The organism is Providencia sp. UF-183, assembly GCF_058246155.1.
The window spans coordinates 1-57,671 of the sequence record NZ_JBSICD010000021.1 but is presented as its reverse complement, the minus strand read 5'-3'; the positions used below and the strand labels follow the sequence as shown (position 1 = coordinate 57,671).

The window sequence follows — 57,671 nt, the reverse complement described above, 5'->3', positions numbered from 1 at the left end:
TGAAAATGCTATAGATTTATTTATACATCACATAAGTGAATATACCCTAAATGACTAATAACCGATTTAAAATCATCAAATTCACAAAAATATAAAAAACACAACAAAATAATACAGCAATTTCACTAATGTCAGCGGGATATATGTAGCTCGTGAAAAATTATTCTGCTACTATTCGCTCGAATTTTGTTCAGAGAAACTTAGGAGAAGCAAATGCCCTCTCGAACGATGAGGACAAAAGCCGTCTTCGCTTTCTTATTTTTATTGTTATTTTCGAGCTTGAGTATCGGCTCCACCAGTACCAGCAAAATGCTCAGTAAAGACTACTCAAGTAGCACTGTGCAAAATGTCAGTCAGGCTAAAACTTCACTGCCTGATTTGCGAAAATATCCCTCTGGTACGCCACGAAAGAAAGCATTTTTGAAAACGGTTGTCCCTGTAATTGAAAAAGTGAACAAGCAAATTTTGGAAGAACGTAACTGGTTGTTATCCGTTCGTGCAAACAAGAAGTGGAGCGCTCAAGAATTGCGCCGTCTTAGCCAAATTTGTGATAGCTATGGTGTGAAATGTAGTAACCCTAAACGCATTAATTGGGACAAGCTACTTAGTCGTGTTGACATCATGCCGACGCACTTAGTTGCAACGCAAGCTGCAACAGAGTCTGGTTGGGGTACATCACAACTGGCTCTACAAAATGGTAATTTATTTGGTATGCGCTGCGGTAGCGGCTGTCAAACCAAACAAGGAAAAGTGAAAGGCTATTCCACATACTCTTCAGTAGAAGACACTGTGACGGCTTATATGAAGAATATGAATACCCACAATGCTTATGAATCTCTGCGCAGTTCACGAGCAAAGCAACGTCAATCAAAAGATGAGTTAGATACCACTAAACTTATTAATGATATGAAAGGGTACTCAGAGTTAGGTTCATCCTATAACCGTTATCTACAAGAGATGTACGCGAGTAACGAAGAATTGATTACACAAGCTCAAAAAAGAGCATCCACTCGCATCTAAATTTTTGTATCACCAGGTACAAGACATAAAAAATCCACTTCGCTAAGTGGATTTTTTTTATTCTTTTTTTAAGCCGCATTTATTTGATTTTTTCAGATCTCAACAGTTGCTCTAAATAGTTAAAGTGGTGGCAAGGCGGCAAGAGAAGATATCCCTAGGAGCATACATAAGTATGTGACTAGGGTCGCTTTGTGAAGGCAACACCCCTGTAGCTCAAAGTATGACGAGCAAGATTCTGATTGCATACAACCAGATAATAAATATCATATGCTATCTTCTACCAAAATAATTAACATCTTTGAGTCTAATATGAATTTCTTCTCGTTTGAGTTTCTTGGCTCTTTTTTAATTTTTTTTCTTATTTATTGGGGCTGTCAACCCAGTGCAAAACTACAAAATGGCCTTTTAATTACTGCTAGCTATTTTTTTGTTTATTCTTTTAGTCCTGAATTTGCTTATATTTTATTTGGTTATACCCTTTTTATCTATTTATTAACTAACTGGGTAACGAACTGGCTTTCCAATCGTTGGATTTATGTCATTCTCGCCACAGGTATTATTGGGTGTTTTACTTACTTCAAATATTATTCTTTCTTTCAAGAAAGCATCCAACAAACCTTAGATAAATTCGGTTTTAGTGTTGGGCTACCTATTTTAGAAATACTGGCGCCGCTAGGGCTGTCTTTCTATGCCTTTCATTCCGTTAGTTATACGGTTTCTGTGTGCCGAAAAGAAATTCAAAAAGCAGATTTTTTTGACGTAACACTATACCTTGCATTTTTTCCTAGCATTGTTGCGGGTCCAATTAACCGCGCTAAAAACTTTCTTCCACAAATCCAAGCTGAAACTCGCACAATTCTCGATAGCCGCAAAGCAATCCTTTTAATTTCATTAGCCTTGGTAAAACTATTCTTATTTAGTTCTTATTTATCCGAGAATTTTGTGAACCCTGTTTTTGATGCTCCTGTGGGTTATAGCGCTGGTGAGATCCTTGTTGCCACCTACGCCTACGCTTGGAATATCTATTTTAACTTTTCAGGTTATACCAACCTTGTGACTGGGATAGCCTTATTATTAGGGTTCAGAGTACCCGTTAACTTTAATGCCCCGTATTTAGCCGCTAACTTAAAAGAATTTTGGGCGCGCTGGCATATCAGTTTATCCACCTTTATTCGCGATTATATTTACATCCCCCTTGGTGGTAACCGCAAAGGTTTTAGCCGAATGAATACCAACGTCTTCCTTGCGATGGTGATTTCAGGGCTTTGGCACGGTGCAGCAATGACATTCGTTGTATGGGGTGCGATTCATGGCTTAGGGATTGTGTTACTCAACCTTAAGACTTTGTGTATGGAAAAGCTGGGCTGGACAAACGTCATCCCCAATAAAACACTCTCTACTTGGGTTTCACGCATTATTACGTTCCATTTTGTCTGCTTTGCGTGGATCTTTTTCCGTAGCCAATCCTTTGATGATGCAATATTAATGCTTAACCAAATCATTGCACCGGGCTTTATTGCGTCTATTCAAGCCAGCCTTGGTTTATTGATTGCATTCTGGGTCTTATTAATTGCTTATCCTTATTTTGTGCAAGGCTACCATACTGTCGCGAAACGTTATCAAGACGTGCCTTGGTATTATTACCCTATCCCCCTTGCCATTATTTTAACCATTATGTTTATGCTTTCGCCTTCAGGAATGCCGGGGTTCATTTATGCTAACTTCTGAGTTTAAAAAGACCCTTGTTAGAATGGTTCAGGTGCTGCTGATTGTCTTAGTGGCTGGCTTGCTATTAATCTGGCTCAACCAAGGCTCTCTAGAGCGTTTCTGGCAGCAAAAATACCACCAAGATACGCCATGGGCGAAAATGGCAGGTAACCCTGTCTGGGATTATGGTGCTTATTTGCATGATGGCGCGTTAGAAGCTGGCTCCACATTTGCTTACCATGCCTCAGGGCAAAAAGCCCAAGAAGATAAAGAAGCCGCACAGCTCGCACTGGAAAACCAAGGCAAAAAATTGGTCTTCCCAGCAGATTTCCAAGTGGGTCTGCACTTTCTTCATGGTTACACTTACCCAGCGGAAAGCTTGTCTGTCACTTTCCCTGAATTACTGAAACGCCCGCAAGCAAGAGAAAAAGCGAAAGGGGTGAATTTTGGCGGCTTTACTGTTAAAAAGAACCAGCCGATTGTTGCCAAACACATCGCCAATATCGAAAAAGGCCAGCAGGTTTTATTTGCGGGTGACTCCATGATGCAAGGGGTAGCACCTCATGTAAAAAACATGCTATTAAAAAAATATAATATCGATAGCATTAATTTAAGTAAGCAAAGTACTGGCCTCGCTTATCCACGCTTTTTCAACTGGCCACAAACGATTGCTAAGGCCTTGAATGACAATCCAAATATAAAAGTATTAGTCGTATTTTTAGGGCCTAATGACCCGTGGGATATGCCACCTCAAGCTGGTTATAAATACGTCAAATTTAAGAGTGAAGATTGGGAAAATGTTTACCGCGAACGGATTAGTGATATAATATCTACCGCTCGCCAGCACAATGTTGATGTTATTTGGGTTGGCCCCCCTAATATGCGTAAAAATACGCTATCTGATGGTATGAAATTCTTACGAAGCCTCTACCAATCTGAAGTCGAGAGCAACGGTGAAATTTACTTCTCCGTCAATGATGTCTTTAAATATAAAGGCGATACCTACTCTGACTATATCGGCGACGAAAGCAGCACAATTAAATTACGAAGTGGTGATGGCATTCATTTCAGCGGAAAAGGCCAACAGATCATCGCGGAAAAAGTGTTCTCACTGATCCACTTCGCAGAGGAAGAAAAGGAACCTCATGAAACTGAACAACCTGCGTCAAGCTAAGTCCAAAATTTTGGCTGGCAGCGTTATTGCGCTGCTGTCATTGGGCTTACTGTCTTGCCAGAACACATCAGACAAAGCACGAACACCTAGCTCGACAAAAGGTCAGAGCGCGGTTGAACGTGGGCAATTAGTGAATAATGCAGAACCAAACCTGCGTCAATTCGCCAATAAATTGCGCCAAGGCAACCAGCAAGTGCATATTGTCCAAATTGGTGACTCTCACACAGCGGCTGATTTTTTTAGTGGCAATCTGAGAACGTTATTTCAGCAGCGCTATGGTGATGCAGGCCCCGGCTTTATTCCGCCAATTTCGGTTCCGGGTCAACGCACTGCGACCATCAACCGCATGAGCGAGAAAAAAGAGTGGTCGCTATCTTCAAGCCGTAAAGATGAACGCTTCGATTACCCGCTAGGGGGCTTTATTGCAGAGCCACAAGCCGCGAATAGCAATGTGTTATTGAAACCATTACAACCCGCGCTAGGGGCTTATCAGCTACAAGCGCTGTATCAAGGCTCAAGTGATTCACAAATGCGTGTATCTCCTGCGGTTTCCCCGAGTGTGGCATTACCTGCAACAGGGAACCAGTGGCGCTTCTCAACACCGGTCAATACCCAATTACCTGCGCAAGTTTCTGTGAGCAAAGACAACAGCTTGAAAATTGGTGGTTGGTTAGTTCGCTCAACAAAGCCTGGCGTGATGGTGTCTGCACTCGGAATTAACGGCGCAACCTTAACGATGGTCGATAAATGGCAGCCCCAATGGAGCGAAACGTTAGCGCAGATGTCCCCAGATATGGTGATTTTGGCCTACGGTACCAACGAAGCATTTAACGACACGTTAGATTTAACCGCTTATGAGCAAAACTTGCGGGCAAAAATTCGTTTAATCCGCCAGCAAATGCCAAATAGCGTGATTCTATTGGTCGGTCCGAATGATTCACTGAAATTTAGCAATGCAGCCAGCTGCCAAGCTCAAATGCCCGTGAATTTAATGAGTGTGATTCAAATTCAAAAAGCCGTCGCAGCGCAAGAAAATACGCTGTTTTGGGACTGGCAAGCCTTTATGGGCGGTCCATGCTCAATTCGTACGTGGGCAGCGCAAGACTTAGCGCGTCCTGATAACGTGCATTTATCTGTCGAAGGCTACAAGAAGAGCGCACAAGGCTTATACAGCCAGCTCAATCAGCTGTTACAGTAATTGCCTTTCGTGCATAAACAAAAAAAGGTCAGCCTCATGTGCTGACCTTTAAGGTTGTTGACAAAGCAGGATAAAAGCGTGGTTTTTCCTGCTTTGTGTTATCAGCCAAAAATCAATGAATTGATTTTTCTTGTTTATTTTCAAAACCAATCCAACCTGCAGTCAAACCTAATCGGTTTGTCTGCAGTCTGAAAGGTCAGCCTCATGTGCTGACCTTTTGCTTTTTATCTAAATGAAATTATAAGAAAACGAAGAAAATCATTCCAACCACTGCCCCTGTTGTACCGAGGATAGTTTCCATTACTGTCCACGTTTTCAGGGTCTGTGCTTCTGTTGCACCGGTAAATTTACCGAATAACCAGAAGCCTGAGTCATTCACATGACTTAAAATAAGCGAGCCACCCGAAATACAAATCGCTAACGCAGCTAACTGCGCGCCAGAATAGCCAAGCTCACTGATAACAGGTAATACTAAACCGACCGTTGTTAGACATGCTACTGTTGCAGAGCCTTGTATCACACGCACCGCGCCCGCTAATACAAAACACGCCACCGCAATCGGTAAACCCGCACCAATCAAAGAGTCACCCAGCGCAGGACCAACACCTGAATCCACCAGAATTTGTTTGAATACTCCACCAGCACCGGTAACCAGCAAAATGATGCCAGCGGGTTGAATCGCTGCCGAGCAGATCTCCATCACTTTTTCTTTATTTAGGCCATAACGGAAACCTAAACCATAGATTGCCACCAAACATGCTAACAATAGCGCAGTGAATGGGTGGCCAATAAATTCTAACCAATGTTCAGCGGTTGAATTCGCCTCAACAAAATGGGTTCCAATGGTTTTTAAACCGACGAGAACGAGTGGGAATAACACTAAACATAAGCTGAATCCAAAACCTGGCATCTTGCCATGCTCTGTTTTCGGCGCTTGGTAATCCGCTGGGATATCAATATGAACAAACTTACTGATAAAACTACCGAATAATGGCCCCGCTAAAATCATACTTGGGATAGCAGCACATAAACCGATTAAGATCATCCAGCCATAATCCGCCCCCATTTGCGATGCAACGAGCATTGGCGTTGGCCCAGGTAGTAAGAAGGCTGCCGCAGCCGCGACCCCAGCAAATAATGGGATTGCCAAGCGAACAACGTTATGGCCAGTACGGTTAGCAACCGCAAAAACAACACCAATCAATAAGACGATTGCCACATCAAAAAACAGAGGTAAGGCACAGATAAGTCCTGCGACACCCACAGCATAGTGCGCACGTTTTTCACCAAACAGGTTAAGCAGTTTATTAGCGACTTGGTCTAATGCGCCTGTTTCATGCAAAATTTTGCCAAACATGGCACCAAGTGCAACTACGATTGCCAAGAAGCCTAGAGTCCCAGCCATCCCTTTTTGCATAGTTTCCGTGATTTGCTGCACAGGCATCCCTGAAAATAGACCCGCACCAATGGAGACAATCATTAAGGCCACAAAGGCATGTAAGCGCGCATACATCACTAAAAATAATAATAAGACGACAGAACCTACTGCAGTGAGCACTAACGTCAGTGTGCTAAGGGTTTCAACGGTATTCATACTTTATCTCCCGAAACAATCTGTGTAATCGTTGAGCAGGTATTACCGATGACGTCTTCAAGAGATTGACGAATGTCCACAATATGCACATCAGTTTCTGCTTCGTTAGGTTCTTCTAAGGTTGCAAATTGCGTTTTGAGCATTTCAGGTTTGAAAAAGTGCCCTTTACGCGCTTTAAGCCGTTCTTCTATTACGTTAGCATCACCTTTTAAGTAGATAAAAAATAAGTTTTTATTATCTTCTCTTAAAATGTCGCGGTATTTTTTCTTCAATGCTGAACACACCACTAACGAAATATTATTGGTTCTTTGCATCGCAAAAATGGCTTGGTTCAGTGCCACCAGCCAAGGTTGGCGGTCTTCATCATTAAGGGCATGCCCCGATGCCATTTTTAAAATATTTGATTTAGGGTGCAGAAAGTCACCATCCAAAAAAGCGGCTTGTAATAGTTGTGCAACCCCATTGGCAACCGCTGATTTACCGCTACCCGATACCCCCATTAGGACAAATGTGTAGTTTTGTTTTTGGGTATCACTCATAGGAAACTCCTCAGGCTTTATCGTTGTTCTATTCTTTTCATCATCCGGCAAAATGTTACCGGTAACTTTGTTACGGGTAACATTATTATCAGTACGGGTTTATTGCAATAAAATTGGCGAATAAGAGAACAGATCTGTGATGTTAATCTCAATCTGACTGAGAAAGGAAAATGAACGAAGAAAAGAAGAATGAAAGAGGTATAAAAATAATCAATCCTAGCCAATAATAAAACCTTAGTTATTTCAATGAAATGTATTAATTATCCTATCCCTACTAACTTTCTCAATTATATTATTCTAAGGGTTTCTTTGAATATATTACTTCGATAGATTCCTCTAAATAATTCGTGGTGTCGCTAGGCGGCAATCGAGCCAAGCCCTAGGAGCATACACCAGTATGTGACTAGGGTTGGTGAGTGCAGCCAACAACGCGACAGCGCGAAGTATGACGAGGAGCGACGGGAAATAATTAGATGCTCTCCCCCGAGAGTAGAGAAAACCCCACATCGAAATGCGTCTCTGTCAGTTTCTTACCCGTCATTCGTGCCAGCAACACCTCTGCCGCTTTACGTCCCATTTGGTCTCTTGGGGTAAGAATACTGGCCAACTTCGGTGTCATGACTTGCCCTACGTCATGCCCGTGGAAACCTGAAATAGCTAAATCTTGCGGAATATTAATCCCCAACCGTTGGCACTCGAATATTGCCCCAATGGCCAAGTCATCGTTGGTACAAAACAAGCCATCAGTATCAGGGTATTTTGCGCGGCAATCGTGTAATAATTGTGCACCTAATGAATAAGATGAGCTAGCTTGCGTCATCACGTTACGCGGCTCGAGGTTGGCATCTAGCATCGCTTGTTCGTAGCCTTTTAAGCGGATAAACGTTCTCTCATCATGCCTCGCCCCGATATACACCACTTTGCGACAGCCTCGCTCAATCATGGCGCGAGTCATTTGGCGAGAAGCCTCAAAGTTATCAATCCCCACCGCAATATCTAAGCAAGGGGAAACACTGTCCATGATTTCAACAACAGGGATACCCGCTGTTTTTAACATCCGCAATGTGCGTTCAGTGTGCGTTCGCTCTGCCAAAATAACGCCATCGATATTATACGATAGCAACGACGTGAGCCTTTCTTCTTCTTTTTCAGGTAAATAACCGTAGTGGGCTAACATAGTTTGATAACCATGGCGGTCTGTGACGGCCTCAATACCACGGATCACTTCCGCAAATACTTGGTTGGTTAATGAAGGAAGTAGAACACCTATCGCATGACTGGTTGCGTTCGACAAAATATCCGGCGCTTTATTAGGAATATAACCCAAGCTTTCGAGCGCTTCGGCAATTTTCTCACGCAGAGGCTCTGAAACTTGCTCTGGGTTGCGTAAAAAACGGCTCACCGTCATTTTTGTGACGCCGACTTGGTCTGCTACATCCTGCAACGAGGGTCTTTTCTTCTTCATAAGTCCAAAGTGATATTTATTAAGTTAACTTTCTCTATGTTCAGCTATCTTTTTATTGATAGCAATGTTTGTTACTGATTTACATCACACAAATGTCGAGTTTTTCTAACAACTCAACTTTTCAGGTTGACTCTCCAGTATGACTCCGCTAATTTTCGCGCTATATAACTATTATCATAACGAGCGTATTCACATTTATTATGGCAATCAATCGTAGACAATTTCTTCAATCCAGTGCCTTACTTGCTGCTTTCTACAGTTTGCCAAGTTTCGCTAGGGGTCAGCGTCTTGTCGAAGAAGCCCTCTTTGGCAAGCTTCCTGCGGCAAACCATATTCAACGCGTTATCAGTTCAGGGCCACCCTCTGATTTACTGATGTTTGCCCTAGCCCCTGAAAAAATGGTGGGGTTTGCCTCGATTTCATTGAAAAAAGGCCATACTGGGCTTTTTGCACAACAATGGCTCGATTTACCCGTTTACGGCCGCTTAGCGGGGCGAGGCAGCACGCTATCGTTAGAACAACTTTTGTCTTATAACCCTGACTTGATTATAGACACAGGTAATATCGATGACACTTATCGCTCACAAGCGGAAAAAGTGGCGAAACAGACCAATGTTCCCTATTTATTGATTGCTGGTGGGTTAAAAGACTCACCTCAGCAACTCACTCAGCTTGGTGAAACGCTTGGTGTTGAACTCCAAGCACAAAAACTCAGCCAGCTTGCCCAACGTTATTTGGATGATGCAGTTGCCTTTGCTCATAAACCGCAACAAAAACCGTTAAGTTTTTACCTCGCTCGAGGGGCAAAAGGGTTGGAAACAGGTGCCAAAGGCTCAATTCACACCGAGGCTATTGAAATGCTCGGTTTACGTAACGTCGTGGATATCCCAAATTTCCGTGGGCTCACCACTGTCTCCATGGAACAGCTCTATCAATGGAACCCTGACATCATTATAACGCAATATGATGAAGCCATTGAATTTATGACGACCTCCCCACTGTGGAAAGGGTTAGATGCCATTGCAAACCAACAGTTACTTGTCTTTACGGGTATGCCATTTGGCTGGTTAGATGGCCCTCCTGGGGTTAATCGCCTTCTTGGCATGCGCCGTTTACAAAGCCACTTTGATGACGGGATTGCCGCGACGATAAAGCAAGATATCGCTGAATTCTTTGAACTTTTCTATCATTCGCCATTAACCGTTGAGCAGGTTGATTTACTGATGGAAAAATCATGAGTGGAATGATGAACAAAGGGGTTAAACCCTTATTATTAATTCTCATTTTATTCGTTAGCTTAGTGATTGCTTTAACGAGTGGTAAGTATTCACTTACCCTCGATGAACTGTACCGCCTATTTGCCAATTTATTTTCTTCTCAAGCTGATGTTAGCGATCCGCGTAATGAAACCGTTTTTTGGCAAATACGTTTCCCTCGTACATTAGCTGCAATTATTATTGGTGGTGGATTATCCATTGCGGGTGCCGCTTACCAAGGCATGTTCCGCAACCCGTTGGTTTCCCCCGATATTTTAGGGGTATCCGCCGGTGCTGGCGTGGGTGCCGTTGTCGGGATTTTCTTCGGTCAATCACTGATTTATATCCAATTAGCCGCCTTTATTGGGGGCTTAATTACTGTGGCTATTGTGTGCTTTATTGCGCGCCTTGCTCGCCAACACGACCCCATTTTATCGTTAGTCCTTGTGGGTGTTGCCATCAGTGCCATTTGTGGCTCCGCCATTTCATTAATGAAAATCTTGGCAGACCCTTATACCCAATTACCCTCGATTACATTTTGGTTACTCGGTGGGCTGTCATCCATTACGCAGGAAGACCTTTTGTCTGTCTTGCCATTAATGTTAATAGGCATCATTCCGCTGCTATTATTACGCTGGCGCATGAATTTACTGAGCTTATCCGATGAAGAAGCCAAAAGCTTAGGGGTAAATGTGGGTTTAACACGCGCTATCTTTATCGTCTGTGCCACGTTGCTCACGGCAAGTGCGGTGTCCATTGCCGGTATTATTGGTTGGATAGGGCTGATTGTTCCCCATATTACGCGAATGATAGTGGGCGCTAACTTTCGTTACCAGCTCCCCGCATCACTGGCGATTGGGGCAATTATGCTATTGATAACGGATACCCTCGCTCGAACTATCGCCGCGATTGAATTGCCGCTGGGGATCCTCACCTCTGCGGTGGGTGCGCCGTTCTTTTTAGCAATTTTATTGCAAACAAGGCGGGTCAAATGAGCATAATGACCCTCAATAACGTTGCCATTGGCTATCACAACACCGCAATCATTGACGACATCAATCTTTCCTTGCCTGAAAAGGAAATTACTTGCCTGCTCGGTGCGAATGGTTGTGGCAAAACCACGTTAATGAGAACGATATTAGGTTTACTACCTGCGATCCACGGCGATATCTTACTCAATAATCAGTCTATAAAATCGCTAAAACAGCGGGACATCGCGAAAGTGATTGCTTACGTACCGCAAGCTCACGATACGCCTTTTACCTTTACTGTATTAGATATGGTGATGATGGGCTTAACCCCACATATTTCCCTATTTTCTGTCCCCGGTGACGCCGAAAAAAACCAAGCACTTCAACAACTCGAGCGGTTGAACATTCCTCACCTTGCGACTCGCCTTTACAGCACACTCAGTGGCGGCGAAAAACAATTGGTTTTAATCGCTCGTGCATTAATTCAGAAACCCTTACTACTGATTATGGATGAACCTGCCGCTAGCCTCGATTTTGGTAATCAAATTCGCCTACTTGAGCAAATTGAGAAATTGAAAGCCCATGGCATGACCGTGTTGATGTCGACCCATCACCCACAGCACGCCGCCGCCATCGCCGACAATGTCATTTTGCTGGATAAACAACAAAAAGCACGACAAGGCTTATCAAAAAGTATGTTAACACTTACTAACTTGGCAGCACTTTATAATGTGGATGAGCGCAGTATCCAAGCTCACTTCCAGCTTCCATCAACATTTTCTTTTTAAGGTCAGGGATCATGTTAATCAACCAAATTGATTTTTCTAAAATGTACCAAGAACATATGCAACAAGCGCATAGAACTCGTAAGGAACCCGAGCATTGGGATAAAAAAGCGCAGCAGATGGCGCAAAATTGTGCCAACCCTAATGACCCCTACTTACTGCGCTTTCGTGAACTGATGGATTTTACGGGCGCACAAACTTTGTTGGATGTGGGTTGTGGCCCCGGTTCGGTTAGTCTGTGCCTCGCTAATGAGTTTAAAGAGGTTATTGGTATTGATTACAGTGGCGGCATGTTAGAAATGGCGCGACTTCGCGCTAAAGAGCTCGGTATTACCAATGCTCACTTCGAACAACTGGCGTGGGAAGATAGCTGGGATACACTGCCTAAAGTGGATATTTCTGTCGCCTCCCGCTCAACGTTAGTCGATGATTTAAAAGCGGCGCTACTTAAGCTCAACCGCCAAACAAAACTGCGCGTTTACACTACGCATACCATTAATCCAACCTTTATTGATGAACATATTATCCGTGAAATTGGCCGTGAAGTAATTCGTTTGCCAACTTATATTTATGCGGTGAATATCCTGCACCAAATGGGCATCAATGCCCGAGTCGATTTCATTAAAAGCCCAAATAAAGGTGGCTTTGATAGCTTTGAAGCCTTTGTGGATAGCGTCAATTGGTCACTCAAAAATATCACACCAGAAGAAACCGATATTCTTCGCCGTTATTACGATATTCAAACGGCATCAGGTAAGAAAATATCTTACCCATCAAGGGACTGGGCGATGGTCTCGTGGGATGTCGTGGATGAATCGGAACTTACACTATGATTTATCTACCTGATGCATTAATTGACCAGCTTTTGTTAGACGACATTCAATATGGCGATTTAACCACCCGCGCCTTGGGGCTGCACTCCCAACTTGGTGTGATGACATTCGCCTCCAAGCAAGGGGGCTGCGTTAGTGGTATTCACATTGCAAAACGCATGTTAGAAAAACTCGGCATCGCGTGTGAATGTCTCTCTTTTGATGGGCAAATTGTTGAACCACAGAGTGTTTTAATTCGTGCGACAGGGCCGATTGATGCTTTACACCAAGGCTGGAAAGCGGTGCAAAACGTCCTTGAATGGTGCGGTGGTGTCAGCCATTACACCCAGCAAATGGTCGCTATCTTGCGCCAGTATCAGCCCAATGGGCAACTTGCCTGTACACGAAAAACCATTCCAAACACTAAGCCTCTTGCCTTAACTGCGATTTTGGCAGGGGGCGCCATTATTCACCGAACAGGCAGCGCGGAAAGTATTCTACTGTTTACGAACCATCGCCAATGTCTTGAAAACCCAGATGATTGGAATGCGCATGTGCAAGCTTTGCGCCAAAATGCCCCCGAAAAGTTAATCATTGTGGAAGCCGATGATTATCAACAAGCTGAACTTGCTATCAAAGCGCAAGCCGATATTGTGCAGCTCGATAAATTGCCAACAGAGCAAATTCAGCAATTACAGACTCTGGCTAACGCGCAAAATCGGCCTTGTCAGTTATCTTTAGCAGGTGGGATAAATTTGAAAACCATTGAGGAGTTCGCCAAAACAGGTGTGTCATTGTTGGTCACATCCGCACCTTATTATGCAGCGCCTCGAGATATAAAAGTGAAGATTTTTAAGCAGTAACCTAAGAAGTCTGCGTTAAAAAAGCCATTCGCTAAAACAGCCTACCCCCGTAGGTTGCATTAACTTATGGCTAATGACGCACATCGTTATATAAAAAATAATATATCGTAATTAATGAAACTGGAAAGACATAATGAAAATAAAACAAATAACCTATTTGGTTGGGATGGCTTTATTCGCAGCACAGGGGCACGCCGCGTCTGACCCTAAAGCAGAAAAAAACACCGACGTGATGTCTGTTTGGAGTACGCCATTAGCGGCGGATGCCAATGTCATCACGGAAGAACAAATGAAACAACTGAATAAAACCAACGTAGCGCAGGCGCTGAGTACTATGCCTGGGGTTTCTATTCAAAAATCAGGTAACCGTAACGAAACACAGGTTAATGTACGTGGTTTTGATAGCCGCCAAGTGCCTATCTTCTTTGATGGTATTCCGACCTATGTGCCTTATGATGGTACGTTAGACTTAGGCCGCTTTATGACTAGCGAGTTGGCGAGTGTTGAGCTGTCGACGGGTTATACCTCGTTACTGCAAGGGCCAAACTTGATGGGTGGTGCGATTAACTTAACCACCGCAACACCGAAAAAACCATTTGAAGCCAATATCAGCTTAAACCAAGGTTTTGCCCGCGGTGCAGATAATGCCCACAATATCAGTGCTCGCTTGGGTGGCCGCAATGACTTAGGGTTTATTCAAGTCAGTGGTAGTCAGTATAAGCAGCGTTTTATGGGGATCCCGGGATCTGAGAATGACAACCCATTAGCGGGAAGCAATGGACGCCGCCCTAACTCTGCAACAGATGACAAACGGATGATGGTCAAGGTGGGTTGGACACCACGTGAAGCCGATGAGTATGTTGTGACCTATCTTAAACAAGATGGTGACAAGAACAGCGCACCGAGTGTCACGAATAAAAAACAGCAATACTGGCAATGGCCCGCTTACGATAAAGAAAGTATCTATTTTAATGGGACAACCCAAGTCACTGACGGCATAGCCTTACAAAGCCGTTTCTATCACGACACCTTTAAAAATACCTTGCACCAATACAAATCGGTCAAAGATTACGAAAAAGGTATCTATAACTACAGCCGTTACGATGACTACAGCAACGGTGCTGACATGCGCGTTGATTTCACCGTACGTGAACTCGATATGCTGTCATTCGCCGCACACTGGAAAGAAGACGTTCACCGTGCTCGCGCAAGAAAAGATGTACCTTTCGACCGCTATAAAGACAATACCTATTCCATTGCAACCGAATATCAATGGGTCGCTACAGATAACTTAGATATTATCGGCAGCATTGGTTATGACTGGCGTAAAAGCGCTGATGGTAAGCGTTATGATTATAATAAAGAAAATTTCGAAAAATACGATGGTAATAACCAACATGCCTTCAACTGGGAAGCCATGGCACGTTATCACTTAGCAAACGAAGATACAGTACAATTCTCTATTTCTGAAAGAAGCCGTTTCCCAACACAAAAAGAACGCTATACCAAAGAAAAAATGAAAAGTGACGATACCTTCGTCATTAACCCGCATATCGATGCAGAACGCGCCCTAACCTATGACTTAACCTATAAAGGGCATATCAACCCGAAATGGTCATATACCTCCAGCGTATATTATAACCACGTTACTGATGCCATCATGGCACACCGCGTAGGTGTTAATAAAAATGGCGGCAATATCCTTGAGAACCGCAATAGCGGAAAAGTTGATTATTTTGGCTTAGATTTAGGAACCACGGGTGAAGTAACTGATTGGATGGAAGTTGGTTTAAGCTACGGTTATATCCATGCCGACCCTAAACACTACAGCGTCAAACACGTTACTGAGCTGCCAACCCATAAAGCCTTTGCTTGGGTGAAATTCACCCCTTATGAGCCGTTTAGTATCACGGTGACTGAAGAAGCTAGAAGTTGGGCATTTAACTATGTGGATGATGACAGTAAAGTACGTGGATTTGCCAAAACTGACCTGCGTTTAGATTATGACTTAGGCCAAGGTGTTTCCGTCAATACTTCAGTAAATAACCTATTTGATAAATCCTATGAGTATACAAATGGCTATATTGAAGAAGGCCGTAACTATTGGTTAGGTATTGAATATAAATACTAGCCCATAATATATTAGGCAGAGATTTAATTCTTTGCCTAATATTTATTATCACATCCATAAAACACTGACGTTAATTATTAATTAAAAACCAAATCTATGTGTATATACCTAGGAATTATCCCAACAGGTAAGATAATTCCTATTATTGACAACTTTATAGTTTTTTATCTTTTTTTAACAACAAAAAAGATTTAAAAGCGAAATTAAAAATCAAAATTAAAAAAAATACAGATTTAAATAACAACAACGCGCTCAAATCAATAATTTTGCTAATTAGTAGTAAAATTGCTCATCTCACAATACTTGCAGTTAATTGATTCCCTAATTAGACTATAACAATAATAAAAGTAAGTTTTATCTAAAATTAATTTAAGTTAATTTAGCTGCAATTTTTTGTAGCTTTGCTATTTCCATTTAATTAGAGAGAGCAAACGGAATTTTATGAATGAGTTACATGACTATACGATTGATGAAAAATATATTTTCGAACACAAAACAAGTTTAATTTACTTAAAACTTGATCGCAGTCAAAATGTCGAATTATCTAAACCAGCAGCTAGGTTATTTAGTGAAATCATATCGTTAAACCTAAAAAAAGGCATTGCAACCCGTGATGAACTTCTTACTAATGTTTGGGAAGAGCACGGACTTGTGGGTTCAAATAATAATTTAAATACCTATATTAGCGAAATAAGGAAAAAACTTGAGCTAATAGGGATAGACCCTCACTTAATTGTCACAGTTCCAAAGAAAGGCTTTCGCCTTGATGCCCCCGTTTCTTTTTATAAAAAAGAAATTATTAATCAAGATAATCACTATGATGAGGAAATACCTTATCACCATAACAAACTTGATTATGTCGAAAGTCTTACAAAAAAAACAGAAGTATCAGTAACATCAGATTTTATTAATGAGCCAAATATATTAGTTTTAGAGCCTCCTTTAACTGTTCTCAATGAAAGTCATGAAGAAAACATTCCGATAAATGACCTAATAACGATAGAAAACAAAGCACTAAAACAAAAAAGTAAAAACATTGGTAACAAAAAAATAAAGTTAATACTGTTAGCGGTTTCAACGCTAGCGGCTTGTTACTTGGTTTATTTATTAGTGTATGACTTTTCCACTAAAAAAATTGATACTAGTAATTACCTTACCGTTAGTACTCGAGACAACTGTGTTATACAAACACCTATTGATATGATAGGAAAAACCTCAGATGAAAATATTGAATTTATTAATACCAAGCTAGAAAAATATAACATTTCTTGTGCTGAACCCAAAAGAGTCATCCTGTTATCTGATTTAAATAAAACTTATTCATTTGATAAAAATGTGGCTATCAGCATCTGTAAGGAAATAAATAATAAATATGATTGTGTATCAATTAACGATCAGAGAATTTAAATGAAAAAATATATTGTTATCTCGTTAATTTTAGTAACCTCAGCCGCTATTACATCGTATGTTGTAAAAAAAGATAAAGAGAATATAAAAATTTGCCATTCTGAAATTGTATGGATTAAAGATAATGGAACACAAGATGGGCTAAACTTAAAATCTAAAGTGACCATTCAACTTGCAGAAGACAGTAATGGTAGAATGAATATGTATGGTTATATTAACAGCCATGAACTAACTTACCGATTAGACAGAGCCGTCTACTTTGATTATCAACAAGTTGACTATAAAGGTAACTTTTCCATAAACTTTACCTCTCTTTCTATCACTTCATCAGATAATACCCCACCTGATATATTTTCCAATTTTATTCAGTTAGAACAAGATAAAATAAAATATTATGTGAACATTACTAGAATGGAAGATAACGTTTATATTTTAAAAGATGAAGCCTATTCCTCGTTTACTTGCAATATGCAATGATAAAAAAAAGCCTACTAATCAGTAGGCAAAACCGTCAACATGGGAAATCATTTTTAATAAAGCCGAAAGGCATAAAATAAATAGACTAGGATAGGAAAATTAAATCATGGCCCAAACATGGCTACTTGAGGGATCCCATCAGAACCAATCGTTCCACGGAACATGCCTTTAGTATTAAATTGCATAACAAAATTACCTTTGTTATCCACGGCAATAATACCGCCACTTCCCCCCATATCCTTTACTGAATTCAGCGTATTCATAGCAGCTTCCGCTAATGGAGTATCGCGATACTTTATTTGAGCCGCCACGTCATAAGCTGCCACCGCGCGAATAAAAACTTCACCTAAACCAGTTGTTGAAATAGCAATTGTGTTGTTATCTGCATATGTTCCCGCCCCCACAATAGGCGAGTCGCCAATACGGCCATAGTGTTTATTCGTACTTCCACCGGTCGATGTTGCTGCGGCTAAATTACCCCGAATATCAACAGCCACCGCCCCCACTGTGCCATATTTATAGTCATACATCAGTGGGTCTTGAAATAACGCAGCATCAATACCTTTTTCTTGGTCAATTTTATGACTAATTTCTTTAACTCTTTTTAACTGCTCAATACGTGATTCAATAATAAAATAAGATGGGTCGACAATATCTAACCCTTCAGCTGCCGCAAACTGTTCAGCTCCAACGCCCCCCATCAAGACATAAGGGCTTTTCGTCATCACCTTGTAAGCTGCCATAATGGGGTTTTTAATCTTAGAGACCCCAGCAACTGCACCTGCTTTATGGTCACGCCCATCCATAATTGAAGCATCCAACTCAACTTTATTATCCACCGTGAGCGATGAACCTTTCCCTGCATTATAAAGTGGGGAGTCTTCCATAATAATTACCGCAGCTTGCACGGCATCCAAGCTATCCCCACCTTTGGATAATATGTCATAGCCAGCTTGCAAAGCTTCCGTTAATTTGGCTTCGTGTTCTTTTTGTATTTCCGGTGACACCAGCTTTGAGGTAATATCCCCCGCCCCACCGTGGATAACGAGGCGGAAATTATTCTGCTGCGCCGCTGATGGGAACACAAAAATAATAGCTAATAATAAAAAAACATTAGTCTGATGTTTTAATGATTGTATTCCACTCACTAAACTATTCATTATTAACCATATATTAGGTACGTGTTGTTATACTGGTCTTAGTATAAATATGCTTAAAACCGATTATTCTTTTAACACTTAATTTATTGCAAAGTGCTTTCTTGTTCTTCCATTGGTAATACTAAGTCATTTAAAATCGCCCATTTAACTTTATCACCTTTAATTTTGCCGTTGATTTTAAACCGCTGTTCACTGAATGGTTTAAGTGGCTTAAACAATTCATTACTCTCTAGCTCAACGCCACCAACATTCACACGATCAAATGCAAGGTATATTGGCGAGTTATTCATAACAACTAATTCATTACCTACGGTCTTAAAAACCAACTTTTTTGCGGCATCATCAAAACTGTATTTTTCAATACTTTTAGGACGATAATAAAGTTTAAAGTGCAAGACTTGGATAGCATCAAATTCCGGATCATCTTTATCGTCAGCAGTTACTGGTGTTGAAGGTGGAATAACCCGAAATTTAGCAACATACACAGTTTCTCTATCACTTGGCATCGTTTTAGCGTCCCCGATAAAAAGTACCCGCCAGTGATAACGTTGGCCAGGCTCCAACTTATGAAGAGGAGGGGTGACCATAAAAGGAAAACTACCTTCTTTTTCTAATGTATTTACACCGGTTGTTTCATCAAGCTTTTCTACACTCGCCTGCATGAGAAAAGGCGTCTTCGTTGTTGCATTTCGCAAACGAAAAGAAACACTTTTCTCGCCTTCAATAAATGTTTTTCTTTCATATGGAAAAACAATCGTATCAGAGCTTTTACTATCAAAATCGACAGACCAAGAGGGCATTGCTCCTAATAATAGAAATAATGTTAACCCGCCCCCTACAATAGCTTTCCAATATTTCATCGTTAACCTTTTAGTATTTCACCAATACAAAATTGTAGTTAAACTTTAGTATAAACAGCAACCTCTACACGCGCACGGTATTTGCCCGGAACAACATTATTATTCGAACAAACAGCCCATTTAATATTTAATTTTTCAGTTTGGTTAGAGATTGAATTTTTACCAACTTCAATATCATCATTATTAAACTTCATTAACCGCGTGTTAGTTTGATCAGCACAAGATATTGTAGAATCATCACCATCTTTATATGGGAGGGCTAATAACCAAGGTGATCTGTTGTCCGCTGGCTCTGAGCCATCAAGATTATTAAATAATAGTTTTCGAGGATTCGTCTTATCTGCCCTACCTTCTCGAGCAATACCAGAGATATAAATCGGCTTGTTATCCGCAGTGCAAGTATATTGGAAACTCGTTTGGAGAATTTCTTGGTCAGTTCGCCCCATAACAATATCAAACGTTGATTTAGTCACGTTTTTAATTTTACAAATCCTAACGATTTTGATGTTTGTCGTAAACGCTACATTTTCGTAAGCATACGCATCTAATGGACTACGTCTTGGTCCCATTGTCATTACAGAAACATTTTTAACTAATCTAAAGTTTCCAGGTCTAATCGTACTATTCGTATATAACTCAATTTTATCTTGAATGCTAAAATTGATCTGCTTCTGTAGAATTGGATAGCTAGATCTTTCCATCGCTCCATATGGGTGCATACAAATATTCCATGCAGGGCTAATCCCATCAGTCAAATCAGGATTCGGAGAAAAAAACTTACCATTATAAGTACGCTTTAGACCAGTCCAATTCTTAAAGGCGGCATCCTCACCAATAAAATTAACCTGATAGTTAAGCGCAGGGATAACCCATGCTTCCATATCTTTCGATAACTTCCCATCAGGTGTATAAAATTGAAGTTCAAAGCCATACTTATTTGTGGTATTAGGTATTGGTACCACAAAACCCGAGTCTGCTTTTTTACAGTATGACCCTGTCGCATCACTAAACCCGACCAGAGCCCACGCTGGATCCCAACTTTCACTTAAGTTGCCATATACAGTCTGGGCTGTAATCGTCGTTCTTCCCGTCAACCTAGCTTCAATAAGATAGGGGTCGCCTGGTGCCTTGGGTTCATCTAAATCTAATAGGCCTTCTAAAACAATATTCATGCCCTGAGAGTAACTTGCAAATAGCCCGGCTAAAAATATGACCGTACTTAACTTCAATGTTTTTCTAAGATTATTCTTACCCATAATATCTTTTTCCATCTGTAAAAAGGCTTGCTCATTAGAGGTGTCTTAACATAAAAATGTTAACTCAATAATAATGAACACATTGTAATGGTATGTATCACTGGCACATTGCTGATATCGTACGCACTGGCTGAGATGTGTTTACTTTAATTGCATCTAAACCAGAAAACGTCGCCGTACAACGCTGACTATTATTATTACCCCAGCTAATGTTTAGTTTACCGCTCGCGGGTAACCCACTCATAAATACTTGATTGTTGTCTCCCACAATCCCCGTATTTGCCTCAGTCTCATTCGCTGAAATTAACGTTGCGACTGCACCAAATGGAACAGGAGAACCTGATGGCGTTTGTAGATTAATGATGGCTTGAAGACCTAACTTAGTATCAAATTTAACTTTAACAATCGACCCCGCAGAAGGATAAACCGTCTTGCTGGTTTCTTTTAACATCACATCATTTGGTAATGTGTTGACGTCCAAATTAATAATATTTGCATTATAAGGTGAGGTATAAGGGTATAAGGCGTAACCCGAATTATTAATGACGATGTCCTTACTTCCAACCTCTGTTCCTGCTGCACCCTCAGCTTCGATGATTGCCATACTACTTCCCATCGGCCTACCAAGCAGAATTCCTCCAGAATGCGCTAACACGCCACCACTGAAACTTCCGTTAATATTGTTCGAGTTTTTGGTATAATTATAGCTCCCAGAAATATCCCCTTTAGAGCCAGAGTAGCCTGCACTCAAAGAACCACTATTCCCAATGCCTTTATTTTCATATCCCTGAGAAACCCCATAAGAGACTTTATTATCAAGGAATGTACCATTAACAGATAATTGGTTAGATACACGATTGTTTTGATCTTGTGTAAACGTGTACATACTGCTCATGTTCTGTGCCATTTCGTGGTTAGAAAAAATACTAAATGGCACACTGACATTGATAGATATCTGCCTATTTTCAGGCCAAGATGTCTTATCTTTAACTCGGTCGATGCTATAGCGAATAGAATAGTTAATTTTATCAATATTCCCGTTATAACCGACGGCAACTTGGCGAACTTCACGGTCAATTTCCCAATAGTCTGAAATACTGCCCGACAAGAAAACACTGCCATACTTACCTAAAGACTGAGTAATGGACGTTGTAAAACTCGCCCGCTGACGCTGGTTCAACCAAGGAGCAACATCATCCTTTAAGCGTCTGTCATAGTTATTAAAATCTGCAAAGCTAAAATAAGAACGGCTAGAATACCTTAGAGCGGTTAAGTCAACAGAAGTCCCTGTTGAGGTCATACTTTTCGAGTAGCGAAGACGATAGGATTGCCCAGCTTTATCCCCAAGCTCTCCACCCATATCCGCTGTAGAGTGAGTAATATCTGCAGATAATGCCCCAAACGTTCCTAATGAAACACCAAGTCCTGCGGCAACAGAAAAATAATCTTTCGCCATTAATAGTCCACCATATAGCGTACTATTGGTTGGCAAACCATAGATGAAAGAGCCTAAAAAGAAATCAGATTCTTTAGAGCTAACGGTGTAACCACCGTTATAGCGGCCTACACTTGTTTCATAGCGATACCCGCCTGGACGTACCATCACGGGTAAGGAAGAGTAAGCGATGGTAAACGTTTTTTCGGTACCATTCTCTTCTGTGACTGTAATATCTAAGTCACCCGCATTTCCTGTCGCATAGACGTCTTTCAGACTAAATGCCCCTGGAGAAACATAAGTTTGGTAAACAATATAGCCGTTCTGCCTAACAGTAACCTTTGCATTAGACTGCGCTATTCCATTGATTTCAGGAGCAAAACCACGCTGACCACCAGGTAACATTTCTTCATCTGAAGCTAATTTAGCCCCTTTCATGGGCACACTATCAAAAACTTCATTTCCTGTATTAATCTCACCGACCATTAGCGTAGAGCGAATAGAGTGCAGCGCTCTCATAACATAGGTATTAGTAAAATTCGTTGTCGATGACGACCCGCCATCTCCCCCTGTATGAGAATAAGACATATTAGAACGTAAACGCCAAGGCCCTATATTTAAACCACTGGCTATCGTTGCAAAGACATTATTCGATCTCGTCTTGCCTATATAATCATTATCATTTCGGGTTTGGCTTCCGCTAACAAAATAGTTCAAAAATAGCGCAGAAACGCCGTTATCTAATAATTCAGGGTTAATATAGCCCTGAGCTTTATGTAACATCGCTATCTGAGGGATCTCAACACGAACTTTTAATTTAGACATATCTGTGATAACGGAAGCATCTTTAATAAAGTCACCGATATTTAAGATCTTAGTATTTGGTTCTAATGTATTTAAATTTGGGATAGCTTTGACATTTACACCCCACTCTTCAAGCAAAGCAGGGGTAATAACAAGCACGACGTCCCCACTCGCATTAGGTGCAAAAGATAGAGACTTATCTCCAAGGTTATTCGTGTTTACCTCAAGTTCTACACGATATTCCCCAGATGGAATGCTATTTGAACGGCTAAACTGCGAAAGGTCTAATTGATTAGGATCTACACCTAATTGGCTTTCTAACATGCTTGGATCAAAATAGTCATCACCATAAGAATATAGAGATAGGCATATCAATGAAGATAGTAAGCTGATTTTAAAAAATTTGTTGTCCATTTCCATAGCCTTTATTTATCTTTATATTAGTTGATAATTAACTAACTTAATTAAAGGAGATATATTTAGATTTGATTTTATTAACGTATCTAAACCTTAGCTAAAACCCTATATTCACTCAACTTTAGGCTTAGGGGTTTTCACTACTTCCTTCCCTGTATTTATAACTTGCTTCTCTGTCATCACACCAAAATCATTTAAATAATACCAACTGACATCTGATATATTATTAATACTTTCATTAAGAATATGATTACTGAATGGTTTTAGTAACAGAGACTCTTTTTTCACTTTACCATCAATACTTAAACCCACCACGGTTATATAATATGGCGTTTTGTTCTCAAACTGCCATTTACCCGCATGCTTAGCCAAACTTATATTTTCATAATCTTTATTACTTGGTTCTTTTATCGATTCCGGTCGATAAATCAATTTAATAATAAATGCAGTTACAAAAACTAAGCTTGGTTTATCTTTTTCATCTTTTTTGGATGAAGGAATTGCTCTTGCCTTAAAGTAAAAGATTGATTCTCTATCATTTGGCAATTTAGTTACATCGTTAGCTACAATACGTGTTGAAAACTCACTTCTATTCTCAACTTTGAAAAGCGGTGGCGTAACAATAAAATTACTTACTGAATTCCCTTCAATTTCTTGTAGAATAGATGTTTGAACAAGAATTGGAGAATCTGTATCGTTACGAACCTGTACTATTTGACCTTTATCTTTCTGTGAATAAATCACACGGCTTTGATTTAAAGAAATACCATCAGCGTGCACAGATACTATGCAGAAACAAGTAATCAAAATAGCTAGCAAACGAGATAACATGATATTTCTCTTAATCCGCAATTAGAGTTAACGTTAATGTTGATTTAAAACCACCAACATTCACATCATCCGCACACTCACTTTTTCCAGTTTTGCACATGACATAAGCATAAAACGTTTCAGTTACTGGAGTTCCAGTTATTTTCGGGATCAATTTATTATTAGTTTCTGTAAAAAAATCAGTATCACTTTGCTTGGCATTATCTTTTTTTGATATTCTTACCGCAAAAGTTTTAGTATCTTCATCTAAGTAACCATCATTATCTGCTATATAATTACCCGTTAAGGTAAGGTAAACCCCATCATAATTATTTGTTTTACAGTTTGATAATGTTACTGAAAATGGAAGTTTCACTTCACCGTCTGGTACATCACTTTTAAATTTACTAATCGGTATATTACCGAAATCAACGACATTATTAGACGTGCCTTCCACTTTCACATCACAAGTATTTTTAGGCACTGTTAAATTAAAAGTAAACTCATGAGCACCATTAGTTACAGCTTGACTACTAATCGATATACAGCTTAATAAAGAAACCGCAAAACCAATTAATATCTTATTATATTTCACTGTATATTCCTTTTATTATGGTTGAAGCAGCGTAATATCAACAGCAGCAACTAATTCCCCAGGCATCGCTTGATTTGTTCCTAGCTGAACAATACTCACTTCAAAATGGCTTTCTAAGTCACTATTTGCAGTAACCTGAAAGGGAATACGCCCCTCACCATTAATATCAACAATATTACAATTCGCTTTATTGTCATCACATTTCCTTAAGACAAAAGCTGCTTTTGTGTTATTTATTGTTGGGTAAATCTTATTACTCTGATCTACTGATGTACCTGAGCTCGCTGCGATCTCCATAGTATAAGGAGCAGTTCCAGTAGAGAGATCAAACTCAGCACATTTATATTTTAAGGAAAATGGTTTAACAAACGTTTTATCATTAATATCAGACTTAACATCTGGAATAAATATTGGCGAACTGAATTTCACTTCCATGTTATCCACAGAAACTTCGCAAGTTCCTTTAATAACATTACCAATAATTTCTAATTCTACTGCTCTTGCATTATTCGAAAAGATAAATAGATTGATAGCTGCAAGAAAAAAAAACAGTTTATTTTTATTATTTAACTTGTCCAGTGTATACATCATCGCCCCCTAAATCATTAATTACCACCCACTTAGCAAGTCCCTTACGTCCATTTACTGGTGCTATATAATTAAATGAGTCATATGGTGCAATCATGGTATTGCGTTTTTTCATGCTCATATCAATCTTAACGCCATTAACACTTAGATTACTTAATGAAATATAATAAGGAGAATCATTAATAACAGTTATTCCAGTCGAATTTGATTCCACTCTCAACCTTTCATGAGCCTCTTTAGGTGATAACGGTAATTTAGATGGACGGTAAAATAATTTTATGACGTTATTATAACCAATATTAAGGGCTGTGCTTTCTAATGGGCCATTAGTTGCTGGGATCATCACTGCATTAAAATAAAATACAGATTCTCTATCTTTTGGTAGATTATTAGTTTGAGAATAAATCCGAATGTCCTGAGATTTACCACTATCAATTTTAACTAATGGCGGAGAAACCGTAAATGGTGCATCCCCTTTTAAACCTTCAGGTGATTTAGATACAATAAATTTAGCCAGATAATTAATATCTGTATTATTTCTAGCACCAACGGAAGTACTTTCACTACCTTGCAAGAAAACTATACGCGTAGCATTTAGCCCTACTCCAGCAGAATAAGCTACATTTGAAGTTAATAAAAACAGTAGAATTAAAAAATACCACTTCGCACTTATTAATTTATTAAAAAAAATGTTCTTATATTCTATTGTTTGCATTATCTCATCCACACATAAGCAAGATATTAAGAGGCTTTATGAATAAAGCCTCTTCTATTCAAATTAACTAATTGAAATTAGTTATAAGAAACAGTAAATGTTACTGGAACACTTAAGATGTCTGGAGCAACGCCATCAGCTTTAGTTAACAATAAAGAAGCTTTAACAGGGATAGATGCACCACCGTCTTTTTTAACTGCTTCAGCTAAAGTTACTTCTGCATCTTGGTTAGGCAGAAGTTTAACAGCACCTGATTCCAGTTTAACTGCTAAAGATTTAGCATCTTTGTTAGCAAATAACTCAGGGAAACCAGTTGCTTCTTGACCTTGTGCGTAAACGTTCATAGTTGTGTCTGAACCATCTTTAGAACAGTTAGTCAGAACCAAGCTAAAATCTTTCGCATCACCTAACATATCGTTGACTTTTTTGCCTGTAGTTTGGTCAACTGTGAATACACCCCAGTCAATTACAGAGCCTTTAGTAGTAGAGGTAACGTCACAAGATGCAGCACGTAATTGTGCTTTAAAAGTAACTTCTGCACCTTTTTTACCGTCTGCTGCTAATGCAGAACCAGCGACCATAGAACCTGCTAATACTGCTAAAACTGCTAATTTTTTGTTGAATAACATATGTAAATACCTCTGTATTTATGTCGTCATGTAAGTAGTGAAAGACACATTTTTTTATTAAAAGCCAAACTCACAACATCCATTTACAGTGCTAAAGTCATTTTTATGAGCTTGGCGAAGTTGCTGTTAACTTTATTCAAGCCAACATTAAGAGCATTAAAAATCCTTTTAATCCCCTTTGTTAAAACCAAGTCAGTAGAACTGGCTTTAAAAAAGAGCTATTTCTATATCGCCAAATTTGAGAGACCAGAATCAATATAGAAATAGTAAAGATGGACAAAAATTTAAAACATTAGAGAGTTCGATTAATTCTTATTACTTCCTATGCTAAAATCACAGGTCAATATATAAACCACATAGCATTTAGTTACTCATTTCTGACTCAACCATTCCTATTTCAAACAAGCAAAAATACTTGGCTAAGTTTTCAAACGCTCTCCTGCTTTCTGAGAACAATTCTAAGACAACAATATTTATTGTCAAAATAACGCATCTGGAGACGCAACAATAGGCAATAAATCTATAATTAAAAATTAATATAGATTTAAATTCGTTATTATAGGCTTTATGATATGTTTGAGAGCGTTACTTAGGTTAATTTATATAAATTGAAACCCAGCTACTTATAATTATTTCAAGTTGTAAAAGGTTGTGTAAATGAGCGTCATTTTATTTAATATCGAAAAATTGCAAATTTTATATATATTAATCCAACCGAATGAATAAGGGTTACATTACCCCCATCGAGTTAGCTTAAAACCAGATTATTATCTCATACTGAACAATCCTCATAAGATAAGTCTTAATTGAAATTTACGTTAAATAACAAACAAAAAACGCATACTTTGTATTTGTTTTGTTAAAGCAAATAATCATTTTTGTTTCAGTTAAATTTATGTAATTCATCTGCTGTACTCGTTTCAACCAAGTCCATTTTCAGATAATCGTTTGCTTATGTTTACTTTTAAATAAAAATTATATAGATAACATATTTACTTAGTTATTTTCTGTCCCCTGAAAGCCTATGCGCTTTCAATACCAAAAATATGATAAACTTATGAGCAGTAAATTTTTGCGTTTTTCGAAGCTGGGGTCAGTAAAATGAAAAAAATGAGTGAAGAGAAAATACTTGTGATGGCAGAGCGCATTTGCCAATCAAGAGGCGTTAGATTGACTCCACAAAGAGAAACTGTGTTACGCCTTATCGCGCAACAACATGGCGCAATCAGTGCTTATGATTTATTAGACTTGCTACGCGAAGTTGAACCGCAAGCAAAGCCCCCAACCGTTTACCGCGGGTTAGAGTTTTTAATGGAACAAGGCTTTATTCATAAAATAGAGTCAACCAACAGCTACGTCGTTTGCCATCACTTTGATAATCCCAGCCATATTTCAGTGATGTTGATTTGCGATAATTGCGGGAGCGTAACTGAAAGTGATTGTGCGACAATAGAAGCAGCCATCATTAGTTTGGCAGAAACCAACCAATTCCGTTTACGCCATACTGTGGTTGAGAACCATGGTCTATGTAAAAACTGTGATGAAATTGATAGCTGCCAAGATCACGCGCATTGTGGCCATGACCATGAACACCCTGTCATTACCAAGAGAAAGTAATGAATGATGTTGTAGAATCCATGATGTTACTTATATAAGAAAAGAATACGAAAAGTAATATAAAGAAAGGATATAAAAGAAAGGAAGTAAAGCAGGCAGATCTCTATACATCAATTTGAAATCTGCCAGCAATCATGGAAAAATCAAACAAGCAGCACACCGCTACCTACCTGATAATCTAAGAATCAATACCAATCGCTATTACGGATCACACCAACAGCCAAGCCTTCAATAGTGAAGCTTTGTTCACGTAAATCGACAATAATCGGAGCAAACTCTGGATTTTCGGCGATTAATTCGACACGGTTACCTTGCTGTTTAAAACGTTTAACTGTAACTTCATCATCAATACGCGCCACAATAACTTGGCCATTATGTGCATTTTGTGTTTTATGTACTGCTAATAAATCACCATCCATAATACCGATATCTTTCATCGACATACCATTCACACGTAAGAGAAAATCTGCGTGAGGTTTGAAGAGTTCTGGATCAACTTGGTAGTGACTTTCAATATGTTCTTGTGCTAATAAAGGTTCGCCAGCGGCAACACGCCCAATCAAAGGTAGCCCTTGATCATCAGGTTCTTCTTCAAGAAGTAGGCGGATACCCCGTGATGCCCCAGAAACAATTTCAATTACACCCTTGCGTGCCAAGGCTTTTAAATGTTCTTCTGCCGCATTAGGCGAACGAAAACCAAGGCTTGCTGCTATTTCAGCACGTGTAGGAGGCATACCTGTTTGCGAAATGTGGTCACGCACCAGATCGTAAACCTGCTGTTGTCGAGCCGTCAGTGCTTTCATCCCGTTCCCCTGTTTGTTTATACAGTCAGACTGTGAGTATATACAGGTAAATGAAGATTTGAAACAGTTAAATCACTGAATTTAGTATTTGTTATCGATTTACTTTCTTTTCCCAAATTTCAATGGCTTTTCGTCGCTATCCCGCAAAATAACGTTGCCATAATACCAATGCCCAAATAAACAGTGCTAAGCCAATACTGACAAACACAGCGGCAGAGCCAATATCTTTAGCGCGCCCTGAAAGTTCATGATATTCACTACCAATACGGTCAACAACGGCTTCTATTGCACTATTGAGTAGCTCGACGATAGCCACCAGCACGACGGAGCTTATCAACAATATTCTATCCACATAGCTGATATCTAAGCAAAAGGCGATAATAATCGCAATCACCGCAGCCACAGATTCCTGACGAAATGCCGCTTCATTTACCCACGCTGCTTTTAGCCCTTTAAGGGAGTATCCCGCTGCTTTAATCACACGGGTAAAGCCCTTAGTTTGACTTGCCATATTTATTCCTTAAAAAATACAAACAATAATCGATTTTTACGGTCAAAGTGAATTGTCAGTAACAGATCTGCCAGTGGATTTCTGGTATGATTGCGCAGCATTGTTAACAAGAGGCTATAATCATTTATGTCACTATGGCGTAAAATATATTACAACACGTTGAATTTACCACTTAAATTATTGGTAAAAAGTAAACTAATTCCATCGGACCCAATTACAGAATTGCAGCTTGATACTAACAGGCCAACGCTGTATGTATTGCCTTATCATTCTAAGTCCGACCTCCTAACGCTACGGCATCAATGCTTGGCTATCGGTTTGCCTGACCCTTTGGTTGATAACGACATCAATGGCACCAAGCTTCCTGCCTATGTGTTTATCGATGATGGCCCGCGCGTATTTCGCTATTATTCACCGGATCCGCGTAAAGATTCCGTCAAAACATTCCATGCATATTTAGATTTGCACAAAAATAATCCAAATCTGGATATTCAAATGCTACCTGCATCGGTCATGTTTGGGCGATCCCCTGGTCGTGAAGGGCATACCCCTGCTCCCCCACTCAAGCTATTAAATGGGGTGCAAAAATTCTTCGCTATCCTATGGTTAGGTCGCGATAGTTTTGTTCGCCTATCGCCACCTGTTTCGATTGGGAAAATGGCACAGGACCACGGCACAGACACCATTATTGCCAATAAATTAGCACGTGTCGCCCGTATTCACTATTCGCGCCAACGCCTTGCGGCGGTCGGCCCGAAACTGCCAGCACGCTATGAACTGTTCAATAAGCTTTTGACATCAAAAGCGATTGAAAAAGCCGTCGAAGACGAAGCACGCAGTAAAAAAATTCCATTGAAGAAAGCGCAGCAAAATGCGGTGAATATGATGGAAGAAATTGCCGCTAATTTCTCCTATGAAGCCGTGCGTTTAACAGACCGCGTACTGAGCTGGACATGGAATCGCCTCTATCAAGGCATTAACGTGCAACATGCTGAGCGTGTTCGCCAATTAGCGCAAGATGGTCATGAAATTGTGTATGTGCCTTCCCACCGAAGCCACATGGACTACTTACTGCTTTCCTATGTCCTTTACCATCAAGGCTTAGTTCCCCCGCACATCGCCGCTGGGATCAACTTAAACTTCTGGCCTGCCGGCCCGATTTTCCGCCGTCTTGGCGCATTCTTTATCCGCCGAACCTTTAAAGGAAATAAACTCTATTCCACGGTTTTCCGTGAATACTTAAGCGAGCTGTTTGCTCGCGGCTATTCTATTGAGTATTTCGTTGAAGGTGGACGTTCCCGAACAGGCCGTTTATTGCAGCCAAAAACCGGAACGCTGTCGATGACATTGCAAGCCATGCTTCGCGGTGACTCACGCCCTATCACTATCGTGCCTATTTATATTGGCTACGAACACGTGATGGAAGTGGGTACCTATGCAAAAGAGCTGCGTGGTGCAGAAAAAGAGAAAGAAGGCTTATTTTCAATGATCCGCGGCTTGCGCAAACTGCGTAACTTAGGTCAAGGGTATGTGAACTTTGGTCAGCCAATTTCTCTTTCTCATTATCTTAATCAGCGTGTACCTGATTGGCGTGATTCGATTGACCCCATTGAGCCACAACGTCCGTCTTGGTTAAACCCAACGGTCAGCTCGTTAGCAGATAACATCATGGTGAATATCAATAACGCTGCTGCTGCTAATGCCATCAACTTGTGTGCCACCGCTTTGCTAGCTTCACGTCAGCGTTCATTAACCCGTGAGCAGCTCATTGAGCAAGTGGAATGCTATCTGCAATTATTGCGCAATGCGCCATACACGGCTGATGCAACAACGCCAAATAAAACCGCGGAACAGCTGCTCGAACATGCTTTGCAAATGGATAAATTCGAAGTAGAAAAAGACAGCATGGGGGATATTATTATTCTTCCTCGTGAAAATGCCGTTTTAATGACCTACTACCGTAACAATATCCATCACTTACTGGTATTGCCGTCATTAATTACCAGTATTGTATTGCACCATGAGCGCATCAGTCGCCAAGATATTCACCAACAAGTCAGCCAAATCTATCCGTTCTTAAAAGCTGAACTGTTTATGCGTTATAACGACGAACAGTTACGTGAAACGGTTGATACTCTGATTGATGAGCTGAATAATCAGAAGCTTATCTGCTTAAGAGACGACGAAATGGTGGTACTGAACCCGCGCCGTATTCGTCCATTACAGCTCTTAGCTGCTGGAGTCCGTGAAACACTACAACGCTACGCTATCACGCTGTCATTACTTAATGCCAGCCCTGAAATCAGCCGTAATACGTTGGAAAAAGAAAGCCGCATCCTTGCGCAGCGCCTTTCTGTACTGCACGGCATTAACGCCCCTGAGTTCTTTGATAAAGCGGTATTTTCAACGCTTGTTGATACACTTAGGGAAGAAGGCTATATCGATAACAATGAAAACGATATCTTCACCACTAACGCCCAAAAACTGTATGCGGTTCTTGCGCGGTTAATGTCACCAGAAATTCGTTTAACCATTGAAAGTGTTAGCCAAAGCGATGAGCTTTCAGAAGAGAAAAAAGTCGCAATACCTGATGAATCAGCTCAAACCACAGAGCCAGAAAAAGACTAATCCGGTTTTGTAAGCCAATAAAAAGCAAAAAGGTAATGTTGAAAAACATTACCTTTTTTGTTGGGCCATTGAACATCAATTCACACGTTAAAAATAACTCACCATGATGCCAATAAACAAAATCAAGCCAACGAAGTTATTATTCATGAAAGCCTTAAAGCAAGGGGCACGTTCGCGATTCACCATCAACTGTTGCTGATAAACAAATAACCCCGCAACCAGCGCCAGTGAAAGATAATAAATTATTCCTAAACCTGCCAATAAACCCACGGCCACCAGCAAGCCAACCATCAGCAATTGCAGTAATCCAATAATCAGTTTGTCATACTGGCCAAATAAAATCGCCGTTGATTTCACGCCAATTTTTAAGTCATCGTCTCGGTCAACCATCGCATACTGTGTATCGTAAATGACAGACCAAATGATATTCACGATGAATAAAACCCAACATACCAACGGTAGCGATTCACCGACTGCCGAGAAGGACATCGGTATCGACCAACCAAACGCCGCACCCAGTACAACCTGAGGTAAGTGGCTGACCCTTTTAACAAAAGGATAAATCCACGCTAAGGCAAGCCCCGCAATGGATAACCAAATCGTCATTGAATTCAGTGTTAATACTAACAAGAAAGACACACCGACTAGACTAACAAATAAAATTTTTGCTTCTTTTTCAGTGACATCACCACTGGGTAATGGGCGATGCTTAGTTCGCTCTACATGACCATCAAAATGGCGATCAGCAAAATCATTGATCACGCAACCCGCGGCACGCATAAAGAATACCCCCGCAGTAAACACGATCAAAATATGTAAATTTGGCGTGCTTTGAGCGGCTATCCATAGTGCCCAATACGTCGGCCACAGTAACAACAGTGAACCAATGGGTCTATCAATACGCATTAAACGGCTGTATGCATGCCATTTACTCAGCGTCATACTTCCCTCCACTTTGTCGTGCTCCTTTTCTCATTCCATCATACTTCAAAATAGGTAGGTGTTCACACTACTCAGTATGGTAAATCGCGGATTTTTGTATGTTTGTATCGCGTTTTGCCAAAATCTACAGTTTGAAATAACTTGGACAGTTAACGATATGCAGGTGATTCAGGTAAAAATATTTCGGTTAACAACAATGGCTTATCAGATAACCTTAATCGAGAGCGGCGAACCCAACGTTCTGCGCAACAACCAATATGGATATAGTCACGCGTTAGATTATCTCGACTAAATAAATAGCGTCCCAAGGGCATGCGACCAATATCCACCAATTGTTGGTCATCATCAGTCAATGTTTCTTCAGGAATGACCGTCCGGCCTAGCAACCATGGAATACCATCCCCGTACATAACCACTTCGCGTACCCAATAACGGTGACTTACTGGTAAATTTTGTACTTCTTCCGCACTTAGCAATGCTTGCGACACATAGCGTTCTAAATACGGTATGACGGTAACTTGCTGGCTGTGTTGTTCAAAACGTTTTGTCATGGAGCCAAGTTCGAGTAACCAATCGAGTGTGTTAGCGGGAACTCTTTCATCATCCTGCGCAATCCATTCGATTGGCTGCGAGGTAAATAGCGTTTCATCCATTACGTAAATTCCACCATGAATAACATGGTTATGATTTCTATATTTCTTGCCAAATAGGATATCACGTTGTTTTGCTACAAGGTTAAAGTTAGCTAACAATTTATATAAAAAGTCACAAATTCAACACAAATTGTAAAAAAACAGTGAAAAATTTTCCAATTAATAACAAGTTGTGAACAATAATAAAATTCATTAATATATTAACAATTAGGCTTATATCAAACCAATTTTATGATTTTAATGAAAAGAAAACGGGAAGTTGCTTACACGACTTCCCGCTTAATTTTCGACGTTATTTCAATGGATAATTAACGCCAGGCTTTATAGCTGTTAATCAAACCATTGGTTGAGCTGTCATGGCTGCTGACTTTTTCACTGTTTTCTAATTCAGGCAGGATGCGGCTCGCTAACTGTTTGCCTAATTCTACGCCCCACTGGTCAAACGTGAAGATGTTCAAAATCGCCCCTTGGGTAAAGATTTTGTGCTCATACATCGCGATTAATGCACCTAATGAATATGGCGTGATTTCTTTGAGTAAAATCGAGTTAGTTGGGCGGTTACCTTCAAACACTTTATACGGCGCAACATATTCCATATCCGCCACGGATTTACCTTGTGCTGCAAATTCAGCGTCCACTACTTCACGCGTTTTCCCAAATGCTAACGCTTCTGTTTGCGCAAAAAAGTTCGAAAGCAGTTTCTCGTGGTGATCACCCAGCGGGTTATGTGTGACGGCTGGCGCAATAAAGTCACAAGGGATCATTTTTGTCCCTTGGTGGATTAATTGATAAAACGCATGTTGCCCGTTTGTCCCAGGCTCACCCCAAATAATTGGGCCTGTTTGGTAAGAAACGGCTTTTCCATCACGGCCAATGTACTTACCGTTAGATTCCATATTGCCTTGTTGGAAGTATGCCGCAAAGCGGTGCATGTATTGATCGTATGGCAGAATCGCTTCAGTTTCCGATTCAAAAAAATTGTTGTACCAAATGCCAATCAACCCTAACAATACTGGGATGTTTTTCTCCAGTGGTGTTTGGGTGAAATGCTTATCCATTGCATGAGCGCCGTTCAATAATTGAATGAAATTATCAAAACCAACAGATAAAATGATAGATAAACCAATCGCTGACCATAATGAATAGCGACCACCAACCCAATCCCAGAACTCAAACATATTGTTGGTATCAATACCAAACTTAGCGACTTCTTCACCATTGGTGGACAACGCCACAAAGTGCTTAGCCACTTGGCTTTCATCTTTTGCGGATGCTAAGAACCAATCACGGGCTGAATGTGCGTTGGTCATGGTCTCTTGCGTGGTGAATGTTTTGGACGCAATCAGGAACAATGTGGTTTCTGGATTCAGTTTTTTCAACGTTTCTGCAATTTGAGTGCCATCCACGTTAGAAACAAAATGCATATTCAGGTGGTTTTTATAAGGGCGTAATGCTTCAGTCACCATGAATGGGCCAAGGTCAGAACCGCCAATCCCGATATTCACCACATCAGTAATCGCCTTACCCGTAAAGCCTTTCCACTCACCGCTGATAATGCGTTGGCTAAACTGTTTCATTTTTTCTAGCACCGCATTGACGTCTGGCATGACATCTTTGCCATCCACATAAACAGGCGTATTATCGCGATTACGTAATGCCGTGTGCAGCACCGCACGGTCTTCCGTACGGTTAATTTTCTCACCGTTGAACATACTACTAATGGCATTTTCTAGCTCAGTTTCTTTTGCCAGTGCCAATAAATTGTCTAAGGTTTCTTGCGTTATTCTGTTTTTGGAGAAATCCACTAAGATTTGACCATCGAACGTTGCCGAAAATTTAGTAAAGCGGTCTTTATCTTGCTCGAACAAATCACGCATATGCACATCTTTCATTTGTGCAAAATGTTGCTCTAGCGCGCGCCATGCAGCCGTTTGGCTTGGATTAATACTTCTCATGGATAACACTCTCCAAACAATTTTTAATAGAAATAGATTGTAACCCGTCAAGGAAACAGGACTTATCGGTTTTCTGCGTTATATTGATATTCCCCAATTCTGCCGCACTTTTCCAGACTTAATTATCCCTTTTATTGAAATACGCACTTTCAATGCCATTTAACTGAAAAATGGCGACGGGTGCAGATAGACCGATAAATCGATAAAAGTCGTTGATTCGGCTATCTGAACGCAGTCAACACCCATGCAGCTCGAAGGATGACGAGTATATTGAGAAAACCGATAATAAATCCCCCATCATTAGAATTACTGATTTGCTTCGATTCTTGATTGACGCGCTTCTATTTACCCGATAAATCTATATAAAGTTTAGGTTTAACCAAAGGGATTGACACCATGAATATCGTAGCGTCTTCGTCAGACAACAATCAGTTTGTTATTGCAAAATTTGGTGGCACCAGTGTCGCGAACTTTGAGGCAATGAACAACAGTGCAAACATTGTTCTTTCCAACCCCAACGTGCGCGTTGTGGTTCTTTCCGCCTCCGCAGGCATTACTAACTTACTGATTGAATTGGCTGAGGGTTGTGACGCTGATAAACGCAATGAGCTGCTACAAAAGGTTAAAGATATTCAATATGCGATTATTGATAACCTACAGACCGCTGACGTTATTCGTGAAGAGATCAATCGCTTACTGGATAATATTGCCCATTTAGCGGATTCCGCCTCTCTCGCCACTTCTGATGCATTGACTGATGAAATGGTCAGTCATGGGGAATTAATGTCGACACTGCTTTTTGTCGAAGTTTTACGCCAGCGCAGTGCCAACTCACAATGGTTTGATGTGCGTAAAGTGATGAGAACCAATGACAGCTTTGGCCGTGCAGAGCCTGATCTCGATCAGTTAAAAGCCCTTGCCGAGCAACATTTACACCCTCGCTTAGCTGAGTCAGTCGTGATTACACAAGGCTTTATTGGCCGCGATGAAAAAGGCCGTACAACCACACTGGGCCGCGGTGGCAGTGACTATACGGCAGCGCTATTAGCTGAGGTACTGAATTTATCCCGAGTGGATATTTGGACAGATGTTCCTGGTATCTACAGCACTGACCCGCGCGTTGTGCCAAACGCACAGCGTATCGATGAAATCGCCTTTGATGAAGCGGCGGAAATGGCAACTTTTGGGGCTAAAATTCTGCACCCAGCCACCTTGCTTCCCGCGGTACGTGCCGGTATTCCCGTGTTTGTAGGCTCGAGTAAAGACCCAGAAGCCGGTGGAACCATTGTTAGTGACAAAACCACTAACCCACCGCAATTCAGAGCATTAGCATTGCGTCGCAAACAAACGTTATTAACGCTACACAGCCTGAAAATGCTGCATGCACGTGGTTTCTTGGCTGAAATTTTTACCATTTTATTACGCCACAATATTTCTGTAGACTTAATTACCACCTCAGAAGTCAGTGTTGCGCTCACACTTGATACGACAGGATCGACAGGCACCAATGGTAGCTTATTAACCAACGCATTGATGACTGAGCTGTCTGCGTTATGCCGCGTCGAAGTTGAAGAGAACTTAGCGTTAGTGGCAATTATCGGTAACGAGTTATCGCAAGTGAATGGCCTTGGAAAACAAATTTTCGGGGCATTAGAGTCTTTCAATATTCGCATGATCAGCTACGGTGCTAGCAGTCACAATATCTGCCTACTGGTTCCGGGTAATGATGCGGAAGATATCGTTCGGACATTACACAGTAATTTGTTCGAATAATTCACACCTCCCATTCCCAAAAATAAAAGGCGATCTTCATGATCGCCTTTTCATTGAGCATTTAACGCTTTTTCGCATTTTCCATCGACTGACTGATGTTATCGGTATAACGCAGCATCGAGGCTTTAACCTCTTTATTATTCTGCAAAAGTGCCAAATTACGTTTTGCCGTTTCATTCCCGAGTTCTGCGGCTCGCTCAAACCACATCACGGAGCGGAAAATATTTTTCTCCCCACCTTCACCGCGAGCGTACATCACCGCTAAGTTATTTTGTGCATCACTATTTTTCTTAAACGCGACTTTTTCTAGAAGCTGGCGTGCTTTTTGTGAATTCTGTGCAACGCCAGTCCCTGTTAAATAGAAAATCGCTAATTGGTTTTTCGCGTCAAGGCTATCATCTTCCGCCAGCTGCAACCAATTGACGATATCCTTGATATCCACATCATTTAATTCACCAGCAACATACATCTTCGCCAATTTAATTTGCGCATCATTAGCCTCATCCTTGGCTAATGCTTTATAGAGTTCGATGGCTTTAGCTGGATTTTTCGCAATACCGCCTAACCCTTTTTCATAAAATTCAGCCACTTTCATACCCGCATCCAGCGACTCATTTTGCGCAGCACGCTCGTACCAAACAAATGCCTCCGCTAAATCTTTCCCTACACCATCGCCTGACTCATAGGCATTTGCGATAGCCAGTTGCGCATCGACATTATTTTGCTGCGCTGCTCGTTTATACCAGTACATTGCTTGGTAGCCATTTTTTTCGATAAGTAGATGGCCTTGATGGTAAAAATCACCCATATTATTTTGCGCAATCGCAGAGCCCATATTGGCCGCTTGGCGATATAAATAAATAGCGGTTTCGTCATCTTTTTCAACACCTTCGCCATTTTCATACATCACAGCAAGGTTGTTGACTGCGGCGGCAATATTGTTGACAGCACTTCGCTCATACCATTCACGAGCTTTTTCATAATCCACGTTCCCACCAAGGCCGTCATGGTAAAAAAGCCCCATGGCAAATTGTGCATTGGCATGTTCTTGCTCTGCGGCTTCGGAATACCACACTTTGGCTTTCTTAAAGTTTTGTGTGACGCCGAGTCCGTGTTCATAAAAATAGCCCAACGCATATTGGCAATACGCATCACCTTTTTCTGCACCACGGCGATACCAACGCTCCGCTTGTTTATATTCCTCTTGGTTTTGTAACAACATACCGAGGTAATAATCCCCATCAGTATTATCTAAATCAGAGACCTTTTTAAACCAACGATAAGCCTCTTTATCATTAACCTGTAAAAAACCGGTCCCTTCCATATAGGCCAGCCCGACATCCACCATCGCATCAACATCCCCTTCCTTGGCTGATTTTAATTTTGCTTTAAAATCATCTGGAAGCACGACATCGTTAGTCTGCCCCGTCGTTTCAGCTGGCTTATTTTTGGTGGAAGGCGCTTCAGAAGTGGCTTGAGCCACAGATGCTGCACTCAAACAGACTGCTAGAAATAAATACCGTAATTTCATCACCATTACCCATTCATTGGCGTTATATCATTAACATAACATTCCAATAGGAAATCCATAAGGGATACAAGCTGAAAAAACGCGATTAGAAAGGAATTTCGGCGAAAAATTTAGGTGATGTTCATGTCTTGCTGAACGACCATCACCTAAATCCGAGATTAAACAATTAAAGGCTTAATTAACGCGGTAACCACCATGTTTGCTGGCGAATAAGTTGAACTTACCCCATTCAATCAGTAAATGTTCCAGCTTTTGATGGCTAATTTTGCACAATTCTGAAATTTGCGATACCACAAAGTGGTTTTCACTCACCAACTCGGGAGCAAAAACCTCTGCTATCCACTCACACTCTTTGGTCGTGACCAACCAACCATCATTAGTGGAAAACTTATGGACAGGGATCATGCCTTCTTTGCTACTTTCTTGCGATAGTAGTTTGTTTTCATCTACTTGCGCTTGATGAAATGCAGCAATTTCTTCTTGCGAAGGTACTGGCTCGACGGCTAGACGCTCTTCTAGAAACAAATAAATTTCTTCTGCACGGGCGGGTGTTAACTCGCTTTTTAACCAGATTTGGTTAAAACAGTGCTCATCAAGGGACTCATCGGTATCGAGTTTATCCATGATTTGTAAAATACTCATCATGGCACTGACCGCATCTTCGCTCATAAGAAAAGTGTCAGGCGCCGCACTGTTTTGGATCTGATAAGGAAATGCCACCGATTGCGGCAGTTCATTTTCAATAATAAATTCATAGCTCATCATTGGACCCCTTTAATGTCTTTACCCATAAGATGGTGCCGAACGCCTGAAAAATCAATACGCTGTTTCATCAATCTTCGGGGTCATACCCTAAATTAGGCGCTAACCAACGTTCCAGTTCCGTCACCGACATCCCTTTACGCTGCGAATAGTCCTCTATTTGGTCTTTTTGCAGCTGTGCCACAGCAAAATATTTACTGTCTGGGTGACTAAAATACCATCCCGATACCGCGGCTCCTGGCCACATCGCATAGGAGCTTGTCAGCTTCATCCCCACTTGGTTTTCAACGTCTAGCAACTGCCAAATTTTTTCTTTTTCGGTGTGCTCAGGGCAAGCTGGATACCCCGGTGCAGGGCGGATACCTTGGTAATTTTCGCGGATCAGCTCTTCATTACTCAAGTTTTCATCTGCTGCATAACCCCAATACTGGGTGCGCACTTGCTGGTGCAAATATTCTGCAAAGGCTTCTGCTAGCCTATCCGCCAGCGCTTTGACCATGATTTTATTATAGTCATCATGCTGTTTTTCGTACTCGTCCGCCAGCGCATCCTCTTCGAGGCCACCAGTCACAGCAAACGCCCCAATATAATCGGCATTACCACTATCTTTTGGCGCCACGAAATCCGATAAACAATAGTTCGGAAAATCCGTCTTTAAGGTTTGCTGGCGTAGGTTCAAACTCAGCACTTTCACATGCTTACGCGTTTCATCAGTATAGACTTCAACGTCATCACCAACACGATTAGCTGGGAATAAGCCAAAAATACCTTTTGGTGTCAGTAAGCGCTCATCCTCGAGCTTATCTAACATCTCATTAGCATCATTCAATAACTTACGTGCTTCAGTGCCCACGACTTCATCGTCTAAAATACGCGGATATTTACCCGCTAAAGACCATGTCATGAAAAATGGCGTCCAATCGATATACTCACGTAATGTTGTTATCGAGGCGCTAACTTCTTGAACACCGAGAAATTTTGGCACCGGTGGCTGGTATGCTTGCCAATCAATATTCACCGCATTTGCACGTGCAATATCCAGTGCAACTGGGGGCGTTTTCGGCCGTCTTCTACCATGTTGCAAACGTACTGTGTCATATTCACGACGTGTACGCGCCACGAAATCCACCTTTTGTGTTTCAGATAACAGTGCAGCGACGACGCCTACAGTGCGTGATGCGTTCTGTACATAGGTAGTTGGTCCACTGTAATTCGGCTCAATTTTCACTGCCGTGTGCGCTTTCGAAGTTGTCGCACCACCAATCAATAATGGCAGCGTAAAACCTTGTCTTTCCATCTCTTTTGCTACGTGCACCATTTCATCAAGGGATGGCGTTATCAAACCAGACAGACCGATAATATCGACATTTTGCTCACGCGCCGTTTTTAAAATGGTTTCGCATGGCACCATCACACCTAAGTCAATGATTTCATAGTTATTACACTGTAAAACAACACCAACAATGTTTTTACCTATATCGTGAACATCCCCTTTGACTGTCGCTAACAACACTTTACCTGAGCTGCTACCTGATTGTTTAAGCTCTTGAATATACGGTTCTAAATAAGCGACAGCTTGTTTCATCACGCGAGCCGATTTCACCACCTGTGGTAAGAACATTTTTCCTTCACCAAATAGGTCCCCAACCACGTTCATGCCGTTCATTAATGGCCCTTCAATCACTTCAATTGGGCTTGATGCACGTTGGCGAGTTTCTTCGGTATCTGGAATAATAAATTCGGTAATGCCTTTTACTAGGGCATATTCTAAGCGTTTTTCCACCTCCCAACTGCGCCATTCCGCCTGTTGAACTTGTTGCTCAACTGAACCTGAACCGCGATATTTTTCAGCCAGTTCCAACAAACGTTCGGTGCTATCATCACGGCGGTTTAAAATTACATCTTCGACGGCATCTTTTAACTGTGCAGGCAGGTCGTCATAAATGGCTAATTGCCCCGCGTTGACGATCCCCATATCCATACCATTACGGATCGCGTAATACAGGAACACGGCGTGGATCGCCTCACGAACAGGATCATTTCCTCTAAACGAAAAAGAAACGTTGGAAACACCACCAGAGATCATCGCATGAGGGAGTTGATCTTTAATATCCTTACAGACCTCAATAAAATCAACGGCATAATTATTGTGTTCTTCAATTCCTGTCGCAACAGCAAAAATATTGGGGTCAAAAATAATGTCTTCGGGAGGGAAGCCAACCTCTTCTGTCAAAATTTGGTAAGCACGGCGGCAAATTTCAATTTTCCGTTCGCGAGTATCAGCCTGACCGACCTCATCAAATGCCATGACAACAACAGCAGCGCCGTATTTGCGCAATAATTTGGCGTGTTCAACAAAGGCCTCAACCCCTTCTTTCATTGAAATGGAGTTCACAATACCTTTGCCTTGTATGCACTTAAGGCCTGCTTCGATAACCTCCCACTTTGAGGAGTCGATCATGATTGGTACACGGGCAATATCAGGCTCCCCCGCGATCAGATTAAGAAAACGTACCATGGCCGAATGGGAGTCCAACATGCCTTCGTCCATGTTAATATCAATGACTTGTGCACCACTTTCGACTTGCTGGCGAGCAACATCTAAAGCTTCTTGGTAGTTCTCTTCTTTAATCAATCGCTTGAATTTGGCCGAACCTGTAACGTTTGTTCTTTCCCCTACGTTCACAAACAACGATTTCGCCCCAATATTCAGTGGCTCTAAACCTGAAAGACGGCATTCGACTGGCAAATTAGGTCGTTGGCGCGGCGCTATCCCTTCAACAGCCTCTGCCATTTTGCGAATATGCAGCGGCGTTGTCCCACAACACCCACCGACAATATTCAAGAAACCCGCTTTTGCCCATTCTTGGATTTGCTGCGCCATATTTTGCGCATCGAGGTCATACTCACCAAAAGCATTTGGCAGCCCTGCATTAGGGTGAGCACTCACATAACATTCGGCAATGCGTGATAGCTCTGCAATGTATTGGCGTAATTCATCAGGCCCCAATGCACAATTCAGTCCAAATGATATTGGTTGTGCATGGCGCAATGAGTTATAAAAAGCTTCCGTTGTTTGCCCAGACAACGTTCTACCAGAAGCGTCCGTTATCGTACCTGAGATCATAACAGGCAATGAAACGTTGAGCGCTTCAAGTTCCGTTTCTACTGCAAAAATGGCGGCTTTAGCATTCAACGTATCGAAAATGGTTTCGATCATGATCAGATCAACCCCGCCTTTCACGAGTGATCGTGTGGATTCTCGATAAGCGTCAACCAGTTGATCAAACGTGATATTACGAAATGCAGGATCGTTCACATCAGGGGAAATCGATGCGGTACGATTGGTCGGCCCTAGCACCCCAGCAACATAACGCGGTTTTTCTGGGGTTTTACGTGTCCATTCATCGGCACATTCACGGGCAATACGTGCAGCGACTTCATTAATTTCTGCGGAAAGCGCTTCCATTTTATAATCCGCCATCGCAATAGAGGTGGAGTTAAATGTGTTGGTTTCAACAATATCTGCGCCCGCTTCAAAATATTGACTATGTATTTCTCGAATAATTTCAGGCTGTGTGAGGACTAAGAGGTCATTGTTGCCTTTCAGGTCACTAGGCCAATCCGCAAAACGTTCACCACGAAACTGTTCTTCTGTGAGTTTGTGCTGCTGGATCATTGTCCCCATCGCACCATCTAATACCAATATACGTTTTTTTAATTCTTGTTCTAATTGATTCACTTTTTCGGACACTGCACTGCCCTCCTGATCGGAAACACTGAGAAATAAGTCAAATTTTTACACTTAACATCCTACCATAACTTTTGTGTTTGAAATTCACTGTTATGATGAGAGTTTCTCAGGTTATTTAACGATCACTTTCTCACTGATCCGATGAGTATTTTCAGCTCAGTTAGTTCATAATAGAATCAAATTTCATTACAGTCAGGAGAGGCTTAATGGCAACGGCACCAATTACAAAAAAACTTAAAAAAGCAAAAGGGCCAGCAAGTGGTGCAACCGCAGCAGGACAAGTCCAATCATTAAGCCGTGGGCTCACACTGTTGGAATATATTTCTGAATCCACTGGCGGCATCGCTTTAACAGACCTCGCATTGCAAGCGGGTTTACCTAACTCAACAACACACCGGTTATTAATGACCTTAGAACAACATGGCTTTGTACGCCAAACGGGTGATTTAGGCTTGTGGGTTATTGCTTCCAATGCCTTTATTATTGGCAGTAGTTTCTTAGAAAGTCGTAATTTATTAGCATTAGTTCACCCAATATTACGTCGTTTAATGGATGAGTCTGGTGAAACCGTCAATTTAGCAATTCTTGACCACACTGAGTACGATGCCGTTATTGTCGACCAAGTACAATGTAATGCATTAATGCGTATGTCCGCACCAATTGGAGGCAAACTCCCTTTACATGCTTCTGGCGCAGGTAAAGCGTTTATCGCTAATTTACCTGAAGACAAGCTCATCCCACTTTTAAGCCGTAAAGGGTTACATGCTTATACCCCTTTTACCTTAACCAATCCTTCTGCATTAAAAGAAAATTTACAACAAGCCAAGAAACAAGGGTTTTCTTATGATGATGAAGAGCATGCCTTGGGTTTAAGGTGTATTGGTGCCTGTATTTATGATGAACACAAAGAGGCTTTTGCCGCGATATCTATCTCTGGGCCATTATCTCGGATCACTGATGACCGAATTACAGAGTTAGGGGCGATGGTCATTAAAGCAGCGAAAGAAATTAGCCGAGAGTATGGCGCAAACCAGTAAGTTCGCTTCTAAAAGCACAAAATGCGGGGAAACCCGCACTTTTGATTAGTAATACAATAAAAAACAAAGGGAATTTAAAAATTAATCCCCTTGCTGGTTAGCCGGAGCATGTTCTAACTGCTTTGTTCGCTCAAAGACTTTAAATTTTGACATATCGCGATACTTTTCAATCAATGAAAGGGCTATAGCTTCTGTTTCTGCATCTGCTAAGCCCTCAATATCCCGCGGCCTGAAGTGTAATTGAAATGCACGTAAGGTTTTTTTCGTTTGTACATCCAACTGACCTGATAGCGGGATACCCGAATACCCATAAAACTTCAGTGCTTTTTGAATACGCAATATATTTGCAGGTTCATTCACATTACGTCCTGCAAGATACTTATTGACAGTTTTAGGATCTGGCCAAGCACCAATACCTTGTTGTGAAAGGCGTTGCCATGGAAATGCCTTGCCGGGGTCTTGCTTACGTAGCGGGGCAATATCACTGTGACCGATAATATTTTCGGGAGGAATGTTATACCGCTGCATAATATCTTTTAGTAGCGGAATTAAAGCGGTGATTTGCGACTCATTAAACTCAGGCCAGCCTTTAGCCCCTTTTTTCTCGCCTTGGAAACCCGCATTCACAATTTCAATTCCTATTGAGGAATCATTCAGGCTAGTATGGTAAAGCCAACGGCTATCACCCGCATGCCAAGCCTTTAATTCTTCAGGAACAAGTTGTAATACAATCGGTTTTCCATCTTTATAATCCGGGTGGCTAGGAATTAAGTAATGGGAACTGACCTTACCTTTCGTCAATATTTTAATGGAATGATCATCATCAGACACGGTATAGTGCAAAATAACATACTGAATGCGTTCACTGCTATTTTGGGAAGGGTAACGCTTATCGACGTAATAACCATTATTTGACGTAGGGGCAGTACACCCAACAAGTAAGAAAATGAGAAATATCCCTATATGTTTCAACATCAAAACTTAGCCTTATCCTACCTGTAGTATGTTGCATATTTAAACACAAGGTTATCGATAACACTATAGAAACCGTGCTGCTTTTCTACAGTAGAACTGAACAGAAAAATTGTAGGTAATATAAATTAGCATAGGTTTATTTTTTAAAGCTTACCTATTCCTTCCTATCCTTTACAGAAAAAATAAGTAACAGAAAAAATAAGTAAGCTTAGTTTTCATACTATAACGCGTTTTTTAGTTCAAAAATGAAACAAAAAAGCTTTTCATCAACTACCGTAGCTCTTTTACAAATAGGCGCTTATTGATACCCACTTAGATAATTAAATAAAAACACAAAAATTTATTAAGAAAATATTAATCGTTTTCATTTGAAAAAATATTAATTCAATTAATTATAGTTGTGCAAAATAGACTTAAATATTTTTCACTCTTAAGAATTTATCATCATAACGATACTTATAATAGTAAGTATAATCCATTATTTTTATTCGGCAGCGCAATAAATGAAAAATTAGTTCCCTGTAGGTTGAATCACTTTTTAGTACAGCAGATTAATCATGAAAATTTATTAAAACCTCATAAAAAGTTTTTAACTCGGTATCAACTCCTTTTTTTCATATTCAACCTGCTTAATGATCAATTTAGTAATTTCATTAATATCAATATCTAAAAAAATGACAATTTCAATTAATTTATCTAAACTTAATTTGTTAATCCCTAACTCATAACGAGACACTTGTTGCTGGCTTAACTGAATAATTGAACCTAGCTCATTCCCAGATAACCCCTTGCTCACTCTAGCTTTTCGTAAATGATTTCCTAATAATGCATAAATATTTTTCTTGTTAACGATATGCATAACCATCTCCTAAATAAGAAAATAAAATTTAGCTAGTATTAATCATTATAAAATTAATTAGATACATTTAAAATAGTTATGAACAATCAAAACATTACAAATCGATAGGCAAACGCATTTTTTATATACAAAAAAAAGAGACCTTGGTATTATTTATAAAGCAATCCATTGCTTTATAAAAGTTTTTTTTAAATCCAATAAAATTAAATTACATTGTGATATTTTATTGATCAAATCGATAATTTAATATCCTTTTACACTTTAAATGTTACTAGTAATAATTAGAAACTAATAAAAATAAGATTCTAATTTATATTATTTTTTATTTTTGTTTTTAAAAACAAAGCTAAATACGCTACAAATAACCTAATCTAAGTCAGATTATCCTTTATTTAGGCTAAATATTCAGAGTAAAAAATCAAATTATTTTTAATTTAGTCCGTTATCAAAATTTGTTCTAAAAACAACGATGCCTAATTTCCCATTCAAGTAACTGCGCAACTCACTATCACTAACCTTTAAGTTTCCTTTTAGTGATGATGCATTCCTAAATAAAACGGTGTCATTCTGACGGATCACAATGCCAACATGGGATACATCTAGCCCACTGTGCTTAGAATAAACCCCAATATAATCACCCGTTTTTAGATTTAAGATCAGGTTATCATCGATATAACTCACTGGTATATAGCTGATTAATCTATCTTTTATTGGCAACCCAGAAATAAATAAACTCGTATCATTTTTGAAGTTTAGTTTTTTATTTACAGATACAGCATGGGGGCTGATTTGTGTTGTAATATCCAACACAAGTGGATTAGGGCTTTGAGCCCAATCAGAAAAAAAATGTCGCCTGTTTGTAAACTGAATATCTTGATCTGTATAGCGAATTTTCGTTAAATTAGCGATAAATTGTTCGTAATTTTTCGAACGTTTAAAAGCCTCTGTGTATTCAATGAAAGTCATACAATCCATTGATTTTAAATTAATAATTAATGTTTCCGCCGAGAGTTGAGAATGATTTAATGTATGTTTGTTATACGGTGTTCCCAATAAAGAGCGAGTGATCACTTCTGTTTTTTCTTCTTGCTTATCAAATAAGCTCTGCTGGCTGAGTATATTCATTAAAATAGTATATGAACCAGCGGTGAGTTCTACCTTCCCATAAGTAATCGGTACAAATAACAGAATTACGCTAATAATAATCCACTTTAGCATTCCAACATGCCTGCAATTTTTATGATCCATCTTTTAAATCTATGACCCTAGAATGATATTAACTCTACAAAAAACGGCTTTATTTACCTCACTATAGCATGTCATTTGTATTTTTTCCGTACAGATGACCCCATATTGTAATTTTGATTCAGATCACAGTTAATGCTGAATCTCAATTTTGACGATTGCAAGTTAGGCAATTTCATTCAACAATGTTACCGGTAACATAAGAAAGGCATAGGAATATAAAAAAGTCAGTCCATCAAGAAATCCCCTGAAACGAAGCAGAAAATATGATGTTTTTCTCTCTTCTGGAGCAATTATCATGAGCAAAAAGATCTCTGAAATGACAACACCACCTGCTATCCATAGTGGCTTAGCACAGATCACTCAACGTATTATTTTGCGATCCGCAAAAACACGCGCCGCCTATTTAAACCGAATTGAATATGCACGTAGTACCACTGTTCACCGTGCTTCCTTAGCTTGTGGTAATCTTGCTCATGGTTTTGCTGCCTGCCAAACAGAAGAAAAACAAATACTAAAAAGCATGACTCGTACTGATATTGCGATTATTAACGCCTATAACGACATGTTGTCAGCCCATCGTCCATACGATAAATACCCTGAGCAATTAAAAAAAGCTTTACTCGAAGCTGGCTCTATTGGGCAAGTTGCGGCTGGAGTTCCCGCCATGTGTGATGGTGTGACTCAAGGACAAGACGGCATGGAATTATCGATGCTCAGCCGTGATGTTATTGCAATGTCTACAGCGATTGGTTTATCTCATAATATGTTTGATGGTGCTTTATATTTAGGTATTTGCGATAAAATTGTTCCAGGATTAATGCTTGGCGCCCTATCATTTGGCCACCTTCCCGCCATTTTTGTTCCCGCAGGTCCCATGTCTACAGGGCTGCCCAATAAAGAAAAAGTACGTATTCGCCAATTATATGTGGAAGGAAAAGTAGGCCGAAACGAATTATTAGAAGCAGAATCAGCCTCATACCATGGCATTGGAACCTGTACTTTTTATGGAACAGCCAATTCGAATCAAATGGTTATGGAGGTCATGGGTTTACATTTGCCAGGCGCATCCTTTGTTCCCCCAGAAACGCCTCTGCGTGATGCTTTAACCAATGCAGCTGCACGGCAAATTACTCGACTAACTGAGCAATCAGGCCAATACTTGCCGATCGGGCAGTTGGTTGATGAAAAAGTCATCGTGAATGGAATTGTTGCCTTACTTGCGACTGGTGGTTCAACAAACCTCACCATGCACCTAGTTGCAATTGCTCGAGCTGCAGGGATTATCATCAATTGGGATGATTTTTCCGACCTATCTGCAATCGTCCCGTTAATTTGCCGTATCTACCCAAATGGGCAAGCAGATATTAACCAGTTCCAAGCCGCAGGCGGTGTCCCGTTGCTCATTTATCAGCTACTACAAAAAGGGCTGCTACACGAAAATGTAAATACGGTCGCAGGCTTTGGTCTTTCTCGTTATACCTTAGAGCCTTGGCTAAATGATGGGCAGCTAGAATGGCGAGAAGGCCCTAAAGATTCATTTAATCCTGAAGTGATTGCTCCAATAGAAAAACCATTCTCTCACCATGGTGGAACTAAGCTATTATCAGGTAACTTAGGTCGTGCAATGATGAAGACATCAGCCGTTCCTGAAAAAAACCAAATTATTGAAGCACCTGCTGTGGTTTTTGATAATCAAAATGATATTGCCGCACAATTTGAATCCGGTGAACTAAATCGTGATTGTATTATTGTTGTGCGTTTTCAAGGGCCCTCTGCTAATGGTATGCCAGAACTCCATAAACTAATGCCGCCACTTGGCGTACTAATAGATAAGGGCTATCAAGTTGCCCTCGTGACTGATGGCCGACTATCGGGTGCATCAGGTAAAGTCCCTTCTGCTATCCACGTGACCCCTGAAGCTTATAATGGTGGCCTGCTCTCAAAAGTCAAAGGTGGCGATATGATCAGAGTGGACGCAATAACTGGCGAATTGCAACTCCTTGTTGATGACAAAGAACTCTCCCAACGCCAGTCCTATAAGCCAAACCTAAGTTCCGAGCACATTGGTTGTGGAAGAGAGCTTTTTGGTGCACTGAGACGTAACTTATCGGATGCTGAACAAGGCGCTTGTAGCATTGATTTCTAAACTATTTTTATTGAATGGGAATAAAATATGAAGAATTGGAAAATGACAGCTGAAACCGTTCTAAAGCAAAGTCCTGTGGTTCCAGTCATTGTTGTCAAAAAACTAGAACAAGCCGTGCCTCTAGCAAAAGCCCTCGTTGAAGGTGGTATCAAAGTGTTAGAGGTGACTTTAAGAACTGAGTGTGCAATTGATGCAATCCGTTTAATTGCCCAAGAAGTTCCAGAAGCCATTGTCGGAGCTGGTACAGTCATTAATGCAAAACAGCTTACGGAAGTTTCCCAAGCTGGCGCTCAATTTGCTATCAGCCCAGGATTGACCGACGAACTATTAGCTGCCGCAGTTCAAGGAAATATTCCTTTAATTCCAGGTATTTCGACTGTATCTGAATTGATGCTTGGTATGAATTATGGCTTGAAAGAATTCAAGTTTTTCCCCGCAGAAGCGAATGGTGGCGTGAAGGCATTAAAAGCGATTGCAGGCCCATTTTCGCAAGTGAAATTCTGCCCTACGGGTGGAATATCATTAGCTAACTATCGTGAATATCTGGCGCTAGATAGCGTACTTTGTATTGGTGGATCATGGCTAGTGCCTGAAGATGCGCTAAATTCGGGTAACTACGAAAAGATCACACAGTTAGCTCAAGAAGCAGTGCAAGGCGCAAAAGCTTAAAATCGTTAGCGGCTCGGCGATAACCGAGCCATTAACCCACTTAAGTTACCTTTATAATTTAATAAGTTAACACAACGCCACCCCATTAAATTGGTGACAGAAACGTAATTCTTCACGGTATGCATAAACATCTTCGACATAACCATCCAAAATGCGTTTTTGCAGTTTTTGCCAATAATCCGCTGAAAATAAATCCCCATGATGTTGCTGTAAATAATGTCGAATCTGTGAATTTTGGCAAATAAATGACGCAAATTCTTCAGGGAAAACATCATGCTCCCCTATGCTATACCAAGGCTCCCCAGATAATTCCTGCTCGGGGTACAGCGCCTCTGGTATATGGCGAAAATTTACCTCTGTCATATAACAAATTTCGTCATAGTCATAAAATACAACTCGCCCATGCCGCGTCACTCCGAAGTTTTTAAAAAGCATATCACCCGGAAAAATATTTGCTGCTGCTAACTGTTTAATTGCCCACCCGTATTCATTCAATGCATTATTTAGCTGCTCGCTATTTGCGTTATCCATATAGATATTCAGCGGCACCATCTTTCTTTCCATATATAAATGGCGAATTAATATCTTATCGCCCAGATCCTCAATTTGTGATGGTGCCTCGTTTAATAACGCCATCATCAATTCGTGACTCACGGCACTTTTATTTATCACAAAGTTTTCAAACTCTTGCGTATCTGCCATTCGCCCTACTCGGTCGTGTTCTTTGACAATCCGATAACACTCTTGGACTCTTTCTTTTGTCACATTTTTTTGAGGGGCAAATGTATCTTTAATGATTTTAAATACACGATCAAAAGCAGGTGCAGTGAACACTAACATCACCATGCCTTTAACCCCAGGCGCAATGGTAAATTGTTCTCTAGCAAAGTTAATATAGGCTAAATACTCCCGATAATATTCAGTTTTCCCATGTTTTTGGCACCCGATAGCCATATAAAGTTCAGCAATTGACTTACTTGGTAGTATTTCTCTTAACCAAAACACCAATGCGGCGGGAAAAGGGGCATATACCATAAAATAAGAACGTGCAAAACCAAACACGATGCTCGCCTCATCAAATGTAGTTAAACAAGTATCAATATATATTTTATGATTATCATCGTGATGAATTGGCAATAAAAAAGGGTACACTTCATCATCAATGTAAATTTTGCCTACCAACCAAGCTGCCTTATTGCGGTAAAACAGTTCATTTGCAATATGTACTCTACATTTTTGCGTATTAATATGTAAAAAGCGATATTGCAGAGTTTCTATAATGCATTGAATATCAAAATTTAAATCTCTCCAAGGCAACCTTAAAGGTAGCCCACTTAAAATAGAGAATAGTAAAGGCGCTAAATTGCCTTCCACCTGATATTCTCGCGAGAGAGGCCGCGGGGACGTCGAAAAACGCCTCATGGGCTGAGAGGTGAAGATAAATAAGTTATCTTGGGTCAGTTCTCTACGCTGAAATAATCGACAATATACAGAGTTAAAAAAACTTTCTGCAATTTCAAACCGCGGATAATCAGGCAGTAATGTTTTATAAACATGCTTAATTGACGCCAATTTATCAGGAGTTAATGATTGTACTAACCCCATAAATTGCAACTGAGCTACCACTAAGCCAACATGGTGGTCATAAAGTTGAATACGCTGCTTCATTGCTGATTGTATGGCATGCCAATCGGCTTGCTCAAACCGCTCTTGAGCTCCAGATGTTATTTCAAGGAAGCGTCCATATTGTGCATCAAACCCCTGCAAGATTGTCTGGGCGATGACCTGTTCAGTTGTCAGTATCATATTTGCTCCCATTTAATAAAAAACAGGCACTTACGTGCCTGAAAGTTAACCGATACATCAAATAAACAGAGACACCGAATAAAGGAAATATTGACTAGAATTGTTCTTCTTCTGTTGACCCCGTTAAAGCGGTTACTGAAGAAGTTCCCCCTTGGATAACTGTTGTTACTTTATCAAAGTACCCCGTACCCACTTCTTGTTGATGTGAAGAGAAGGTATACCCCTTATCCATCGCAGCAAATTCACACTCCTGAACTTTTTCTACATAATGGCGCATACCCTCGCCTTGTGCATAAGAGTGAGCGAGGTCAAACATGTTAAACCACATACTGTGGATACCCGCTAATGTAATAAACTGGAAGCGATACCCCATCGCAGCAAGTTCATCTTGGAATCGAGCAATCGTGGCATCATCTAAATTCTTCTTCCAGTTAAACGACGGAGAGCAATTATAAGCCAGCAATTTGCCTGGGTATTTCGCATGGATTGCATCTGCAAACTGCCTTGCCGCTTCTAAATCAGGTTTCGATGTTTCACACCAAACAAGGTCAGCGTAGGGTGCATAGGCCAAGCCACGGCTGATCGCTTGATCGATACCAGCATGGGTACGGAAAAAGCCTTCAGAGGTACGCTCTCCCGTCACAAAGTCTGCATCATAGTCATCACAATCTGAAGTCAGAAGATCAGCAGCATCCGCATCCGTACGAGCAATTAAGATAGTCGGCACACCAGACACATCCGCCGCTAATCGAGCAGCAACCAATTTTTGGATAGCTTCTTGAGTTGGCACTAAAACTTTGCCCCCCATATGTCCACATTTTTTTACCGCCGCAAGTTGATCTTCAAAGTGTACCGCAGCAGCACCTGCCTCTATCATATTTTTCATTAATTCAAAGGCGTTTAGCACGCCACCAAAACCTGCCTCCGCATCCGCAACAATAGGTAAAAAGAAATCAATGTATTCTTTATTATCTGGCCCAATCCCATTTGCCCATTGAATTTGATCAGCTCGGCGAAAGGTATTATTAATTTTCTGAACAACCGAAGGAACTGAATCAACAGGATAAAGTGATTGGTCCGGATACATGCTCGAAGCAGTATTTGCATCCGCAGCAACCTGCCAGCCTGACAAATAAATCGCTTCAATACCTGCCTTTGCTTGCTGCAAAGCTTGCCCACCCGTTAATGCGCCGAGCGCATTAACATAACCCTTTTTGGATTTTCCGTGTAGCTGATCCCAAAAACGTTCAGCGCCTTTACGTGCTAATGTATGTTCAAGGTTGACTGAACCACGTAGCTTAATGACTTCTTCCGCCGAATATGGGCGTGTAATGCCTTTCCAACGTGGTTTTTTCCATTCATTTTCTAATTGGGCAATTTGCTCTAAGCGCGATGTCGTCATGATCCACTTCCTTTATAAGAATATGTAGGGTTTATCGAATGTGATGTTTGCTATTGTTAGTCTAATAATTGGTATCCAGGAATAGTCAAAAACTCAATGAGCTCATCTTGGGTTGTGATACGTCTCATTAAGTCTGCAGCCTCCCTAAAGCGTCCACTCTGAAAGCGTTTATCGCCCAGTTCTTTTTGAATAACTTGAAGCTCTTCATCTAGCATTTCTTCGAAAAGGACTTTGGTCACCTTTTCGCCGTTTGATAAAGACTTACCGTGTCTTATCCATTGCCATATAGAGGTTCTTGAAATTTCAGCCGTTGCCGCATCCTCCATTAACCCATAAATAGGGACACAACCATTACCTGATATCCAAGCTTCGATATACTGCACCGCAACACGGATATTTGCTCTCATTCCAGCTTCAGTTCTTTCACCAGAGCAGGGTGTTAAAAGTTGTTCAGCTGTGATTTCAGAGTCAAAGTCGCGCGACACATCCAGTTGATTTGCCCGCTTACCAAGTGCTTTATCGAAAACCTCCATGACAACATTTGCTAAACCTGGGTGTGCGACCCATGAACCATCATGACCATTTTTTGCCTCTAGCTCTTTATCAGCCCTTACCTTGGCTAAAATCGTCCGATTTTCTTCTTCATCTTTACTTGGAATAAATGCAGACATCCCTCCCATCGCAAATGCACCACGATGATGGCATGTCTTAATTAATAAACGAGAATACGCGCTTAGAAACTCTTGTGTCATAGTGACAATCTGGCGGTCAGGTAACACTCGGTCAGAGTGCTCCTTTAATGTTTTGATATAGCTAAAGATATAATCCCAACGACCACAATTTAAGCCAACAATATGGTGGCGCATGTGGTAAAGAATCTCGTCCATTTGGAATACCGCAGGCAATGTTTCAATCAAAACAGTTGCCTTAATTGTTCCGCGAGGTAATCCTACAAAATCTTCGGCTGTGCTAAATACATCGCTCCACCATTTGGCTTCCTGCCAAGACTCTAATTTTGGAATGTAGAAATAAGGGCCACTGCCTTTTTTTAACAAGGCTTGGTAGTTGTTGAAAAAATAGAGTGCAAAATCAAATAGCCCACCAGGGATTGGTGTTCCACCAAATAACACGTGCTTTTCGTCAAGGTGTAAACCTCTAACACGGGCAATCAGCACAGCAGGGTCTGATTTCAGTTGATAAACTTTGCCGTTTTCATTGGTATAAGAAATATCCCCATTAATGGCATCACTTAAGTTGATTTGCCCATCAATTAACTTTTCCCAAGAAGGGGAAAGAGAATCTTCAAAGTCTGCCATAAAAACTTTAACGTTAGAGTTCAAAGCATTAATAACCATCTTACGTTCAACAGGGCCAGTAATTTCAACCCGACGATCACGTAAGTCCTCTGGGATGTTTTGTATTTTCCAATCGCTATTTTTTATGGAATTCGATTCCAAAATAAAACTCGGTAATTCCCCAGCATCAATCTTAGCCTGTCTTTCTAACCTTTCTTGCAGCAATTGATTTCTACGAGGTAAAAAAAACTCAACTAAATGAGAAAGAAATTCAATAGAATCATTATGTAATACTCTATAATCTTGATGAGGTATTTCTTTAGTAAATATTAAATCTGATGCTAATAATTGATGTTCCATTGATCAGTCCTCATTCATATCGGGTTATGAATTAAGCTTAAGATCAAAATAAAAATAAATCAAAAACGATTTCCATTTTAATAAAATAACCACTTAACACCATGATAGATATATGTTTTTAATAAGCAATTTTTTAAGTTTTGATTTTCATTATCAAAATGAAATATGTTAAATAGCCGTTAAATCAAGCAATTACTAAACATTTTTTCGTTAAAGTAGTTTGTCTGAAAAACAAAAAAAGCAGCCACTGAGTAGCTGCTTTTATACTGAAAAAGATTTTTAAATCGGAATTTAATTCCAAGATAATAAGTAAAACCCCATATCTTCAATGATTATTAAAATATCAGCAAAATAAAGGTTCTTTTTTAGTCTAGTGTCGGTTCCATGTGGCTAAGATCGAAAGGTGTGATCTGGTACACATAATAATTCAACCAATTTGAAAAAAGTAGATGCCCATGACTGCGCCAACTGATCAAAGGCGGGTTAGTTGGATCATTATTTTTAAAATAATTACATGGGATCTCTGGCGAAAGTCCTGCATCAAAGTCACGCCAGTATTCTTGAGCAAGTGTATCTTTATCGTATTCAGGGTGACCTGTAACAAAGGCGAGACGTTTATCTTTAGAGCCAAATAAATAAGCTCCAGCCTCTTCAGAACTCGCTAATATTTCTAAGTCTGTATGCTCACGGATAAGGTCCTCCGGAAAATCAGCATATCGTGAATGAGGTGCATAAAATGAGGCATCAAATCCTCGAGTTAATAATGCATGTGGCTCTAACGTATCATGCTGATAAACACCCGAAAGTTTTTCCTTACGTGTCCATTTTGGTAAATCATAAAGCACTTTTAAAGCAGCCTGTACCGCCCAACAAACGAAAAGTGTTGAGGTTACATGCTCTTTAGCCCATGCAATTACTTTTTCTATTTGGCTCCAATAACACACATCATCAAATTCAACTAAGCCCAAAGGGGCTCCAGTGACAATTAAGCCATCAAAGTTTTGCTCTTTGATATCCTCAAAATCACAATAAAAATTATTCAAATGTTCTGTTGGTGTATTTTTAGATTCTCTTTGGTCGATTCTTAAGAGTTGGATATCGACCTGTAGAGGCGTATTTGATAGAAGTCTTAAAAACTGGTTTTCAGTTTCTATTTTTTTTGGCATCAAATTCAATATCAATACTTTCAAGGGACGGATCTCCTGAAGGCTAGCTCTTGTCGTTGTCATGACAAAAACATTTTCTTCTCGTAAGAAATTCACTGCAGGTAACTCGTCTGGTAAACGAATTGGCATCGTTCATCCCCTTTTTATACTTTTATACGTTTAGACTTCTAGAATGCTAAATAATCTAACCAATGTTACGCACCTTGTCGAGTATTTCAAGAGTGATTGAAATAATTTCATGCAAAGCCGCTTGCCATGAGTCCTTTTCAAATATAACTCACATGTAATCTACTGATTTTATATATTTTTTATTTACTCATATCATTTTATAGATACACATTTAACTTATATATTTTTGATATAAATTAGAACTAATTCAATCGCCTTTTCTCTAATTTATATCTATGGCTTATCCTAACTTAGCAACTATGTTTTATATCTCTCAACTCTATTTCCATATTGAAACGTTAAATCTACCAAATCAAAAATTATCCATTAGTCCAAGTAAGCTACCAAAATCAAATACTTCAATAGAAATAGGTAAGACAGATAGGATGAGTTGGATAACTTGTAAGTATCTATAAAGAATGATAATCAGCTTCATAATCAGGTACAGTCAACACAACACGAATGAAATTAATAAATTAGTGTCTCTATCAAGAAGCAGTGTTTGTAACTAACAGCCACTCTTACCTAATGAGGTGCTAAAAGGCGCAATAAAGAGAACTGATACGATAAGAAAAGAGATAAAACACCTGTTAATTGCCAAGCGGATTATTGATTAACAATGAAAAAAATCCCTAGATAAATAAGTTAATTGCCAAGTGAACTACTGATTGGCTTATGATTAACTAACGAGAGGCTTTATCGCTTCATCTTCAGGCCTTACCAACGCTAAAAAGACAAAGGGCGATTTTGGGTAGGAAAAGAGGCTATGATCGGAACTAACATGATGAAAATCGTAGTACTCCCGATAATTGCTTAGCCGATTATTGATTAATGATGATAAAAAGATCCCTAGATAAATAAGTTAATTGCTAAGTGGATCATTGATTAACTTATGGCATTTGAGCCGCTTCCTCTTTCAGCCATAAAAAATAATGGGCAGGGT

45 protein-coding genes are annotated in these 57,671 nt (G+C 40.4%); 18 read left to right on the top strand and 27 right to left on the bottom strand.

Going from position 1 to position 57,671, the window contains the following annotated elements; all coding sequences use genetic code 11:
• The first annotated feature begins 213 nt into the window (after nucleotides 1-213).
• The 4 genes from AC4IFT_RS17640 to AC4IFT_RS17625 all read left to right on the top strand — a co-directional run bounded on the left by AC4IFT_RS17640 (nucleotide 214) and on the right by AC4IFT_RS17625 (nucleotide 5,099).
• Nucleotides 214-1,020 (top strand): protein bax, encoded by an 807-nt coding sequence (locus AC4IFT_RS17640; RefSeq protein ID WP_490735988.1) that lies wholly within the window; start codon nucleotides 214-216, stop codon nucleotides 1,018-1,020.
• A 309-nt stretch (nucleotides 1,021-1,329) separates the two neighbouring features.
• Nucleotides 1,330-2,748, top strand: coding sequence for an MBOAT family O-acyltransferase (locus AC4IFT_RS17635; RefSeq protein ID WP_490752103.1), 1,419 nt, complete (start codon nucleotides 1,330-1,332; stop codon nucleotides 2,746-2,748).
• Complete coding sequence (locus tag AC4IFT_RS17630; RefSeq protein WP_490735984.1) at nucleotides 2,735-3,901, top strand: SGNH/GDSL hydrolase family protein; 1,167 nt, start codon at nucleotides 2,735-2,737, stop codon at nucleotides 3,899-3,901. Before AC4IFT_RS17635 ends, AC4IFT_RS17630 begins: the two co-directional genes overlap by 14 nt.
• The gene (locus AC4IFT_RS17625; protein ID WP_490735982.1) at nucleotides 3,873-5,099 is read left to right on the top strand and encodes an SGNH/GDSL hydrolase family protein; all 1,227 of its coding nucleotides are present in this window, start codon (nucleotides 3,873-3,875) and stop codon (nucleotides 5,097-5,099) included. Before AC4IFT_RS17630 ends, AC4IFT_RS17625 begins: the two co-directional genes overlap by 29 nt.
• Nucleotides 5,100-5,337: 238 nt before the next feature.
• Here AC4IFT_RS17625 and gntU read toward each other — a convergent pair whose 3' ends face one another.
• The 3 genes from gntU to gntR all read right to left on the bottom strand — a co-directional run bounded on the left by gntU (nucleotide 5,338) and on the right by gntR (nucleotide 8,697).
• Entirely contained in the window at nucleotides 5,338-6,693 is a 1,356-nt protein-coding gene (gene gntU / locus AC4IFT_RS17620) for a gluconate transporter (RefSeq protein WP_490735981.1), read from the bottom strand.
• Nucleotides 6,690-7,232, bottom strand: a complete 543-nt coding sequence (gene gntK / locus AC4IFT_RS17615; protein WP_490735979.1) for a gluconokinase — start codon at nucleotides 7,230-7,232, stop codon at nucleotides 6,690-6,692. The genes gntU and gntK overlap by 4 nt, the downstream gene beginning before the upstream one ends.
• Before the next feature lie 469 nt (nucleotides 7,233-7,701).
• Nucleotides 7,702-8,697: a gluconate operon transcriptional repressor GntR gene (gene gntR, locus AC4IFT_RS17610; RefSeq protein WP_490752102.1), complete on the bottom strand. Its 996-nt coding sequence runs from the start codon at nucleotides 8,695-8,697 to the stop codon at nucleotides 7,702-7,704.
• 200 nt (nucleotides 8,698-8,897) lie between these two features.
• Between gntR and AC4IFT_RS17605 the strand changes: the two genes are divergently transcribed.
• The 8 genes from AC4IFT_RS17605 (at nucleotide 8,898) to AC4IFT_RS17570 (ending at nucleotide 17,399) form a co-directional block, all read left to right on the top strand.
• On the top strand, nucleotides 8,898-9,935 hold the full coding sequence (locus AC4IFT_RS17605; RefSeq protein ID WP_490735975.1) for an ABC transporter substrate-binding protein: 1,038 nt from the start codon (nucleotides 8,898-8,900) through the stop codon (nucleotides 9,933-9,935).
• A gap of 8 nt (nucleotides 9,936-9,943) precedes the next feature.
• The gene (locus AC4IFT_RS17600) at nucleotides 9,944-10,948 is read left to right on the top strand and encodes a FecCD family ABC transporter permease (protein WP_490736034.1); all 1,005 of its coding nucleotides are present in this window, start codon (nucleotides 9,944-9,946) and stop codon (nucleotides 10,946-10,948) included.
• Entirely contained in the window at nucleotides 10,945-11,712 is a 768-nt protein-coding gene (locus AC4IFT_RS17595; protein WP_490735973.1) for an ABC transporter ATP-binding protein, read from the top strand. The genes AC4IFT_RS17600 and AC4IFT_RS17595 overlap by 4 nt, the downstream gene beginning before the upstream one ends.
• An 11-nt stretch (nucleotides 11,713-11,723) precedes the next feature.
• Entirely contained in the window at nucleotides 11,724-12,542 is an 819-nt protein-coding gene (locus AC4IFT_RS17590; RefSeq protein WP_490752100.1) for a class I SAM-dependent methyltransferase, read from the top strand.
• Nucleotides 12,539-13,384 (top strand): ModD protein, encoded by an 846-nt coding sequence (gene modD, locus AC4IFT_RS17585; protein WP_490735969.1) that lies wholly within the window; start codon nucleotides 12,539-12,541, stop codon nucleotides 13,382-13,384. The genes AC4IFT_RS17590 and modD overlap by 4 nt, the downstream gene beginning before the upstream one ends.
• A gap of 133 nt (nucleotides 13,385-13,517) precedes the next feature.
• Nucleotides 13,518-15,515 carry a TonB-dependent receptor plug domain-containing protein gene (locus AC4IFT_RS17580; RefSeq protein WP_490735967.1) on the top strand — a complete coding sequence of 666 codons (1,998 nt, stop codon included), beginning with the start codon at nucleotides 13,518-13,520 and terminating at the stop codon, nucleotides 15,513-15,515.
• Between the two features lie 441 nt (nucleotides 15,516-15,956).
• Nucleotides 15,957-16,922, top strand: a complete 966-nt coding sequence (locus AC4IFT_RS17575; protein WP_490752099.1) for a winged helix-turn-helix domain-containing protein — start codon at nucleotides 15,957-15,959, stop codon at nucleotides 16,920-16,922.
• Nucleotides 16,923-17,399, top strand: a complete 477-nt coding sequence (locus tag AC4IFT_RS17570) for a FidL-like protein (RefSeq protein WP_490735963.1) — start codon at nucleotides 16,923-16,925, stop codon at nucleotides 17,397-17,399.
• A gap of 104 nt (nucleotides 17,400-17,503) precedes the next feature.
• On the opposite strand, the gene AC4IFT_RS17565 is transcribed toward AC4IFT_RS17570, so the two are convergent.
• The 9 genes from AC4IFT_RS17565 to AC4IFT_RS17525 form a co-directional block, all read right to left on the bottom strand.
• A complete protein-coding gene (locus AC4IFT_RS17565) occupies nucleotides 17,504-18,559 on the bottom strand; it encodes an isoaspartyl peptidase/L-asparaginase family protein (RefSeq protein ID WP_490752097.1) in 1,056 nt (351 codons plus the stop codon).
• 83 nt (nucleotides 18,560-18,642) lie between these two features.
• Nucleotides 18,643-19,419, bottom strand: coding sequence for a fimbrial biogenesis chaperone (locus AC4IFT_RS17560; RefSeq protein ID WP_490752095.1), 777 nt, complete (start codon nucleotides 19,417-19,419; stop codon nucleotides 18,643-18,645).
• A 38-nt stretch (nucleotides 19,420-19,457) separates the two neighbouring features.
• Nucleotides 19,458-20,690, bottom strand: a complete 1,233-nt coding sequence (locus tag AC4IFT_RS17555) for a hypothetical protein (RefSeq protein ID WP_490752093.1) — start codon at nucleotides 20,688-20,690, stop codon at nucleotides 19,458-19,460.
• Between the two features lie 82 nt (nucleotides 20,691-20,772).
• Nucleotides 20,773-23,328 carry a fimbria/pilus outer membrane usher protein gene (locus AC4IFT_RS17550; protein WP_490752091.1) on the bottom strand — a complete coding sequence of 852 codons (2,556 nt, stop codon included), beginning with the start codon at nucleotides 23,326-23,328 and terminating at the stop codon, nucleotides 20,773-20,775.
• Between the two features lie 114 nt (nucleotides 23,329-23,442).
• Nucleotides 23,443-24,162: a fimbrial biogenesis chaperone gene (locus AC4IFT_RS17545; RefSeq protein WP_490752089.1), complete on the bottom strand. Its 720-nt coding sequence runs from the start codon at nucleotides 24,160-24,162 to the stop codon at nucleotides 23,443-23,445.
• 10 nt (nucleotides 24,163-24,172) lie between these two features.
• Nucleotides 24,173-24,736, bottom strand: coding sequence for a fimbrial protein (locus tag AC4IFT_RS17540; RefSeq protein ID WP_490752087.1), 564 nt, complete (start codon nucleotides 24,734-24,736; stop codon nucleotides 24,173-24,175).
• Nucleotides 24,737-24,751: 15 nt separating this feature from the next.
• Nucleotides 24,752-25,324 (bottom strand): fimbrial protein, encoded by a 573-nt coding sequence (locus tag AC4IFT_RS17535; RefSeq protein ID WP_490752085.1) that lies wholly within the window; start codon nucleotides 25,322-25,324, stop codon nucleotides 24,752-24,754.
• A complete protein-coding gene (locus AC4IFT_RS17530) occupies nucleotides 25,299-26,039 on the bottom strand; it encodes a fimbrial biogenesis chaperone (RefSeq protein ID WP_490752084.1) in 741 nt (246 codons plus the stop codon). Before AC4IFT_RS17530 ends, AC4IFT_RS17535 begins: the two co-directional genes overlap by 26 nt.
• Nucleotides 26,040-26,116: 77 nt before the next feature.
• Entirely contained in the window at nucleotides 26,117-26,668 is a 552-nt protein-coding gene (locus AC4IFT_RS17525; protein WP_490735948.1) for a fimbrial protein, read from the bottom strand.
• Between the two features lie 1,101 nt (nucleotides 26,669-27,769).
• On the opposite strand from AC4IFT_RS17525, the gene zur reads away from it, so the two are divergent.
• Nucleotides 27,770-28,285, top strand: coding sequence for a zinc uptake transcriptional repressor Zur (gene zur, locus AC4IFT_RS17520; protein WP_490735946.1), 516 nt, complete (start codon nucleotides 27,770-27,772; stop codon nucleotides 28,283-28,285).
• A gap of 185 nt (nucleotides 28,286-28,470) precedes the next feature.
• Here the strand turns inward: zur and lexA are convergent, their stop codons facing one another.
• Nucleotides 28,471-29,088: a transcriptional repressor LexA gene (gene lexA / locus AC4IFT_RS17515; RefSeq protein ID WP_490735944.1), complete on the bottom strand. Its 618-nt coding sequence runs from the start codon at nucleotides 29,086-29,088 to the stop codon at nucleotides 28,471-28,473.
• Between the two features lie 136 nt (nucleotides 29,089-29,224).
• Nucleotides 29,225-29,599, bottom strand: a complete 375-nt coding sequence (locus AC4IFT_RS17510) for a diacylglycerol kinase (RefSeq protein WP_490735942.1) — start codon at nucleotides 29,597-29,599, stop codon at nucleotides 29,225-29,227.
• A 126-nt stretch (nucleotides 29,600-29,725) separates the two neighbouring features.
• On the opposite strand from AC4IFT_RS17510, the gene plsB reads away from it, so the two are divergent.
• Nucleotides 29,726-32,227: a glycerol-3-phosphate 1-O-acyltransferase PlsB gene (gene plsB, locus AC4IFT_RS17505; RefSeq protein WP_490752082.1), complete on the top strand. Its 2,502-nt coding sequence runs from the start codon at nucleotides 29,726-29,728 to the stop codon at nucleotides 32,225-32,227.
• 87 nt (nucleotides 32,228-32,314) lie between these two features.
• Here plsB and ubiA read toward each other — a convergent pair whose 3' ends face one another.
• The 3 genes from ubiA to pgi form a co-directional block, all read right to left on the bottom strand.
• The gene (ubiA, locus tag AC4IFT_RS17500) at nucleotides 32,315-33,169 is read right to left on the bottom strand and encodes a 4-hydroxybenzoate octaprenyltransferase (RefSeq protein ID WP_490752080.1); all 855 of its coding nucleotides are present in this window, start codon (nucleotides 33,167-33,169) and stop codon (nucleotides 32,315-32,317) included.
• A gap of 149 nt (nucleotides 33,170-33,318) precedes the next feature.
• Nucleotides 33,319-33,822, bottom strand: a complete 504-nt coding sequence (gene ubiC, locus AC4IFT_RS17495; RefSeq protein ID WP_490752078.1) for a chorismate lyase — start codon at nucleotides 33,820-33,822, stop codon at nucleotides 33,319-33,321.
• A gap of 308 nt (nucleotides 33,823-34,130) precedes the next feature.
• Nucleotides 34,131-35,777: a glucose-6-phosphate isomerase gene (pgi, locus tag AC4IFT_RS17490; RefSeq protein WP_490752076.1), complete on the bottom strand. Its 1,647-nt coding sequence runs from the start codon at nucleotides 35,775-35,777 to the stop codon at nucleotides 34,131-34,133.
• Nucleotides 35,778-36,173: 396 nt separating this feature from the next.
• On the opposite strand from pgi, the gene lysC reads away from it, so the two are divergent.
• Nucleotides 36,174-37,550 (top strand): lysine-sensitive aspartokinase 3, encoded by a 1,377-nt coding sequence (gene lysC, locus AC4IFT_RS17485; protein ID WP_490735932.1) that lies wholly within the window; start codon nucleotides 36,174-36,176, stop codon nucleotides 37,548-37,550.
• Between the two features lie 61 nt (nucleotides 37,551-37,611).
• Here the strand turns inward: lysC and AC4IFT_RS17480 are convergent, their stop codons facing one another.
• The 3 genes from AC4IFT_RS17480 to metH all read right to left on the bottom strand — a co-directional run bounded on the left by AC4IFT_RS17480 (nucleotide 37,612) and on the right by metH (nucleotide 43,597).
• Nucleotides 37,612-39,081, bottom strand: a complete 1,470-nt coding sequence (locus AC4IFT_RS17480; RefSeq protein ID WP_490735930.1) for a tetratricopeptide repeat protein — start codon at nucleotides 39,079-39,081, stop codon at nucleotides 37,612-37,614.
• 174 nt (nucleotides 39,082-39,255) lie between these two features.
• Nucleotides 39,256-39,846 carry a hypothetical protein gene (locus tag AC4IFT_RS17475; RefSeq protein WP_369511339.1) on the bottom strand — a complete coding sequence of 197 codons (591 nt, stop codon included), beginning with the start codon at nucleotides 39,844-39,846 and terminating at the stop codon, nucleotides 39,256-39,258.
• Nucleotides 39,847-39,913: 67 nt separating this feature from the next.
• Entirely contained in the window at nucleotides 39,914-43,597 is a 3,684-nt protein-coding gene (gene metH / locus AC4IFT_RS17470) for a methionine synthase (RefSeq protein ID WP_490752073.1), read from the bottom strand.
• A gap of 206 nt (nucleotides 43,598-43,803) precedes the next feature.
• On the opposite strand from metH, the gene iclR reads away from it, so the two are divergent.
• Nucleotides 43,804-44,634 carry a glyoxylate bypass operon transcriptional repressor IclR gene (gene iclR / locus AC4IFT_RS17465; protein ID WP_490735926.1) on the top strand — a complete coding sequence of 277 codons (831 nt, stop codon included), beginning with the start codon at nucleotides 43,804-43,806 and terminating at the stop codon, nucleotides 44,632-44,634.
• An 81-nt stretch (nucleotides 44,635-44,715) separates the two neighbouring features.
• Here iclR and AC4IFT_RS17460 read toward each other — a convergent pair whose 3' ends face one another.
• The 3 genes from AC4IFT_RS17460 to AC4IFT_RS17450 all read right to left on the bottom strand — a co-directional run bounded on the left by AC4IFT_RS17460 (nucleotide 44,716) and on the right by AC4IFT_RS17450 (nucleotide 47,716).
• On the bottom strand, nucleotides 44,716-45,609 hold the full coding sequence (locus AC4IFT_RS17460; protein ID WP_490752071.1) for an N-acetylmuramoyl-L-alanine amidase: 894 nt from the start codon (nucleotides 45,607-45,609) through the stop codon (nucleotides 44,716-44,718).
• A gap of 589 nt (nucleotides 45,610-46,198) precedes the next feature.
• Nucleotides 46,199-46,468, bottom strand: coding sequence for a helix-turn-helix domain-containing protein (locus AC4IFT_RS17455; protein WP_490735922.1), 270 nt, complete (start codon nucleotides 46,466-46,468; stop codon nucleotides 46,199-46,201).
• Nucleotides 46,469-46,897: 429 nt separating this feature from the next.
• Nucleotides 46,898-47,716: an N-acetylmuramoyl-L-alanine amidase-like domain-containing protein gene (locus tag AC4IFT_RS17450; RefSeq protein WP_490752069.1), complete on the bottom strand. Its 819-nt coding sequence runs from the start codon at nucleotides 47,714-47,716 to the stop codon at nucleotides 46,898-46,900.
• A 295-nt stretch (nucleotides 47,717-48,011) separates the two neighbouring features.
• Here AC4IFT_RS17450 and edd point away from each other — a divergent pair, with 295 nt between their 5' ends.
• Both edd and AC4IFT_RS17440 read left to right on the top strand, forming a co-directional pair.
• Nucleotides 48,012-49,862, top strand: coding sequence for a phosphogluconate dehydratase (edd, locus tag AC4IFT_RS17445; protein WP_490752067.1), 1,851 nt, complete (start codon nucleotides 48,012-48,014; stop codon nucleotides 49,860-49,862).
• 27 nt (nucleotides 49,863-49,889) lie between these two features.
• Entirely contained in the window at nucleotides 49,890-50,531 is a 642-nt protein-coding gene (locus tag AC4IFT_RS17440; protein ID WP_490735916.1) for a bifunctional 4-hydroxy-2-oxoglutarate aldolase/2-dehydro-3-deoxy-phosphogluconate aldolase, read from the top strand.
• A 66-nt stretch (nucleotides 50,532-50,597) separates the two neighbouring features.
• Here the strand turns inward: AC4IFT_RS17440 and aceK are convergent, their stop codons facing one another.
• The 4 genes from aceK to metA all read right to left on the bottom strand — a co-directional run bounded on the left by aceK (nucleotide 50,598) and on the right by metA (nucleotide 56,689).
• A complete protein-coding gene (gene aceK / locus AC4IFT_RS17435; RefSeq protein WP_490752065.1) occupies nucleotides 50,598-52,337 on the bottom strand; it encodes a bifunctional isocitrate dehydrogenase kinase/phosphatase in 1,740 nt (579 codons plus the stop codon).
• A gap of 94 nt (nucleotides 52,338-52,431) precedes the next feature.
• Complete coding sequence (gene aceA, locus AC4IFT_RS17430; RefSeq protein WP_490735912.1) at nucleotides 52,432-53,739, bottom strand: isocitrate lyase; 1,308 nt, start codon at nucleotides 53,737-53,739, stop codon at nucleotides 52,432-52,434.
• Nucleotides 53,740-53,795: 56 nt separating this feature from the next.
• A complete protein-coding gene (aceB, locus tag AC4IFT_RS17425) occupies nucleotides 53,796-55,394 on the bottom strand; it encodes a malate synthase A (protein WP_490752063.1) in 1,599 nt (532 codons plus the stop codon).
• A gap of 365 nt (nucleotides 55,395-55,759) precedes the next feature.
• A complete protein-coding gene (metA, locus tag AC4IFT_RS17420; protein ID WP_490735908.1) occupies nucleotides 55,760-56,689 on the bottom strand; it encodes a homoserine O-succinyltransferase MetA in 930 nt (309 codons plus the stop codon).
• Nucleotides 56,690-57,671: the final 982 nt, after the last annotated feature.

Excerpts from the sequence above, each read along its gene's own strand:
- AC4IFT_RS17545 (WP_490752089.1), bottom strand. The coding sequence starts at position 24,162 with ATGTTATCTCGTTTGCTAGCTATTTTGATTACTTGTTTCTGCATAGTA.
- gntK (WP_490735979.1), bottom strand. The coding sequence starts at position 7,232 with ATGAGTGATACCCAAAAACAAAACTACACATTTGTCCTAATGGGGGTA.
- aceK (WP_490752065.1), bottom strand. The coding sequence starts at position 52,337 with ATGATACTGACAACTGAACAGGTCATCGCCCAGACAATCTTGCAGGGG.
- AC4IFT_RS17570 (WP_490735963.1), top strand. The coding sequence starts at position 16,923 with ATGAAAAAATATATTGTTATCTCGTTAATTTTAGTAACCTCAGCCGCT.
- AC4IFT_RS17450 (WP_490752069.1), bottom strand. The coding sequence starts at position 47,716 with ATGGATCATAAAAATTGCAGGCATGTTGGAATGCTAAAGTGGATTATT.
- gntU (WP_490735981.1), bottom strand. The coding sequence starts at position 6,693 with ATGAATACCGTTGAAACCCTTAGCACACTGACGTTAGTGCTCACTGCA.
- AC4IFT_RS17530 (WP_490752084.1), bottom strand. The coding sequence starts at position 26,039 with ATGCAAACAATAGAATATAAGAACATTTTTTTTAATAAATTAATAAGT.
- AC4IFT_RS17625 (WP_490735982.1), top strand. The coding sequence starts at position 3,873 with ATGAAACTGAACAACCTGCGTCAAGCTAAGTCCAAAATTTTGGCTGGC.
- AC4IFT_RS17595 (WP_490735973.1), top strand. The coding sequence starts at position 10,945 with ATGAGCATAATGACCCTCAATAACGTTGCCATTGGCTATCACAACACC.
- AC4IFT_RS17600 (WP_490736034.1), top strand. The coding sequence starts at position 9,944 with ATGAACAAAGGGGTTAAACCCTTATTATTAATTCTCATTTTATTCGTT.
- AC4IFT_RS17575 (WP_490752099.1), top strand. The coding sequence starts at position 15,957 with ATGAATGAGTTACATGACTATACGATTGATGAAAAATATATTTTCGAA.
- AC4IFT_RS17475 (WP_369511339.1), bottom strand. The coding sequence starts at position 39,846 with ATGATGAGCTATGAATTTATTATTGAAAATGAACTGCCGCAATCGGTG.
- AC4IFT_RS17525 (WP_490735948.1), bottom strand. The coding sequence starts at position 26,668 with ATGTTATTCAACAAAAAATTAGCAGTTTTAGCAGTATTAGCAGGTTCT.
- AC4IFT_RS17455 (WP_490735922.1), bottom strand. The coding sequence starts at position 46,468 with ATGCATATCGTTAACAAGAAAAATATTTATGCATTATTAGGAAATCAT.
- AC4IFT_RS17640 (WP_490735988.1), top strand. The coding sequence starts at position 214 with ATGCCCTCTCGAACGATGAGGACAAAAGCCGTCTTCGCTTTCTTATTT.
- pgi (WP_490752076.1), bottom strand. The coding sequence starts at position 35,777 with ATGAGAAGTATTAATCCAAGCCAAACGGCTGCATGGCGCGCGCTAGAG.
- gntR (WP_490752102.1), bottom strand. The coding sequence starts at position 8,697 with ATGAAGAAGAAAAGACCCTCGTTGCAGGATGTAGCAGACCAAGTCGGC.
- modD (WP_490735969.1), top strand. The coding sequence starts at position 12,539 with ATGATTTATCTACCTGATGCATTAATTGACCAGCTTTTGTTAGACGAC.
- AC4IFT_RS17635 (WP_490752103.1), top strand. The coding sequence starts at position 1,330 with ATGAATTTCTTCTCGTTTGAGTTTCTTGGCTCTTTTTTAATTTTTTTT.
- zur (WP_490735946.1), top strand. The coding sequence starts at position 27,770 with ATGAAAAAAATGAGTGAAGAGAAAATACTTGTGATGGCAGAGCGCATT.
- AC4IFT_RS17605 (WP_490735975.1), top strand. The coding sequence starts at position 8,898 with ATGGCAATCAATCGTAGACAATTTCTTCAATCCAGTGCCTTACTTGCT.
- ubiA (WP_490752080.1), bottom strand. The coding sequence starts at position 33,169 with ATGACGCTGAGTAAATGGCATGCATACAGCCGTTTAATGCGTATTGAT.
- AC4IFT_RS17460 (WP_490752071.1), bottom strand. The coding sequence starts at position 45,609 with ATGTTGAAACATATAGGGATATTTCTCATTTTCTTACTTGTTGGGTGT.
- metA (WP_490735908.1), bottom strand. The coding sequence starts at position 56,689 with ATGCCAATTCGTTTACCAGACGAGTTACCTGCAGTGAATTTCTTACGA.
- edd (WP_490752067.1), top strand. The coding sequence starts at position 48,012 with ATGAGCAAAAAGATCTCTGAAATGACAACACCACCTGCTATCCATAGT.
- iclR (WP_490735926.1), top strand. The coding sequence starts at position 43,804 with ATGGCAACGGCACCAATTACAAAAAAACTTAAAAAAGCAAAAGGGCCA.
- lysC (WP_490735932.1), top strand. The coding sequence starts at position 36,174 with ATGAATATCGTAGCGTCTTCGTCAGACAACAATCAGTTTGTTATTGCA.
- lexA (WP_490735944.1), bottom strand. The coding sequence starts at position 29,088 with ATGAAAGCACTGACGGCTCGACAACAGCAGGTTTACGATCTGGTGCGT.
- AC4IFT_RS17550 (WP_490752091.1), bottom strand. The coding sequence starts at position 23,328 with ATGGACAACAAATTTTTTAAAATCAGCTTACTATCTTCATTGATATGC.
- AC4IFT_RS17510 (WP_490735942.1), bottom strand. The coding sequence starts at position 29,599 with ATGGCAAGTCAAACTAAGGGCTTTACCCGTGTGATTAAAGCAGCGGGA.
- AC4IFT_RS17555 (WP_490752093.1), bottom strand. The coding sequence starts at position 20,690 with ATGGAAAAAGATATTATGGGTAAGAATAATCTTAGAAAAACATTGAAG.
- AC4IFT_RS17480 (WP_490735930.1), bottom strand. The coding sequence starts at position 39,081 with ATGAAATTACGGTATTTATTTCTAGCAGTCTGTTTGAGTGCAGCATCT.
- AC4IFT_RS17565 (WP_490752097.1), bottom strand. The coding sequence starts at position 18,559 with ATGAATAGTTTAGTGAGTGGAATACAATCATTAAAACATCAGACTAAT.
- plsB (WP_490752082.1), top strand. The coding sequence starts at position 29,726 with ATGTCACTATGGCGTAAAATATATTACAACACGTTGAATTTACCACTT.
- aceB (WP_490752063.1), bottom strand. The coding sequence starts at position 55,394 with ATGGAACATCAATTATTAGCATCAGATTTAATATTTACTAAAGAAATA.
- AC4IFT_RS17590 (WP_490752100.1), top strand. The coding sequence starts at position 11,724 with ATGTTAATCAACCAAATTGATTTTTCTAAAATGTACCAAGAACATATG.
- AC4IFT_RS17440 (WP_490735916.1), top strand. The coding sequence starts at position 49,890 with ATGAAGAATTGGAAAATGACAGCTGAAACCGTTCTAAAGCAAAGTCCT.
- ubiC (WP_490752078.1), bottom strand. The coding sequence starts at position 33,822 with ATGGATGAAACGCTATTTACCTCGCAGCCAATCGAATGGATTGCGCAG.
- AC4IFT_RS17580 (WP_490735967.1), top strand. The coding sequence starts at position 13,518 with ATGAAAATAAAACAAATAACCTATTTGGTTGGGATGGCTTTATTCGCA.
- aceA (WP_490735912.1), bottom strand. The coding sequence starts at position 53,739 with ATGACGACATCGCGCTTAGAGCAAATTGCCCAATTAGAAAATGAATGG.
- AC4IFT_RS17560 (WP_490752095.1), bottom strand. The coding sequence starts at position 19,419 with ATGAAATATTGGAAAGCTATTGTAGGGGGCGGGTTAACATTATTTCTA.
- AC4IFT_RS17535 (WP_490752085.1), bottom strand. The coding sequence starts at position 25,324 with ATGTATACACTGGACAAGTTAAATAATAAAAATAAACTGTTTTTTTTT.
- AC4IFT_RS17630 (WP_490735984.1), top strand. The coding sequence starts at position 2,735 with ATGCTAACTTCTGAGTTTAAAAAGACCCTTGTTAGAATGGTTCAGGTG.